35 protein-coding genes and 2 pseudogenes are annotated in these 49388 nt (G+C 61.5%); 20 read left to right on the forward strand and 17 right to left on the reverse strand.

The features are described 5' to 3' along the window. The 5 genes from WBR57_RS06510 to WBR57_RS06530 all read right to left on the reverse strand — a co-directional run. Positions 1–426: AMP-binding protein (locus WBR57_RS06510; RefSeq protein ID WP_424083127.1), on the reverse strand; the 426-nt coding region annotated here is incomplete at its 3' end. Positions 427–572: 146 nt separating this feature from the next. Continuing rightward, positions 573–2966, reverse strand: a complete 2394-nt coding sequence (locus WBR57_RS06515; protein ID WP_424083128.1) for a TonB-dependent siderophore receptor — start codon at positions 2964–2966, stop codon at positions 573–575. 88 nt (positions 2967–3054) lie between these two features. Continuing rightward, the gene (locus WBR57_RS06520) at positions 3055–4023 is read right to left on the reverse strand and encodes a FecR family protein (protein WP_424083129.1); all 969 of its coding nucleotides are present in this window, start codon (positions 4021–4023) and stop codon (positions 3055–3057) included. A 53-nt stretch (positions 4024–4076) separates the two neighbouring features. Further along, on the reverse strand, positions 4077–4574 hold the full coding sequence (locus WBR57_RS06525) for an RNA polymerase sigma factor (protein ID WP_424083130.1): 498 nt from the start codon (positions 4572–4574) through the stop codon (positions 4077–4079). A 165-nt stretch (positions 4575–4739) separates the two neighbouring features. Beyond that, complete coding sequence (locus WBR57_RS06530; protein WP_424083131.1) at positions 4740–5678, reverse strand: LysR family transcriptional regulator; 939 nt, start codon at positions 5676–5678, stop codon at positions 4740–4742. Positions 5679–5785: 107 nt separating this feature from the next. On the opposite strand from WBR57_RS06530, the gene WBR57_RS06535 reads away from it, so the two are divergent. From WBR57_RS06535 to WBR57_RS06545, 3 genes are all read left to right on the forward strand, one after another. Beyond that, the gene (locus WBR57_RS06535; protein ID WP_424083132.1) at positions 5786–7285 is read left to right on the forward strand and encodes a CoA-acylating methylmalonate-semialdehyde dehydrogenase; all 1500 of its coding nucleotides are present in this window, start codon (positions 5786–5788) and stop codon (positions 7283–7285) included. A 352-nt stretch (positions 7286–7637) separates the two neighbouring features. Then, positions 7638–8576, forward strand: coding sequence for a pectate lyase (locus WBR57_RS06540; protein ID WP_424083133.1), 939 nt, complete (start codon positions 7638–7640; stop codon positions 8574–8576). 251 nt (positions 8577–8827) lie between these two features. Beyond that, on the forward strand, positions 8828–10078 hold the full coding sequence (locus WBR57_RS06545; protein ID WP_424083134.1) for a glycoside hydrolase family 68 protein: 1251 nt from the start codon (positions 8828–8830) through the stop codon (positions 10076–10078). Between the two features lie 82 nt (positions 10079–10160). On the opposite strand, the gene WBR57_RS06550 is transcribed toward WBR57_RS06545, so the two are convergent. The 5 genes from WBR57_RS06550 to xylA form a co-directional block, all read right to left on the reverse strand. Next, the gene (locus tag WBR57_RS06550; protein WP_424083135.1) at positions 10161–11150 is read right to left on the reverse strand and encodes a hypothetical protein; all 990 of its coding nucleotides are present in this window, start codon (positions 11148–11150) and stop codon (positions 10161–10163) included. Positions 11151–11279: 129 nt separating this feature from the next. Further along, entirely contained in the window at positions 11280–12416 is a 1137-nt protein-coding gene (locus WBR57_RS06555) for a sugar ABC transporter permease (protein ID WP_424083136.1), read from the reverse strand. Continuing rightward, positions 12417–13961: a D-xylose ABC transporter ATP-binding protein gene (xylG, locus tag WBR57_RS06560; RefSeq protein WP_424083137.1), complete on the reverse strand. Its 1545-nt coding sequence runs from the start codon at positions 13959–13961 to the stop codon at positions 12417–12419. It abuts the gene before it with no gap. Positions 13962–13966: 5 nt separating this feature from the next. Beyond that, on the reverse strand, positions 13967–14968 hold the full coding sequence (xylF, locus tag WBR57_RS06565) for a D-xylose ABC transporter substrate-binding protein (protein WP_424083138.1): 1002 nt from the start codon (positions 14966–14968) through the stop codon (positions 13967–13969). A gap of 106 nt (positions 14969–15074) precedes the next feature. Next, complete coding sequence (xylA, locus tag WBR57_RS06570) at positions 15075–16391, reverse strand: xylose isomerase (protein ID WP_424083139.1); 1317 nt, start codon at positions 16389–16391, stop codon at positions 15075–15077. Positions 16392–16530: 139 nt separating this feature from the next. Between xylA and WBR57_RS06575 the strand changes: the two genes are divergently transcribed. Next, complete coding sequence (locus tag WBR57_RS06575) at positions 16531–17703, forward strand: XylR family transcriptional regulator (protein WP_424083140.1); 1173 nt, start codon at positions 16531–16533, stop codon at positions 17701–17703. A gap of 43 nt (positions 17704–17746) precedes the next feature. Here WBR57_RS06575 and WBR57_RS06580 read toward each other — a convergent pair whose 3' ends face one another. Then, the gene (locus tag WBR57_RS06580; RefSeq protein WP_424083141.1) at positions 17747–21478 is read right to left on the reverse strand and encodes a membrane-bound PQQ-dependent dehydrogenase, glucose/quinate/shikimate family; all 3732 of its coding nucleotides are present in this window, start codon (positions 21476–21478) and stop codon (positions 17747–17749) included. A 344-nt stretch (positions 21479–21822) separates the two neighbouring features. Here WBR57_RS06580 and WBR57_RS06585 point away from each other — a divergent pair, with 344 nt between their 5' ends. The 7 genes from WBR57_RS06585 to WBR57_RS06615 all read left to right on the forward strand — a co-directional run bounded on the left by WBR57_RS06585 (position 21823) and on the right by WBR57_RS06615 (position 33950). After that, positions 21823–24696 carry an ATP-binding protein gene (locus WBR57_RS06585; protein WP_424083142.1) on the forward strand — a complete coding sequence of 958 codons (2874 nt, stop codon included), beginning with the start codon at positions 21823–21825 and terminating at the stop codon, positions 24694–24696. A 17-nt stretch (positions 24697–24713) separates the two neighbouring features. After that, complete coding sequence (locus WBR57_RS06590; RefSeq protein ID WP_424083143.1) at positions 24714–25364, forward strand: response regulator; 651 nt, start codon at positions 24714–24716, stop codon at positions 25362–25364. Between the two features lie 411 nt (positions 25365–25775). Then, entirely contained in the window at positions 25776–26294 is a 519-nt protein-coding gene (locus WBR57_RS06595) for a fimbrial protein (protein WP_424083144.1), read from the forward strand. Positions 26295–26385: 91 nt separating this feature from the next. Next, a complete protein-coding gene (locus WBR57_RS06600) occupies positions 26386–27081 on the forward strand; it encodes a fimbrial biogenesis chaperone (protein WP_424083145.1) in 696 nt (231 codons plus the stop codon). A 121-nt stretch (positions 27082–27202) separates the two neighbouring features. After that, complete coding sequence (locus WBR57_RS06605; protein WP_424083146.1) at positions 27203–29710, forward strand: fimbria/pilus outer membrane usher protein; 2508 nt, start codon at positions 27203–27205, stop codon at positions 29708–29710. Between the two features lie 2 nt (positions 29711–29712). Next, positions 29713–30741, forward strand: coding sequence for a fimbrial protein (locus WBR57_RS06610; protein ID WP_424083147.1), 1029 nt, complete (start codon positions 29713–29715; stop codon positions 30739–30741). Positions 30742–30845: 104 nt separating this feature from the next. Then, positions 30846–33950: an autotransporter outer membrane beta-barrel domain-containing protein gene (locus WBR57_RS06615; RefSeq protein WP_424083148.1), complete on the forward strand. Its 3105-nt coding sequence runs from the start codon at positions 30846–30848 to the stop codon at positions 33948–33950. A gap of 19 nt (positions 33951–33969) precedes the next feature. On the opposite strand, the pseudogene WBR57_RS06620 reads toward WBR57_RS06615, so the two are convergent. The 3 genes and pseudogenes from WBR57_RS06620 to WBR57_RS06630 form a co-directional block, all read right to left on the reverse strand. Then, a pseudogene (locus WBR57_RS06620) lies at positions 33970–34506 on the reverse strand (methyl-accepting chemotaxis protein); the annotation flags it as partial. A gap of 333 nt (positions 34507–34839) precedes the next feature. Beyond that, positions 34840–35913: pseudogene (locus WBR57_RS06625) on the reverse strand (HAMP domain-containing protein); the annotation flags it as partial. A 144-nt stretch (positions 35914–36057) separates the two neighbouring features. After that, positions 36058–36948 carry a bestrophin family protein gene (locus WBR57_RS06630; protein ID WP_424083149.1) on the reverse strand — a complete coding sequence of 297 codons (891 nt, stop codon included), beginning with the start codon at positions 36946–36948 and terminating at the stop codon, positions 36058–36060. Positions 36949–37320: 372 nt separating this feature from the next. On the opposite strand from WBR57_RS06630, the gene WBR57_RS06635 reads away from it, so the two are divergent. From WBR57_RS06635 to WBR57_RS06650, 4 genes are read left to right on the forward strand one after another with little or no spacing between them, the layout of a single operon-like run. Continuing rightward, on the forward strand, positions 37321–38184 hold the full coding sequence (locus WBR57_RS06635) for a hypothetical protein (RefSeq protein WP_424083150.1): 864 nt from the start codon (positions 37321–37323) through the stop codon (positions 38182–38184). A gap of 26 nt (positions 38185–38210) precedes the next feature. Then, positions 38211–39269, forward strand: a complete 1059-nt coding sequence (locus WBR57_RS06640) for a GGDEF domain-containing protein (RefSeq protein WP_424083151.1) — start codon at positions 38211–38213, stop codon at positions 39267–39269. Further along, a complete protein-coding gene (locus tag WBR57_RS06645; RefSeq protein ID WP_424083152.1) occupies positions 39259–39447 on the forward strand; it encodes a hypothetical protein in 189 nt (62 codons plus the stop codon). The genes WBR57_RS06640 and WBR57_RS06645 overlap by 11 nt, the downstream gene beginning before the upstream one ends. 21 nt (positions 39448–39468) lie before the next feature. Next, the gene (locus tag WBR57_RS06650) at positions 39469–39927 is read left to right on the forward strand and encodes a metallophosphoesterase family protein (RefSeq protein WP_424083153.1); all 459 of its coding nucleotides are present in this window, start codon (positions 39469–39471) and stop codon (positions 39925–39927) included. 8 nt (positions 39928–39935) lie between these two features. On the opposite strand, the gene WBR57_RS06655 is transcribed toward WBR57_RS06650, so the two are convergent. After that, positions 39936–40235, reverse strand: coding sequence for an ArsR/SmtB family transcription factor (locus tag WBR57_RS06655; protein ID WP_424083154.1), 300 nt, complete (start codon positions 40233–40235; stop codon positions 39936–39938). 91 nt (positions 40236–40326) lie between these two features. Here WBR57_RS06655 and WBR57_RS06660 point away from each other — a divergent pair, with 91 nt between their 5' ends. Together WBR57_RS06660 and WBR57_RS06665 are read left to right on the forward strand one after the other, a co-directional pair. Continuing rightward, positions 40327–41418: an NADH:flavin oxidoreductase/NADH oxidase gene (locus WBR57_RS06660; RefSeq protein ID WP_424083155.1), complete on the forward strand. Its 1092-nt coding sequence runs from the start codon at positions 40327–40329 to the stop codon at positions 41416–41418. A gap of 281 nt (positions 41419–41699) precedes the next feature. Beyond that, on the forward strand, positions 41700–43826 hold the full coding sequence (locus tag WBR57_RS06665; RefSeq protein ID WP_424083156.1) for a TonB-dependent siderophore receptor: 2127 nt from the start codon (positions 41700–41702) through the stop codon (positions 43824–43826). A 64-nt stretch (positions 43827–43890) separates the two neighbouring features. Here the strand turns inward: WBR57_RS06665 and WBR57_RS06670 are convergent, their stop codons facing one another. Together WBR57_RS06670 and WBR57_RS06675 are read right to left on the reverse strand one after the other, a co-directional pair. Further along, positions 43891–44613 carry a FadR/GntR family transcriptional regulator gene (locus WBR57_RS06670; RefSeq protein ID WP_424083157.1) on the reverse strand — a complete coding sequence of 241 codons (723 nt, stop codon included), beginning with the start codon at positions 44611–44613 and terminating at the stop codon, positions 43891–43893. Between the two features lie 48 nt (positions 44614–44661). Next, positions 44662–46398 (reverse strand): IlvD/Edd family dehydratase, encoded by a 1737-nt coding sequence (locus tag WBR57_RS06675; RefSeq protein WP_424083158.1) that lies wholly within the window; start codon positions 46396–46398, stop codon positions 44662–44664. 194 nt (positions 46399–46592) lie between these two features. Between WBR57_RS06675 and WBR57_RS06680 the strand changes: the two genes are divergently transcribed. The 3 genes from WBR57_RS06680 to WBR57_RS06690 form a co-directional block, all read left to right on the forward strand. After that, on the forward strand, positions 46593–47915 hold the full coding sequence (locus WBR57_RS06680; RefSeq protein ID WP_424083159.1) for an MFS transporter: 1323 nt from the start codon (positions 46593–46595) through the stop codon (positions 47913–47915). 15 nt (positions 47916–47930) lie between these two features. Next, positions 47931–48923 (forward strand): AraD1 family protein, encoded by a 993-nt coding sequence (araD1, locus tag WBR57_RS06685; protein ID WP_424083160.1) that lies wholly within the window; start codon positions 47931–47933, stop codon positions 48921–48923. Between the two features lie 11 nt (positions 48924–48934). Beyond that, positions 48935–49388: aldehyde dehydrogenase family protein (locus WBR57_RS06690; RefSeq protein WP_424083161.1), on the forward strand; the 454-nt coding region annotated here is incomplete at its 3' end.

Below are 49388 nucleotides of genomic sequence, written 5' to 3' on the forward strand. Positions count from 1 at the left end.
GACCACCAGGTGGCGCACCTGCCCACGCTCAATGCGGTCGCGCAGGTCGTCGCGGTTGAGCAGGGCGGTGGCGGGGATGACCACGGCGCCGAGCTTGAACGCGGCGAGCATGGTTTCCCACAGCGCGACGTCATTGCCGAGCATCAACAGCACCCGTTCGCCGCGCCGCACGCCGAGAGCGCGCAAGTGGTTGGCGACCTGGTTGGAGCGCGCGGCCAGTTGCTGGAAGCTGTAGCGTTGCTCGCTGCCGTCCTCTTCGACGATCCACAGTGCGTCGCCCGCGTTGCCGGCGGCCATGGCATCGAAGTAGTCCAGGGCCCAGTTGAACTCGCTCAGTTGCGGCCAGCGAAAGTCGCGCACGGCCGTGGCGTAGTCGGTGCGGTGGGCGAGCAGAAAATCCCGAGCGGCCAGGAAGGTCTGGGGCATGGTCGGCGTCCTTGATTATTGTTGTAGGGACATTTTTTGTAGTGCAGCTGCTCTCGGTTCAACCCAGATGCTGGACCGAGTATAGGCACGCATAAATCAGAGATGAACGCTCAAAAACACCGGAGCGTTGTGCAAAAAAGTCATGCTCAGTATTTCCAGCTGACCGACGCCGTGAGGTTGCGCGGCGCGCCGTAGTTGGTCGAGCCGGCGGCCTGGTACAGCGACAGCAGGTACTTCTGGTCGGTGACGTTGTTCAGGTTCAGCGAGGTGCTCCAGTGCTTGTCGAAGTCGTAGCTGGCCATCAGGTCGACCAGGGCGTAGGCGCTTTGCTGCACGCGGCTGTTGCTGTCGACCTGGGTCGAGCTTTGCCACTGCACGCGGCTGCCGATCTTGGCCTGGGGCAGGCCGGGCAGGCGGTAGGTCACGCTGCCACGCACACTGTGGGTGGGCACGTACTGGCGGGCCTTTTCGCCATGGTTGTCTTCGATGTGCACATAGGTGTAGCCGCCGGAGAGGGACAGCCCGGGCAGCGCTTCGCCGTTGGCTTCGAGTTCCAGGCCACGGCTTTTGTAGTCCACGCCGCGGTACACGTATTGGCCACCGACGATTTGCCCAGTAGCTTCGGCGACATTCTGCTGCTCGGTCTTGAACAGCGCCGCGCTGACGTCCAGGCGCTCGTCGAGCAGTTGCCCTTTGACCCCGACTTCCAGGCTTTTGCCTTCCAGCGGCTCGATGATGCCGCCGGCGGTGCTGCGCAGGTATTGCGGTTTGAAGATTTCGGTCCAGCTGGTGTAGAGGCTCCATTGCGGGATCAGGTCGTAGACCAGCCCGGTGTAGGGCGTGACCTTGCCGTGCACGCGGGTGTCGTGGCGCGCGCCGTAGCCTGCGCCATCGCCGTCGGCGCTGAGCATGCGCGCGCCGGCGATCCAGTGCAGGTCATCGGTGAGGCTCAAGCGTGCGCCCGAGTACAGGCTCTTCTGGCGGTCGGTGAAGTCCTGGGTGTTGAGGTCGTCGGTGTAGTTCATCGCCGGCTCAACCACGTTGCCGGCGAGCACGTCGGCGAGGTTTTCCACCTGGTTGCCGGACGCGGTGCGGTAGTGGCCGCGTTCGGTGTGGTGCAGGCGACCGTAGCTGGCGCCGAGGGTCAACGCATGCTCGCGCCCCAGCAGGCTGAACGGTCCGGACACCTGCGCTTCGCCCGCCACTTGATGTTCGGTGCTGGTGGTGCGGTTGATGTACGCCGCCACCGTTTCGGCGGTGAGGGGGATGGCGTAGAGCATTTTGGTGTCGGAGTGCTGGCTCGTGCCGGTCACGGTGATCGTGCTGGCCCAGCCGTTTTCGAAGCTGTGGGTCAGTTCGGCGAAGGCGCGCTGGGTCTGGATGTTCCAGTAGGTCCAGGGCTGGCCCACGCTGGAACTGCGGCTGCTGTAATGGATGCGGTTGCCGGCGTAGTCGGCAATCGGCAGGCCGCCCCAGGTGCTGCCGTTGGAATAGCTGTCCTGCTGGGAAAAACCCACGGTCAGGGTGTCGGCGTCGGACAGGTCGAAGGCGAGCAAGCCGGCGGTCACGTTGACTTCGTGGCTGTACTGGTCGAGGTAGGAATTGCCCTTGTCATGGGAGGTGATCAAGCGTCCGCGCACGTTGCCGCTATCGTTCAACGGGCCGGACACGTCGAAGCCCAGGCGGCGGTTGTCCCAGGAGCCGACACTGGCGTCGATTGTTGCCTCGAAGGCCGCGGTCGGGCGTTTGCGCACCAGGTTGACGGTGGCCGAGGGGTCGCCGGCGCCGCTCATCAAGCCGTTGGCACCGTGCAGCACGTCGACCTGTTCGAACTCGGTCATGTCCTGTTCGCCCACCAGCACGCCGCCGGAGAAGGGCAGGCCCATGCCGTCGTACTCGAAGTTTTCGATCTTGAAGCCGCGCGAGGTGAACGCGGTGCGGTCGGTTTCGAACTGCTCGACCGTGACCGACGGCGCGCTGCGCAAGGCTTCTTTCACGCTGTTGAGCTTGAAGTCATCCATTTGCTCGCGGGTGACCACGCTGATCGCCTGCGGGGTTTGTTTGTTGCTGAGGCCCAGGCGGGTGGTGCTGGAGACCGGCTTGCCCTGGTAGCCCACGCTGGAGCTGCCGTCCTGCGTGGCGTAGTCCTGGATGTGGATGGCGGGCAGGGTCATTTCACTGGCCTGTTGCGGCAAGGGCACCAGGTAGACCGTCACGGCGTCGGTGCGCGCAAAGCTGTAGCCGCTGCCCTTGAGCAGTTCGGCCAGGGCCTGTTCAGGCGAGTACACCCCCACCACGGGAGAGCTGCGCAGGCCGCTGTCGAGGTTGCCGTCGAGCAATACGTTTTGCCCGGATTGCTGACTGAATATCAGCAAGGCCTGGCGCAGTTGCTGGGCCGGGATGTTAACGGACACGCTGGTGGTCGCGGCCACCGCCGGCGCCGCGTGAGCCTGCACGGCGCCCATCAGCAGGGTGCAGGCGAGCGCAGCGGCGCGCCATTGCTTGGCGGGTGGATGCCCAGGTGTGGAGTGCTTTGCCATTCGGGTTTTCCCTGTGAGGTATCGCTATCAATCCCTCTAGGACGGATAAACCTTGGCGATACCTGATGGCGATGTGAGTTATTTGCAATCAGGCGGGCTGGATCAGGGTCACCAGGTCGGTGTAACGGGTCATGCGTACCGCCAACGCCTTGGACAACACGTCGAGCATCTGGTCGGGGCGATTGAGGTTGAGGATCAGGCTGACGCGCCGCGCCGCCAGTTGCTCGTCCGGGATAAAGATCTTGCCTTCACGCCAGCGCTGCAGTTGGTTGACCACGCTGATCAGTGGCGTATCGAAGAACACCAGGCGTCCGCTGCGCCAGGCCAGCACCTGCTCCAGCTCGGCGCGCTGGATCGCCCCGGTGTGCGTGGTGCTGAACTGCAGCGACAGGCCTTCGCCCACGTCGGTCTGCTGGCTTGGGGTGATCACGCGCACCGTCTGCCGGCTGACGCTCAACTGCGCGGCAGGGCCCTCGCACGCCAGGCAGAATTCGCCTTCGCCGGCGAGCACTCGGCCCGCCTGTGTTTGCACTGCAAAGTCGCTGGCGGGGTTGCGCGCCACCTGGAAAAACGCCTCGCCCTGCAGCAATTCCACGGCGCGCCGGGTGGCGGAAAAATCCAGGTTGAGCGCGCTGTTACCGGCCAGCTCAACCGTGGAGCCATCGGGTAACTGCACGGTGCGCCGTTCGCCCACGGCGGTGCGCACATCGGCAAACGGTGAACTCACGCCCTTGAGCCACAACGTGGTCGCGCTGGTGGCAACCACCGCGACACTGGCGGCCAGCCCCAGGCCGACAAAGCGCCGGCGTGACAATTGCGGCGCTTGAACCACCGCCGGTTTGCGCGGAGCGAGCAATGCCGTGGCCGCCCACAGTTGCTCCAGGTGTGCATAGGCTTGGGCATTGCGCGGGTCGGCGGCGAGCCAATCGGCCAGCTCATCGCGCTCGGCCTGGGTCGGCGCGCCGCCCTGGATCAAGGCAAACCACTCACTGGCCCGATGGCTGGCGTCATCGGGGCGAGGGGCGGGCGGGACGAGGCGCGGCGGTTCAACACTCATGGGTTTTCAATTCAACGAGGCACGGGCAGGCGGCCGAGTATAAGTGAAGGCGCTCACTCGGGCATGCCCAGCTTCAACAAGTCCAGGGCCCGCACCATGCGGCTGTAGGCGGTTTTCGGCGAGATGCCGAGGCGCTCGCCGATTTCCACGTAGGTCAGGCCTTCGATGCGCACCAGCAGGAACACCTCGCGGCAGGCGTCGGGCAGGTTCTGGATCAGCGTGTTGAGTGCCGCCAATTGCTGATGCGCGATGGCCGCCTGCTCCAGCGTCGGGCTTGGTTGCTCAAGGCTGTCGGGTGTTTGCTGGTCCAGCGGCTCGCCTTTGCGATGCTCCTGGCGCCGGGTGTGGTCGATGAACAGGTTGCGCGCGGCGGAGAACAAGTAGGCGCGGAAATTTTCGATACGCGTGCGGCCCATCTGCTCCGACAAGCGAATGAACGCGTCCTGCGTGAGGTCGGCTGCGGTTTCCTTGCAGCGCAAGCGACGGTCCAGGTAAGCCTGGATTTCTCCGCGGTGGGCGAGATACAACGCCTTCAGATCTGAGCCGGACATAACGCTACCTGACAGCCATGGGAGCAAGCGCGGCGGAATATAACAAACGAGAATGATTGTTAATAGCGGATTGTGGCGGCGTGAAGGTCTTTACTCACCGCGCCGCTGTTCGCTCAGGCTCAGGGGGGGCCGACGGCCAAGCCGCTTGCCGCCCTCGGGGGAGGTTCAGCCCTTGAACCGGAACCCACCCGACAACTTGTCCTTTAAAAAGCCCACCAACGCACTCACCGACTTCGGCACATGCGGCGAATACGGGCGGATCAGATAAATCTCATCGGCGAACGCGCCCTTGAGCGTCCAGCCCTTGAGCACTTGCACCAAGGTGCCGCTGGCCAGCGCAGCGTGCGCGCTGAAGTCCGGGAGCAGGGCGATGCCCAAATGGTTGAGGGCCGAGTCGCGTAACGCTTCGCTGTTATTGGTGGCGAAACTGCCGGCGATGGGCACGGTGAGGCGTTCGAGGTGTTTGCTGCCACGCTCGAAGGTCCACGCGGGTTGGTCGGTACCGCGCGGGTAAAACAGGCAATTGTGGGCGGACAGGTCGCCGGGCTCGCGCGGTTCGCCGCAGCGTTGCAGGTAGTCCTGGGTGGCGACCAGCACCGAGCCGGTGTCGCACAGCTTCCACGCCACGTGGGTTTCCGGGACCTGGAAACCATGGCGCACCGCCAGGTCATAACCCTCTGCGGCCAGCGAACTCAAGGCGTCGGACACATCCAACTGAATACGCACTTGCGGGTATAGCTGCAGGAATTCCGACAGGTGCGGCACCAACTGTTGCCGGGCGAACGCCACCGGCGCGGTCAGGCGCACCAGGCCGCGGATCTCCCCGGCCGAGTCGCGCACCGCCGAGAAGCTGCGCGCGATGTGTTCGTAGGCGCTGCGCACTTCGCGGGTCAGCGACAACCCGGCGTCGGTCAGCCGCACACTGCGTGTGGTGCGCGTCACCAGGCGCGTGCCGGTGGCTTTCTCCAGGTCGGAAATACGCTGGCTGACCGCCGATTTACTCACGCCCAGGCGCGCGGCGGCGGCGGTGTAGGTGCCGTGTTCTTCCAGTACGGACAACCAATGGATATGGGTCCACAGGCCTTCGATCTCGGATTTTTCCATGTGCTTATTGTTCGCCTATAAGGACAATCAGTTCTGGATTCTGCTCTGGTCTGGAACAAAGCGAAAGCCTAAGGTGTGGCCATCGCAACCCACCTGGATCGACTGCCATGACGACAACAATCGAGCACTACATCAACGACCAGCGCGTGAGCCGCGATGATCGCTATCAGGACGTCTACAATCCGGCCACCGGCGAAGTGACCGGGCGCGTTGCGCTGGCCAGCCGCCAGACTGTGTCCGAAGCCGTCGCCGCGGCCCAGGCCGCCTTCGCCGGCTGGGCCGACACGCCGCCCATCCGCCGTGCCCGCGTGCTGTTCGAATACCTGCACCTGCTGCGTGAACGCAAAGACGACCTGGCGCGCATCATCGTCGCCGAACATGGCAAAGTTTTCACCGATGCCCAGGGCGAAGTCGACCGTGGCATCGACATCCTGGAATTCGCCTGCGGCATTCCCAACCTGCTCAAGGGCGAGCATTCCGACCAGGTTTCCCGAGGCATGGACAACTGGACGCTGCGCCAGCCGCTGGGCGTGGTGGCCGGCGTCACGCCGTTCAACTTCCCGGTGATGGTGCCCATGTGGATGTACCCGATCGCCATCGCGGCGGGCAACACTTTCATCCTCAAGCCAAGCCCGACCGACCCGAGCGCCTCGTTGTTCATGGCCGAGCTGCTGCGTGAAGCCGGCCTGCCCAAAGGTGTGTTCAACGTGGTGCAGGGCGATAAAGAGTCGGTGGATGCGTTGCTCGCACACCCCGACGTCAAAGCGGTGAGCTTCGTCGGCTCCACGCCGATTGCGCAGTACATCTACGAAACCGGCGCGCGCAACGGCAAGCGCGTGCAAGGCCTGGGCGGCGCGAAAAACCACATGGTGGTGATGCCCGACGCGGACATCGAAAAAACCGTGGATGCCTTGATGGGCGCAGCCTACGGCAGTGCCGGCGAGCGTTGCATGGCCATCTCCGTGGCCGTACTGGTGGGCGATGTCGGTGATAAAGTCATCGCCGCCCTGACCGAGCGTGCCAAGCAACTGCGCATCACCGATGGCCGCGACCTCAAGGCCGAAATGGGCCCGATCGTGTCGCGTGCCGCGCTGGAACGCATCAGCGGCTACATCGAACAAGGCGTGCAAGCCGGCGCGCACCTGCTGCTCGACGGCCGCGACTATGTGCCGACCGAAGCGGGCCTGGAAAACGGCTTCTGGCTCGGCGCTACGCTGTTCGACCATGTGACCAAAGAGATGAGCATTTACCGCGAAGAAATCTTCGGCCCGGTGCTGGCCTGTGTGCGAGTGAATGACTTCGGCGAGGCGATCAAGCTGGTCAACGAGCACGAGTTCGGCAACGGCGTCAGCTGCTTTACCCGCGACGGCAACATCGCCCGCGAATTTGCGCGGCGCATCGAAGTGGGCATGGTCGGCATTAACGTGCCGATCCCGGTGCCGATGGCCTGGCATGGTTTTGGCGGTTGGAAGAAGAGCCTGTTTGGCGACATGCACGCCTACGGCACCGAGGGCGTGCGCTTCTACACCAAGCAGAAATCGATCATGCAAAGGTGGTCGGAAAGCATCGAGCAAGGCGCGGAGTTTGCGATGCCGGTGTCGAAGTAACTCTGGGCTGTAAGTGATCCAATGTGGGAGCGGGGTTGCCCGCTCCCACATTTTTTATTGCGTGCAGGCAGTGGTTTTTGCAGGGGGCTTGCCCCCGATAGCGCAGTGTCAGTCAGCCTGTTTGACACTGGTACACCGCCATCGCAGGCAAGCCGGCTCCTACAGATTGTTTCTCCTCGAATGTTGACGGCTTAGCAAATCTCGAATACTGTACATAAACACAGTGTTTAAGTGCTGATCAACCTATCCCAGGCATCTCCAGCCACGCCAAACACCGTGTGTAAGTTAACGGATTAACTTAATTGCACAGGCTCGCGCTATCGGGCCGTTTTAGATTGAAGAGAGGGAACTCATGTCGTATCCAGAAAGCAAACTCACCGGCTTGACCGGTTTCGCCCTTGCGGGAAAAGTCACCGGCGGCTGGTCGGGCCCGGTGGTCAGTATCACCACGCTCGATCAACTCAAGGCCAACCTCGGCGACACCACCCCGCGGGTGCTGGTGATCAACAGCAATATCTCGGCCTCGGCGTTGACCAAAGTGAACATGGGCGCCAACAAGACCCTGATCGGCTCCTTCCAGAACCGTACCCTGGAGAATATTCACCTGCGTGCCACGGCGCAGTCGCAGAACATTATTCTGCAGAACATTATCTTCAAGCACTCGGCAAGTATTAAGGCCAATGACGATATTCAGGTGTACCTGAACTACGGCAGCAAATACTGGATCGACCATTGCTCCTTTGTCGGCCACACCTGGTCTACGACGGACGGCAGTGAAGACAAACTGGTGTATATCGGTGAAAAGGCCGACTACGCCACCATCAGCAACTGCTTCTTCGGCAATCACAAGTACGGCCTGATCTTCGGCCACCCGGCCGATGACAACAAAGCCGAGTTCAATGGTTACCCGCGCCTCACGCTGTGCCATAACCGCTTCGATAACATGGAAGTGCGCGCCCCTGGGTTGATGCGTTACGGTTATTTCCACGTGTACAACAACTACGTGAATAACTTCCACCTGGGGTTTACCCTGGCGCAGAACGCCAACATTCTTTCTGAAAGTAATTACTTTGGCGAGGGCAGCCAGAATAACGGCATGTTGGACGATAAAGGCACCGGTACGTTTACCGATACCAACAGCGTGCCCGCGATCACCAATCAGAAGTCCCCCAAGGCCCAGTGGACAGCGCGCTCCAACTACAACTACACCCTGAAAACTGCTGCTCAGGCCAAGGACTTCACGCAAAAGAACGCGGGGGCTCAGGCTGTAGCGCTGGTGTTTGGTAGTTGATTAGCTAGCTTTCTATTGACCTGTCATTTATGAAGAGTGCCACTGTATTTATATCAAGGATATAAATACAGTGGTGGCACTTGTGACTTAAATAATTCTTCATGTTGTGATCAATAGGCTTCCATGTTAAACCTTGTTTCGCACTTATAGAGCCAACTACGGCTCGCTCTTTTCAGTCGCAACCAAGTTGCCGGCTGTCAGTGTTATTTAATCTCCGCTTGTCACTAAAGCGTCAGTAAAAGGACATCATCATGAAACCTGCGAATCACACACCCACTCGCTGGACCCGGGCCGATGCGCTGAAAGTTAATGAAAATGACCCGACGACGACACAGCCGTTAGTGAGTCCTGACTTTCCTGTCATGAGTGACACCGTATTTATTTGGGACACCATGCCATTGCGTGAACTGGATGGCACGGTGGTATCGGTCGATGGTTGGTCGGTTATCTTCACGTTGACGGCAGACCGTCGCCCGCATGACCCACAATTCATCAATGCCGATGGCCGTTACGACATCAAGCGTGATTGGGAAGACCGCCACGGCCACGCGCGCATTTGCTACTGGTACTCGCGCACCGGCAAGGACTGGATCTTCGGTGGTCGCGTGATGGCCGAAGGGGTTTCGCCGACCACCCGTGAATGGGCAGGTACGCCGATCCTGGTCAACAACAACGGCGATATCGACCTGTATTACACCTGCGTAACGCCGGGCGCCACGATTGCCAAAGTCAGGGGCCGGGTGGTTACGTCGGACAGAGGCGTGACGCTTGAGGGCTTCACTGAGGTCAAGTCGCTGTTCGAGGCTGATGGCACGTATTATCAGACCGAGGCGCAGAACTCGACGTGGAACTTTCGCGACCCCAGCCCGTTTATCGACCCGAAAGACGGCAAGTTGTACATGGTGTTTGAAGGTAATGTCGCGGGCGAACGTGGCACTCACGAGGTCGGCCCGGATGAACTTGGCTTGGTCCCGCCCGGCCATGAAGACGTCGGCGGTGCGCGCTACCAGGTCGGTTGCATCGGCATTGCGGTGGCCAAGGACCTCAGCGGTGACGAATGGGAAATCCTGCCGCCACTGGTGACGGCGGTCGGCGTGAACGATCAAACCGAGCGCCCGCATTATGTGTTTCAGAACAACACGTATTACCTGTTCACCATCAGTCACAAGTTCACTTACGCCGACGGCGTGACGGGGCCGGATGGCGTCTACGGGTTTGTGAGCGAGCATCTGTTTGGTCCCTACACGCCGATGAACGGCTCGGGGCTGGTGCTGGGTAACCCTCCGTCGCAGCCGTTCCAGACCTATTCCCACTGCGTGATGCCCAATGGCCTGGTGACCTCGTTTATCGACAGCGTGCCCACCACCGGCGATGACTACCGTATCGGCGGCACCGAGGCGCCGACCGTGAGGATTGTGTTGAAGGGGGACCGTTCGTTTGTGCAGGAGGCCTACGACTACGGTTACATCCCGGCAATGCGTGATGTTGTGCTGAGCCAATAAACCCACCCCAAAAAAGCTGTTGAGAGGCTAATGCCGGGCAACCGGTGACCCAAGGCGAGGGAGCAAGCTCCCTCGCCTTGGGTCATTGGCAGCCTAGTTTTTCAATATCATCAGCCTTTTCGGCTTTTGCCGCTGCCATACAGTCCTTGGTTTTTCTTTTTTGAATTTCAAGCGCGAGTTCCGATTGCAGGGCCGCCACCTGCTTATCGTCGTTACTTTTGAAACTGTCAAAGACCTTGCCCACGGCTTCAAAGTAAGCGCCTATGATGGTGGCGGGCAATGAAAATAGAGAGACGAGCTCACTGTCTGACTTTTGCGCGAATTTAGTCGGGACGCCATCTTCGAAGGTAAAATCTGCCTTGCTGCTGGAAAACAGCGTTTTCGAGATGGGCAGGAAATACACCGGCGATTCGGAAGGGGATGTGACTATTTTTGCAGCGTTCAGCCCGTCTGGGTAGGTGGCGGAAATCAGGTAGGCAATTTCTTGTTTGTAGAAAATGCCGGAGTTCCCGCTTTTATTGTCTGCCACTCTTTTGGTGCTTAGGTCTTCGGTAGTTTTGTCTTTGGTTATTTTATCGTAGCGCTGCACTGTGAGCATGACTCCGCAAGGGGGCTTATCCGGCTCAATCACCACAGGGAATTTGTACACGAAAACGTGGGAGCCCTTGGTACACATTGGCGTCGAAACCTTGTTTAACCACTCAGTTGCGGTTCCTGCCAAAGAGCCCAAGCCTTTGAAGATTTCCGACACTTGGGATGTGGTTTCGGACGTGGCACTTTTCAAAAGCCCCGCCGAGGTGGTGCCGATATTGATGTCATTGTCGGCCAATAACGCCTTTTGAAAGCTCAGCGAGTATTTCTTGGAACGGTCGGCGTAGGCGGTACTGGTGCCGATCGTGACGGAATTCAACTGGTTTTCAGCGCCTACATCAACGGTGACAATCAGATCTTTCATCGGCATGTAGTAAATCAAGCCGTCCAGGTTGTCCTGGTCGGGGTTGGGCACGGACTTTACGCCTGAACACGCCGAAATCAGTGCAACTGAACCCGCAAGAATAAAGAGTTTTTTCATCGCTGCTTCCTCTTGGTCACATAGGTGATGTCGAGGAATGCAAGGCGTGTCATGTGCCTCTCTGGACTTACTGAACGCTAGTTGCAGTTATCTGAACTGTCCAGCCATTTGGGTTGAGTAGAACGGCACTCACCGCCGCCCCGTCCGTGTGCTCACGTCCACCCACACCGCCAGCACCAGAATGCTGCCCTTTACGATCATCTGCCAGTAGCTGTCCACGTCGAGCATCGACATGCCGTTATCCAGGCTGGTAATCACCAACGCCCCGAGCAGCGCGCCGTACACGGTGCCCGAGCCGCCGCGCATGGAGGTGCCGCCGATAAAACACGCGGCGATGGCGTCGAGTTCGCCCATGTTGCCCGCCGAGGGTGAACCCGCCGCGAGGCGTGCGGTGTTGACCAGGCCGGCGAGGGCGCACATCACGCCCATGATGCCGAAGATCCACAGTTTGACCGCCTGCACGTTGATGCCCGACAGCCGCGTGGCTTCCATGTTGCTGCCCACCGCATACACGCGGCGGCCGAACACGGTCTGGCTGGTGACGTAGCTGAACACGCCGAGCAGCACCAGCAACAGCAGCACCGGGACGGGGATGCCGTCGTAGCTGTTGAGGGTGGTGACGAAACCAGCGAGTACCGCGCCGATCAGCGCCACGCGCAGCACATCGCGTACCCTGGAATGCGCGGCCAGGCCATGCAGGGCGCGGTTGCGCCGTTGTTTCCAGGTGAGGAACAGGGTCAGGGCAAACAGCAGAACCCCCAGGCCGATGCCCACGCTGTGCGGCAAATACCCCTGGCCCACGTACACCAGCGACGGCGACACCGGCGCGATGGTGGTGCCGCCGGTAATCCCCAGCAGAATCCCGCGAAACGCCAGCATGCCGCCCAACCCGACGATGAATGACGGGATGCGCAGGTAGGCGGTCATGTAGCCGTTGGCCAGGCCGATCATCAGGCCGCACAGCGCCACCAGGCTCACGTTGGCCAGCAACGGAATGTGATAAACCACATCCAGAATCGCCGCCAGGCCGCCCAACAACCCGAGCAATGAACCCACCGACAAATCGATCTCGCCGCTGATGATCACCAGCACCATGCCGCACGCCAGGATCCCGGTGATCGACATCTGCCGCAGCAGGTTCGACAGGTTGCGCGGGGTGACAAAACCGCCCTCGGTCTGCCAGCTGAAAAACAGCCAGATAAACGCCACGGCGATTACCAGGGCGAGCATTTTGTAGCGGGTAAACAGCTGTTTGACCTGATTCATCTACGCGGTCTTCCGATCATTATTATTTTGGCTGAGCGCGGCGGCGAGCACCTGTTCCTGGGTGAGCCCCTCGTTGATGAAGTCACCGCGCAGCTGGCCGTCGCCGATCACCAGCACGCGGTTGGACACCCCCAGCACCTCGGCCAGCTCCGAGGAAACCATGATGATCGCCACGCCTTCGGCGGCCAGCGCGCCCATCAGTTTGTAGATCTCATACTTGGCGCCCACGTCCACCCCGCGCGTGGGCTCGTCGAGGATCAGCACCTTGGGCTTGGCCATGAGCATTTTCGCCAGCACGGCTTTCTGCTGATTGCCGCCGGACAGGCTGGTGATCGGCAGGAACGGGCTGGCGGTTTTGAGGTGCATGCGCGCGATTTGCTGGTCGATGCTGCCCAGCTCGGCTTCGGCGTCGATGCGGGTCAGGTGCGCATAGCTGTCGAGCACCGCCAGGGTGATGTTCTGGCCCACCCCCAGGTCGGGAATGATGCCCTGGCGCTTGCGGTCCTCGGGCACCATGCACAGCCCGGCGCGGATCGATTTGAGCGGCGTGCGCGTGTCGGTCAGCTGGCCGTCCAGCCACACTTCGCAGCTGTAGCGGCCGGGGTAGGCGCCGAACAACGCCGACACCAGTTCGGTGCGCCCGGCGCCCACCAGCCCGGCGATGCCGAGGATTTCGCCGCGCTTGAGCACAAAGGAAATATCGTCGACGCGTTTGCGCTTGGGGTTGTCGACGTCGTAGCAGGTGACGTTGCGCGCCTCGAAAATCACCTCGCCCACGGCATGCGGCTCGGAGGGGTAGAGGTTGCTCATTTCGCGGCCGACCATCTGCGTGATGATCTGCGGGATGTCCATGTCGGCCATGGCGGTGGTCGCGATGTGCTTGCCGTCGCGGATCACCGCAATGGTGTCGCACACCGCCGCGACTTCATCGAGTTTGTGCGAGATGTACACGCAGGCCACGCCCTTGGCCTTGAGGCCACGGATGATGTCCAGCAGCACCTCGATTTCCGAGCGGGTCAGGGCCGAGGAGGGCTCGTCGAGAATCAGCAGGCGCGCCTGTTTGTTCAGGGCTTTGGCGATTTCCACCAGTTGCTGGTAGCCGCCGCCGTACTGCGAGACCGGCAGCGCCACGTTCATGTCCGGCACCTTGAGTTCACGCATCAAGGCTTCGGCGCGGTGCAGCATCGCCGGGTAGTTCATGCGCCCGCCGGGCAGGGTCAGTTCGTGGCCCATGAAGATGTTTTCAGCCACCGACAGGTCGGGCACCAGGGTCAGTTCCTGGTGGATGATGACGATGCCGGCGGCCTCGGTTTCGCTGATCGACTGGGCCCTGAGCGGTTGTCCGTCCCAGAGGATTTCGCCGTCCCAGGTGCCATGGGGGTAGACCGCCGAGAGCACCTTCATCAAGGTCGATTTACCGGCACCGTTCTCGCCGCACAGGCCCACGCATTCACCGGGCCGCACCTTGATATCGATGCCGTTCAGGGCGTTGACACCGCCAAAACGTTTGACGATGCCGTTCATTTGCAACAGGTAGTCGGCCATGGCGGTCACTGCCCGGCAATCTGCTCTTTGGTGTAGAACCCGTCCTTCTCCAGCAGGTCGATATTGGCCTTGGTCAGCGGGGTCGGGGTGAGCAGGATGGTGTCGACCTTTTTGCTGCCGTTGTCGTATTGCGAGCTGTAGGTGGGTTTCTCGTTGCGCGCCAGTTGCACCGAGAGCTTGGCGGCTTCGGTGGCGATCAGCTTGAGCGGCTTGTAGACGGTCATGGTCTGGGTGCCGTCGATCACGCGTTTGACGGCGGCGAGGTCGGCGTCCTGGCCGGAGATCGGCACTTTGCCCGCGAGTTTCTGCGCGGCCAGGGCCTGGATCGCGCCGCCGGCGGTGGCGTCGTTGGAGGCGACAATGGCGTCGATCTTGTTGTTGTTTCGGGTCAGGGCGTTTTCGACGATGCTCAGGGCTTCAGTCGGGTTCCATTCCTTGACCCATTGCTGGCCGACAATCTTGATGTCGCCCTTGTCGATTGACGGTTGCAGCACTTTCATCTGGCCTTCGCGCAGGACCTTTGCGTTGTTGTCGGTGGGCGCGCCGCCGAGCAGGAAGTAGTTGCCCTTGGGCGCCGCTTGCAGCACGCCGTTGGCCTGCATTTCGCCGACTTTTTCGTTATCGAAGGAGATGTAGGCGTCGATGTCGGCGTTGAGGATCAGCCGGTCATAGGAGACAACTTTGATCCCGGCTTTCTTGGCTTCGGCCACCGCGTTGGTCAGCACGGTGGCGTTGAACGGCACGATCACGATGACGTCGACGCCGCGCGAGATCAGGTTTTCGATCTGGGATATCTGCTTTTGCTCGTTGGCATCGGCCGATTGCACAAAGACCTTGGCGTCGAGTTTTTCCGCGGCGGCGACGAAGTAATCGCGGTCGCGGGACCAGCGTTCCAGGCGCAGGTCGTCGATGGAAAAACCGATTTTGGGGTGGGCAGAATCGGCCATCACCGGCAGGGCCAGCAGGGCCAGGGCAGAGGCGAGCAGGGTGCGTTTGAATGGCTTCATGGTGGTGCGTCCTTTTATTGTTGTTGGAAAGACACTGTGCAAAGACTGTAGCTGTGGCTGCTGGGATTACCTGTGGCAAGCCCGCTCGCCACACTGTCACAGCCACTTAGCCAAAGATGTATCGGTTAACCACACCTTCAAGCATCTCCTGCCGACCACTCACGGCCTGTGGGTTCAGCTCGTGTTCAAACGCGTGCTCGGCCAGTGACGCCAGGCTGAACTCACCCGCCAGCACGGCCTGGCCCAGCGGCTGCTGCCAGCCGGCATAGCGCTGGTCCTTGAACTGCTGCAACCGGTCGTTCTGCACCATCGCTGCCGCGCGCTCCAGCGCCAGGGCCAATACGTCCATGGCGGCGACATGCCCGTGGAACAAATCCACCTCATCCAGGCTCTGGCGGCGTACCTTGGAGTCGAAATTGTAGCCGCCATTCTTGAAACCACCGGCCTTGAGGATTTCATAGGTGGCGAGGGTCATTTCTTCGACGCTGTTGGGGAACTGGTCGGTGTCCCAGCCGTTCTGTGGGTCGCCGCGGTTGGCGTCGATGCTGCCGAAGATCCCGAGGGACACGGCGGTGGCAATCTCGTGATGGAAACTGTGCCCGGCCAGGGTCGCGTGGTTGGCCTCGATATTCACCTTGATCTCGTGTTCCAGGCCGTATTCGTGCAGGAAGCCGAACACCGTGGCGCTGTCGTAATCGTATTGGTGCTTGGTCGGCTCCTGGGGCTTGGGCTCGATCAGCAGGTCGCCCTTGAAGCCGATCTTGTGCTTGTGCTCGACCACCATGCGCATAAAGCGCCCGAGCTGTTCACGCTCGCGCTTGAGGTCGGTATTGAGCAAGGTTTCATAGCCTTCGCGGCCGCCCCACAGCACGTAGTTGGAACCCTTGAGGCGCAGGGTCGCGTTCATCGCGCTGAACACCTGGGCGGCGGCGTAGGCAAACACTTCCGGGTCCGGGTTGCTCGCGGCGCCGGCGGCAAAGCGCGGGTTGCTGAAGCAGTTGGCGGTGCCCCACAGCAGCTGGATGCCGGTCTGTTCCTGGTGGCGTTCCAGGTGGTCGACCATCTGAGCAAAGTGCTCACGGTACTCCTTGAGCGAGCTGCCTTCGGGCGCCACGTCGGTGTCGTGAAAGCTGTAGTAGTCGATGCCCAGCTTGGAGAAAAACTCAAAGGCCGCATCCGCCTTGCCGATGGCCAACTCCATCGGGTCGCCACTGCGCTGCCAGGGGCGCTTGAAGGTGCCCACGCCAAACATGTCCGCGCCGGGCCAGACAAAGGTGTGCCAATAGCAGGCGGCCATGCGCAGGTGTTCGCGCATGGGTTTGCCGAGGATGATCTTGTTGGCGTCGTAGTGGCGAAAGGCGAGGGGGGCGTCACTGTTGGGGCCTTCGAAGCGGACCTGCTCGACACCTGGGAAGTACGGCATGGCGTTTTCCTTATTGTTCTTGGCGGTGTCTGGATACTAACAACGGCACCTGGCCTGCCGATTATGAAAATCACCAAAGCAGGGTGCGATTTTGAGTGGCGAGGACTAGTCTGTAGCGACCGGCAAAAGGACAAAAACAATGAAAACCCTACCGCCCGTGCACCGCATCGCGCTGTTGTTCAACGGCAGCAAGATCTACGACCGGGGCATTATCACCGGCATCGGCAACTACCTGAGCAGCACCCGCGCGTCCTGGGACTTGTTCCTCGAGGAAGACTTCCTGTGCCGCCTCAAAGGCATCGAACGCTGGCAGGGCGACGGCATCATTGCCGACTTCGACGACCCGCTGATTGGCGAGGCGCTGGCCGACATCAAGCTGCCGGTGGTGGCGGTGGGCGGCTCGTATCAGGATGCGCGTGCCTACCCCAAGGGCATTCCCTATGTGGCCACCGATAACCATGCGTTGATGAAGCTTGCGTACGAGCACCTGATCGACGCGGGGTTGACCCGCTTTGCCTGCTTCAGCCTGCCCGAAGCCCAGGCCAACCGCTGGGCCCAGGAGCGCGAAAAAGCCTTCAAGCGCCTGCTGCAACGCGACGGTCTGCACGCTGAGGTGTATCGCGGCCTGGGCACCAGTGCACCGTTGTGGGACAGCGCGGTGGAACAGCAGATCGCCTGGCTGCAGGCCTTGCCCAAGCCGATCGGCATCATCGCCGTCACCGACGCCCGCGCTCGGCAACTGCTGCAAGCCTGCCTGACCGCCGGCATTGCGGTGCCGGAGGAGGTGGCGTTGATCGGCATCGACAATGACCCGCTGACCCGCACCCTCACGCGGGTGCCGCTGAGTTCGGTGATCCAGGGCACCGAGACCATGGGGCGCACCGCGGCGGCGCTGCTGCACCAGATGCTGCACGGCAAACCCTGCACCGGCACGCAGATTCTGGTGCCGCCGGACGCGATCAACGTGCAGGCGTCCAGCCTTCATCAGCCGTTGGGCAATCCGTATGTGATGCAGGCGCTGTTGTTTATCCGCCAGTACGCCTGCCAGGGGATCAAGACTGCGCAGGTGGCGGCCTATGTCGGCGTCTCGCGCTCGTCGCTGGAGTCGCATTTTCGCAAGGAGCGCGGCTGCAGCGTGCATGACGAGATCCTGCGTTTCAAACTCGCCGCTGCCGCCAAGGGCCTGGAAAACCAGGCCCTGGCAATTGCCGATATTGCATCGAGCTGCGGCTTCAAGTCGGCGCAGTACCTGCACACGGTGTTTCGGCGCGAATTTGGGTGTACGCCGCGGGAGTATCAGCAGGGCCCATGACTCAAGAGTAAGGTGAAACCCATTTTTGACCGCGTTTCAGGCGTTAAAACACGGCTTTTACCTGCAAACCCAACACCAGCGCGTTGTCGATGTTGTCACCGGAAAACGCCCCCGGCTCGATGATGTATTGCACATCCGGGCGCAGGGTCAGCCATGGCGTGGCCTGGTAGCCGTAGCTGAGTTCGATCAACTGTTCGGCGTTGTTGAGGTTCGGGTAATCCGTCCCCGCGTTGAAGGCTGCCTGTTCTTGCACATCACGACTGCGCGTATTCGGCACCGCGCGGCCATAACCCAGGGCCACGGTGTCCCGTGGTCGGCCTTCGAACGGTTTGTACAACACCACGCCCGCGCCATACCACTTGCTGAACGGCGAGGCGGCTTCGCTGGCGGCAGAGTATTGGCCGAAGGCGTGCAGCACGCGGCCCGGCGAAGAAGCGGAAGCCCACACCGCCTGGTCGATCAGCAGGTAATGGCCGCCGCGCCCGCTGACTTCTTTGTCGCTGCCGATGCGTTTCACGTCGGAGCTGTCGTAGTAGTAACCCAGCTTGTACTCACCCGGCAGGGTGCCTGCGTGTTTGTACACCAACTCGATCGGCACCACGGTGCCGGTGGTGTGCTTGGGGCTTAGGTGCCAGGCGCGGCTGGAGTCGCCGTTGCTCTCAGGGTCGACATTGAACGCCGCGACACGCAGCTGCCAGTTGGGTGAGAAGTCGTATTTCACCCGCGCGCCCAGGCGCGCATTCGGGTAGTTGGTCCAGCCGCTGCCACCGGACATGTTCAGCGGGTGCCCACAGAAACCGGCGTTCATGAAGTTGCACAGGATGCCGCTGTCGAGGCCGCCGAGGTCGTTGCCCATCGCCATATAGCCGAGCTTGAGGTTGAGCGCGGGGGTGAACAGCGTGCGCTCGTAGCTCAGCTCGGTCAGGCGGGTGTAGAGGCCGCCGTAGTTTTCCTGAATCGGCAGGCGGTTGCCCACCAAGTCTTCGGAGGCGCTGTTGCCGCGTCGATCGTTGATGGTCAGTTGGATGCGGTCGCCATTGTTAAAGCCGTAGAGCTTGCCCAGGTCGAACTGCACGCCCAGCTTGAGGTTTTGCGAGTAGCGCGCCGAGCGGTGCTGGCCGCCGTGGGCGTTGTAGGCGGTTTCGCCGCTGTAGTCGCCGGTAAAGCGGATGCCTTGCGCGTCGAGTTCACGGCGTAGGCCGCCCCAATCGCCGGTCAGTGTGGTGTCGTCGGCTTGAACGGGCAGGGCAGCACCCAAGGCCAGGCCGAGCAACAGGCGCCCAAGGGAAACATGAGAAGAGGGGGTCATGCGGGTTCTTCCAAAGCAGAAGGCGCGGTGCCGGGGGGGCACCGCGCGACCCGGGGGTTTTGGCAGGGCGTAGGCGATCACGTAGTCGCCACGGTCGGTGGACTGGCGTGCACCGCCGGCGGTGATCACAACGTACTGTTTGCCGGTTTTCGGCGACACGTAGGTCATCGGGCCACCCTGGCTGCCGACGGGCAGGCGGGCTTTCCAGATTTCATCACCGTTGGCGCTGTTGAAGGCGCGCAGGTAGAAGTCCTGGGTGCCGGCGATAAAGATCAGGCCGCCCTGGGTCGACAGGGTACCGCCGAGGGTCGGCAGGCCGATCTTGATCGGCAGGTGCATGCGGATGCCCAGCGGGCCGGTGTCTTCAACCGTGCCGACCGGCACTTGCCAGGCGATTTTCTGGGTCTTCATGTCGATGGCGGTCAGGGTGCCGAAGGGCGGCGCCTGGCACGGAATGCCGGCCACCGACAGGAAGCGGTTTTTGTTCACCGCATACGGCGTGCCTTTGAGCGGAACGGCGCCCATGCCGGTGTTCAGCGCTTCGCCACCGGACGAGGCCTGGGCATTTTTCTGCCCTGGCACCATCTGGATCCACAGGCCCAGGCGCATGTCGTTGACGAAGATAAAACCGTGCACCGGGTCGGTCGAGAGGCTGCCCCAGTTCATGCCGCCCAGGGAGCCAGGGAAGCTCAGGGATTTATCGGTGCCCGGCGCGGTGTACAGGCCGTCGTAGCGCATGCCTTTGAAGTCGATGCGGCACAGCAGCTGGTCGTACGGGGTGGCGCCCCACATGTCCGATTCGGTCAGGGTTTGCGCACCGATCTGCGGCATGCCCACCGATTTTGGCTGGGTTGGCGAGTAGGGTTCATTGGGGATGTTGGCGGCCTTGACCGGTACGTCCTGGACCTCGGTCAGCGGCTTGCCGGTGGCGCGGTCGAGCACGTAGATCTGCCCGGCCTTGGTGCCGATCACCACCGCCGGTACCGCCTTGTCGCTGCCGGGTGGGGTGAAGTCGATCAGGCTTGGCTGCATCGGCAGGTCGAAGTCCCACAGGTCGTTGTGGACGGTCTGGTACACCCACTTTTCAGCACCGGTGGAGGCGTCCAGCGCGAGTACCGAAGCGCCGTATTTGTGGTTGAGTTCGGTGCGTTCCACACCGTAGATGTCGGTGGACGAGCTGCCCATCGGCAGGAAAACGGTGTTCATCAGCGGGTCGTAGGACATCGGCGCCCAGCTGTTCGGGGTGCTGCGCACGTAGGTCTTGTCGCCGGTCGGGGCCTGCTTGTCTTCTGGGTTGCCCGGGTCGAAGGCCCAGCGCATCTGGCCAGTGAGCACATCGAAACCACGGATCACGCCGCCCGGCATGTCGGTTTGCACGTTGTCCGCGACGCGACCGCCGACCACCACGGTGGTGCCGGCCATCAGTGGCGCCGAGGACAGTTGGTAGTAGCTGTCGGGCACATTGCCCAGGCCTGCTTTCAAATCCACCTGGCCATGGGTGCCGAAGTCTTCGCAGAATTTGCCGGTGTCGGCATCCACTGCGATCAGGCGCGCATCAATGGTGTTGGTCAGCAAGCGGCGCTGGCACTGCGCACCGGCGGGTAGGCTGGCGGCCATGATCGGCGAGCTGTTCGGCTGGGTCGGCTGGGCAATCGGCGCGGTGGCGTCGAAATACGCCATGCCACGGCAACGCTGCCAAACTGCAGACTTGGCGTTGACTTCGTTCTTCCACAGCTCTTTGCCGGTGTCGGCGTCAAGGGCGATCAGGTTGTTGTGCGGCGTGCAGATAAACACCTTGTTGCCGATCTGCAGCGGGGTCAGCTGGTCTTCGGCGCCGTTGCCGTCGCTGATGGCCACATCACCGGTGTGGTAGGTCCACGCCACTTTGAGTTTGTCGATGTTGTCGCGGTTGATCTGGTCCAGCGCAGCGAAGCGGCTGCCACCTTCGGTATTGCCGTAGTGCGCCCAGTTTTTCTGTGCGTCAGCCGCGGCTACCGGGGTGATGCCAGGGCCGGCGCCGGTCGGTGCCACGCTGGGGTGGGCGACAAACATATTGCCCGCCGCCACCGCCACGCCGATTGCCAGCACAGCGGCAACGCCATAGGCGCCGCGTGCAGGACGGCCGGCGAGCAGCGGGTACACCAGCGCCACCACCATGCCGATCGCTGCAAACATGAACAGCCGCGAGAACAGTGGCCAGAACACCAGGCCCACGTCCGCCACGGCCCAGATCGCCGTGCCCACCAGGAACGCGGCGAACAGCCACGCGCCCGCGGGGTTGCGCCGGGCAATCAGCAGGCCGGCAATGGCCATGGCCACGCCGCCAACCAGGAAGTACCAGGAGCCGCCGAGGCTGACCAGTTTGGCGCCGCCAACGGCCAGCGCGAGGCCGAGCAGGGCGATGATCACGCCCAGGCCCAGCAGGAGGAATCTAGAGGCGCCGGTGGCGCTCGATGCTCGTTTCATGTCGACAGGACTCTATTGAGAGTGGCAAAGACGCGATTTTAGCAACATAAGTAACCAGTTAGTACATTGCAGTCCGCAATAGTCTGTTACCGATAGGGTGATGATAGCCCGTCGTTAAAAAAGGCTGGCTGGATGTTGATCTGGATCAATATCGGACTGTGGATGTGCTGGTATAAACGCTGCCCTTTTCCAAATCGGCACACATTTGAGCCCCGCAGACGCTTGGGTCGAACCAGCAGGGCATAAGTGTGGGTATGCGCCATACTCACTTCCAGCGGCGGCATGCAGCGTTCAGCTTTATGCCGCTTCAGCCGTGCCGTCTTCCGAGACCGGACCTCGTACCTATGCCAGAACGCAACTACAGCTTGATACGCAAGCTCGCCAACACGTCCCTGCGCCTCAATACCGTGCTGATCTGTGCGGTGTTCCTTAATCTGCTGATGCTGGCCGCCTGTTATTGGGCGCTGAGCAAAGTGGTCACTGAAGAACGCAATAAGGTAATGCTGCATTTCAACCGGCTGGTGGGCGATATCCGCCAGCACGAAGTCTTCATCACCCGGATCGCCCGGCATGGCAACCAGACCTCGCAACGCCAGCCGATACCAGGCATTGGCGCGGGCAGCCGAGTGGTGGTGGATGACCCGGGTGTGCGGATCTTCGAAGGCGCGCAATATACGTTTTCGATGCCGTTCACCCTGGCGCAACGCCATACAACCACCGGCCCGCATCCGGGCAATTTCGGGCTGGGCATGATGCTCGCCAATTTTTATAGCTATTTCTGGAGTACCTCCGTCTACCCCTCACCGCAGGTGTTTGTGATTGGCGCGCAGGGCAATACCAGCATGGCCGTGCCGGCGATCGACCGGTTTCCTGGGCGCCCACAGCTGACGGCGCAAAACTACCTGGCAACTGTTGAAAAGGTCTACGCCGCGTTACAGGCCAGCGGGCCAGCACCGACTGACGCGGGGGTGCGCTGGGCGCGGGCGCAGAATTTTATTAACGGACAGTCCCGTGAGCTGCTGAGCTATCTGGATTTCCAACTACCCGATGCCCTCTGGTGGACCCCGGAACGCCGGATCATTGCGGCCACCCTGTTGGACCTGGAACGCATCAATGATCCGGAGCAGTTGTTCGAGCGCCCGATCTACGACCGGTTGCAACTGTTGTCTCCCCGGGGGGACTCGCTGATCGACACAGTCGGCGCGGTGCAAACTTACGGGCAGGGCCTGAATGCCACGCTTGATGGCCTGGTATTCAAGATGGGCGGCGCCAACACCGGCGGCTGGGTGGCGCTGTACGGGCTGAGTTACCAAAGCTTTTTCGGCTATGCCAAGTGGCAGTTGCTCGGTGGTGCGAGCTTGCTGCTGGTGAGCCTGTTCGGCAGTTGGGCCGCGATCCGCTGGTACGCGCGCAAGGTCATTTCCCCGGCGCGCCAGGCCCATCTGGAGATCGTTGAAAGCGACACCTTCAGCCGCACGGTAATCCAGACCGCCCCCGTGGCACTGTGTGTACTGCGCCGCGCCGACCGTTACCTGATCATGCAAAACCCACTGGCGGAGCGCCTGCTCGGCGATGCCCATGAGTTGGCAACACTGCGCGAGCACTGGGGGCTCAACCCGAACCCGGCTCGGCCCGACGGTGACGTGATCTTCCAAAGCCAGAGCGGTCACACGCTGCATGGCAGTTTCGCGTCGGCCCGCTATCGCGGTGAGGATGTGGTGCTCTGTGCGTTCAATGACATCAGCGCACACAAGGCGGTCGAGCAGAAACTGGCTGAGGCCAGTGAGGCTAAGTCGCGCTTCTTGGCGACCATCAGCCATGAGATCCGCACACCGCTCTACGGCGCGCTCGGCACGCTGGAGTTGCTGGGGCTCACCGAGCTGACCGCCCAGCAGAGCAACTACCTGCAAATTATCGAGCGCTCCTCGGCGATTCTTCTGCAATTGGTCAGTGATGTGCTGGACGTGTCAAAGATCGAGGCCGGGGAGATGGCGCTCGAGTTTGCCGACTTCAGCCCAAGGGCGTTGGCCGAGGATGTGGTGGCTGAATACGCCGGCACCGCCGTGGGCAAGGGCCTACAGTTGCACCTGTGTATGGACGGGGAGGTGCCGGGTGTCATGCAAGGTGATGTGCGGCGTATCCGGCAAGTGCTGACCAACTTACTGAGCAATGCGCTCAAGTTCACCGAAAACGGCAGCGTGACGCTGTACCTGAGTGCGGCGCTCGCCGACGAGACGGCGACCCTTCAATGGCAGGTAAAGGATACCGGCATGGGGATTGCCGTCGACCAGCAAGCCCATTTGTTCGAACCGTTCTACCAGGCTCATCGGCACGCCCATCCCGTCGCCGGAACCGGGCTGGGCTTGTCCATCTGCGCGCACCTTGCGCGCCTGATGGGGGGCCGTTTGACCGTCAGCAGTGAGCCTGGGGTGGGCAGTACTTTCACCTTCAGCGTCAGCCTTGCCCTGGTGCTGCGCGACCTGCCGACACCCACGCCTGCCCGGCAGACCCATCGCCCAGGAAAGTTGGGGTTGAACCTGCTGGTGGCCGAAGACAATCCGATCAACCAGCAGTTGCTCAAAGAGCAACTTGAGCAGCTCGGCTGTCACGTGACCCTGGCCAGTGATGGGCATGCGGCACTGGCGCGCTGGACGCCCGGTTTCGATGCGCTGCTGACCGATATCAACATGCCGCTGATGGACGGTCTGGAGCTGGTGCGTGCGTTGCGCCGACAGGGTGCGCGGCTGCCGGTGGTTGCCGTGACCGCGAGCGCCATGCAGGAGGAGACCCAGCGGTTCGTCGCAGCGGGCGTGGATGCCTGGTTGGTCAAACCCGTGAGTCTGCGGGATTTGTACACGGTGTTGCGCCGTTACTGCCGACAGGTGGAAGGGCCCGACCCACAGCTCAAGGAACCGCCGGACCGCGTTGAGCTTTCGCCACGCATGCGTGAGCTGTTCCTGAAAACCATGCGCGTGGATATGCAAGCGCTGCGCGATGCCTGCGAGCACCGGCACGTCACCGCGATTGTGCAGCAGCTGCACCGTTTGCGCGGCGCGTTGGCGGCGGTGCAGGCCAAACAGTTGGAACACACCTGCAAAACCTTGGAGAAGCAGATACTGGGAGGGCATGACATACCCGAGAGCGTCTTTGCATTCATGGATGATATCGAGCGATTACTGGAGGGGATTGCACGCCGTGCACCTCCATCAAATGACTGAGACTGGATAAAACAACCATGATAAAAACCACGGTGGTAATAGCCGACGATCATCCGATTGTGGCAATGGCGGTGCAGGAAATCATTGAGCGCGATGAGCGATTTGAGGTGGTGGGCCTAGCCAGCGGACCAACTGAACTGGTGCAGTTGCATCAAGCACTGTCGCCGGATGTGGTGATTGCCGATTACAACATGCCAGGTGACGACACTTACGGTGATGGGCTGCAAATGATCGAGTACCTGTGCCGACATTTCAGCGATACGCGCATCCTGGTGTTCACCATGCTTTCCAATCCGCTGATCCTCGGCAGTCTGTATGACCTGGGTGTTTGGGGCGTGATTCTGAAGAGTGGCGATTTCAATGAAATCGCCCTGGCACTGCGGGCGCTGTCAAAGGGGCGTAAATATCGACCGGCGCCGCTGATCCCGGCGGACCCGGGAACGCCCGGCGAGCAACAAGTGCAAGCGCGGATTGCCCGGCTTACAGTGCGCGAATATGAAGTGCTGCGCCACTTCGTGTCAGGCCTGAGTGGGCGCGAAGTGGCGGCATTACTGCACCGAAGTACCAAAACGGTCAGCGCGCAAAAAGTCTCGGCCATGCGCAAACTGGGGGTTGAGAATGATCAGGCATTGCTGGCGTTCTGTGCGGATACCCACCTCTTTCTGTAAGCCATGCACAGTGGCTTACTGGGTAGAGCGGAATAAGAAAGTTCTCAATCTGAGCGAAATTTCAGGTTGATCTTAAAGACAGCTTTCGGGCCCGTCCGCATAATGTCGCCCACAGTGTCAGGCTGCATTGCTACCTGCAGCGAGCGTGCAAGTTACGCACGCTCCAGTGCTTGTTGTCACTAATAAATCGCAGATTGATATCGCAGTTGTGCATCAGTAATGCATGTTAAGGCGACGGCTGCTTTGTGCCCGGAAAAAGGATAAAACATCAACTAAGGAGGTTTTTATTGAGTCGCTAAGTAATTGAAGTTAGACCCTGTGAAGCATTATTTACCCACCGTCATTGAATAAAGTATTGAGAGAAAATCGAGTATGAAAAGACACCTTTTTTTGCCTGTGCATGCGGCTGTTGTGGGCGTTTTCGGTTTGCTGATGTTGTCCAACAGTGCCAGCGCCGCGGAAGCCGGAACCATTACGTTCAACGGTAAAATCACTGACGAAACGTGCGAAGTGACCACCGGTACTGCAGGGGATTTCACCGTGGACCTGGCCACCGCCAAAGTCGCTGACCTGGCCCAGGCTGGCGCTACCGCGCTGCCGTCCAACTTCCGTATTGCCGTCAACAAATGCTCGCCGACGGTGACCAATGTTCGCGCACAATTTTTGTATGACGCCAACCTGGTCGATATCAGCTCGGGCGTGCTGAAGAACCAGCTGAGCGGTGAAACCTCCGCCACCAACGTCGGCATGCAGCTGTACAACTACGCAGACAACTCGGTGATCAAGCCCGGTGATGCCGGCGCTGCCAATAGCTTCACCGTGGACAACGGCGCGGGTGAAATGATCTACGGCGTTCAGTACTACGCGACCGGCAAGTCCACTGCGGGCCTGGTCAAGAGCCAGGTTAAATACCAACTGAGCTATAACTGAGAACGTCCCTCTGCGCAGTCTCTGCGCAGAGGGGACTACCCCGACTATGCGGATATATCGACTGTTAATTGGCTGTCTGCTCATTTACGTGATGAGTTTCGATGCGCGCGCCAATGTTGTGCTGGGCGGCACGCGCTTGATTTACCCTGGCGGCGAACGTGAAGTCACGCTGACCCTGTCGAATAAGGGTACGGCCCCGGCGCTGGTGCAATCGTGGATGGATGACGGGGCCAGCGACTCCACCCCGGAAACCAGCTCCGCCCCGTTTTTGATCATGCCGCCCCTGACCCGTATCGAAGGCCAGACCTCGCAGACCTTGCGCATTCTATTCAACGGTTCGGCACTGCCTGAAGATCGTGAGACGTTGTTCTGGCTCAATGTACTTGAGGTGCCGCCGGTTTCGGAAAAGTCGAAGAACAAGAACAACTTGTTGCTGGCTATCCAAAACCGAATAAAAGTTTTTTATCGCCCGACGAAACTGGGCATGCCGCTGCATGAGGCTGCGCAGCACTTGAAGTGGCATGTTTTCAGTAAGGGAGGGCGGATAACGTTGCGCTGCCATAATGCCTCGGGTTTGTATATCTCATTTGCGGATGTGCAGGTGCGGCAGGCGGGCAAGGTCTTCGCTAATACCGACGGTACGCATATGGTTGCGCCGGGCGGCCAAGTGTTATTTGAACTAAGCCCGCAGGTAACGCCCGCACCTGATATCAAGGAAGATGGCGTGCGGTTTCATTACATTAACGACTACGGTGCATTAAAAGTCGTGAACTCACGGATTGATTAAGTTTAATTATCTCTCTCGTTAAAAGTCTATGAACCGTTTTGACCGATCGATACTCAGCAGAAAAGTATTTCTGACGGCACCGTCATGCTCAATCGTTCGTTTCTGGGCGGTGGTGTGCCTGGTGTTCAGTTGGGCAGACGACAACGTGATGGCGGACGAACCGGTGCTGCCGGCGGCCGCCTCACAGGTGGACTTTCAGGATGCCGAATTCACCAGTTCTTTTCTGGTGGGCAACGCCAAACGCACGGATATGTCGCGCTACCAGAAAGGCAACCCGGTATTGCCAGGACGTTACGATTTGGACATTTACATCAATGGCAAACAGGTGACACGCGCCAAGGTCGAGTTTGTGGATGAGCCCAACAGCACAATCGCGCAAGCCTGTTTCACCGCGGCGGCGATGAAGCGCCTGGGCATCGACATGCAGCCCCTGGTGCCGTTCAACGGTTGCCGCAAGCTCAAGGCGGTGCTCCCGAACACGGCATCTTATGCCGATATCAGCGAGCAGAAACTCTACCTGCAGATACCCCAGGCCAACCTGCGGCGTATTCCCCGTGGCTATGTGGAACCGGAGTTCTGGGACGCGGGCATAACGGCGGCGAAACTCGATTACAACCTCAACTATTTCACCACCCAGAACGACAATTACGGCAGCAACGACTCGGCCTACCTGGGCTTGCGTGGCGGGTTTAACGTCGGCCTCTGGCAATTCCGGCAAAACGGCAACCTGAGTTGGACCCAGGGTGGCAAAACCGAGTGGAACCGCATGTCCACCTACCTGCAGCGGCCGGTGGCGCAGCTCAAGAGCCAGGTGACCCTGGGCGAGATCAATACCAAGGGCGTAGGGTTTGACAGCATCGCCGTGCGGGGTGTCAGCCTGGCGTCGGACGAGCGCATGTATCCCGATTCGCAAATCGGCTTTGCGCCGGTGATCCGCAGTTTTGCGCGCAGCAACGCCCGGGTCGAGGTATGGCAGAACGATATAAAGCTTTATCAGACCACCGTGACCCCCGGCAACTTTGTGATCGATGACCTCTACCCCACGGGCTACGGCGGCAACCTGAATGTGGTCGTCACCGAGGCTGACGGCAGCGAGCGGCGCTTCGATGTGCCTTATTCGTCGATCACTAACCTGATGCGACCGGGGCACGCCAAATACGATTTGGTGGCCGGCCAGTTGTATAACCAGAACCTGAACAACAACGCCCACCTGTTCCAGGGCACCTTGTTCTACGGCTTGAGCAACAGCCTGACCGGTTATGGCGGCTTTCAGGTCAGCGAAGGGTTTCATGCAGGGCTTGCCGGGGTCGGCTTGAACACCGCGCTGGGGGCGTTTTCGGTCGATCTGACCCAGGAAACCACCCAACTGGGCGGTCGCAGCGGTTCCGCCTCGGGGCACAGCGTCAAAGTGGCGTACAGCAAGATGCTGAGCGAGACGCGGACCAATTTTACCCTCGCTGCGTACCGCTACTCGTCCTCCCAATACATGACGCTGTCCCAGGCGGTCGACGCGCGCGAACGCGTCAAGGTCCCGGGGTATCAGGACCAGTGGCTGTGGTATGGCAATGAACGTGACCGCTTCGATATCAGCCTCAATCAGCCGGTGGGCACCTATGGCTCCTTGTTCCTGACCGGCAGTACCAGCAAGACCTGGGGCGGTTCGGGCGCTTCGAGCCGGCAGTTCGAAGTCGGTTTCAACGGCAGCGTCGGCGATGTCAGCTACAGCGTTTCCGCCAGCCGTAATAACGATGAGTTTCTCGGCGCCCAGACCCAGTATTTTCTGAGCCTGAATATTCCCTTGGGCAGCGGGGCCAAGTCGCCGACGCTGAGCACCCAATACACCGGCGGCCACGGGCAGGGCAGCACGCTGCGCAACTACCTCAGTGGTGTGGCCGATGACGCCGGCCGCCTGAGTTACGGGGTGACCCAGGCCACGGACACCAGGACGTCAGGCTCGGGCAGCGTCAACGCGCAATACCGCGGCAACCGCAGCACCGTGCGCGCCTCCTATGAACAAGGCGGGGACTACAAGTCGACGTCGCTGGGCAGCGACGGCAGCCTGGTGGTGCACAGCGGTGGCGTAACCCTGTCGCCGAACACCGGCGACACCATTGCGCTGGTCTCCGCACCGGGCGGCGAGGGCGCGAGTATTGGCGGGCTTTCGGGGCTGGTCATCGACAAAAACGGCTATGGCGTGATGCCGTATCTATCGCCTTACCGCATGAACAACATCAATCTGGACCCCAAGGGCAGCTCGATGGATGTCACGTTTCAGAACACCACGCAACAGGTCGCGCCTTTTGCCGGCGCGATTGTCCGCGTCGACTTCCAGACACGGGTCGGGCAGACGGCGGTGATTCATATCACCAATGGCAGCAGCCTCAAATTGCCGTTCGGCGCGGACGTGCGTGACGAGCGGGGCAATGTGGTCGGCGTGGTCGGGCAGGGCAATAACCTCTTCGTTCAGGGCATCGATGACGACGGTGCGCTGAGCGTGAACCTGCCGGACGACTCGACCTGCCAGGTTGCGTATCGGTTCGGCAGTAAAACCGCCAGCGGTGCCAAGGGGTTGCTGCAAACGCAAGCGCCGTGCCTGCAACGCGAAGGCACACGGCTGAGCAGCCGATGACGATGAGCAGATTTATTTATGCAGTGTTGCAGCTGGTTGTCGGCGTGATGCTTTCAACTTCCGCTTATGCGGTATGCGGGATGATGCCCAACTATCAGGAAGGTGCGGTCGTGGATATAACCATGGGGCGTATATCAGTACCCTCGGGGGTCGCTATTGGTGATGTGTTCTATAGCAAGGAGTTTCCTATTGTCGGCAGTTTTTTCTCCATTGTTTCCTGCAAGCCCGGTGACACCACGCAATGGCGGGTCGTACAAGGCACAGCCACCAATATAACTAACGTCTACACCACTAATATCGCCGGTGTCGGCATGCGTACAAGTTGGATACCCGCACAATCCGCTTCAGCGTTTTATGCCGGAGAAAAGACTACCTGGCAACTCGGGATGCCGGGTGTCAGTGGGTCGGCGGCGCAGAATACCTTGGTATTCAATGTGAGTGGAACAGTGGTCGTCGAGTTGATCAAGCTCAGTGACACGCTAGGTTCCGGTGCATTGGCCGGCGGCACCTATACCAACAACACAGCGCAATCGACTTACCCGTTCAACAGCGGTGTGTTCCTGACCACGCGCATCACCGGAGGCGGCAGCGAGATCGTGCCGGAAACCGGCACCTGCTCCATCGGCGACCTCAGCGTAGACCTGGCCCCCGTGCCTTTCGGGCGCTTTACCGGGCAGGGCTCGACCACGGGCGAGACCTCTTTTAACGTGCCCTTTACCTGTACAGGGGCCAACGGCGCTGTGACCCTGACCCTGGATGCAGACAGGTTCATCCCCGACGGCAGCCTGGGCCTGATCAAACCGCAGACCGGCGACAACTACGCGTCTTGTGTGGCGTTGCAGGTACTGGATGCCTCCAGCAGGCAGCCCGTGCCGCTGGGCGCTACCCCTGTAATAGGCACAGTACTGAATAACTCGACGAGTTTTAACTTGCCCTACTTAGTGCGCTATTACCAAAGTGCCGGCGGCAATCATTGCGTGACGCCCGGGCAAGTAAAAGGTACCGCAACGGTCACTGTGAAGTATCAATAAACGGCGCTCTCAAGGCCCCGCCAAACCGTCTCTGACTTAGAGGATGGCGGCTTTCTGTTGCCGAGCGCTTTTGTGGATCACAACTAACGTCAAGGACGGGATAGATGAACCTTCAAAAGAAGCCACTCAGTTATGCAATCAGTTACGCGCTCTTAGTTGCACTGTCGCCGGCACAGGCGGCCCCAATCGGTGCCGTTGATGTGTCGTCCGAAGCGGGCGAACTGCTGGTGCTGGATAACGACCAGGTGTCCTTTACCGGCAAAGGTGCTGCTGTTCGCGTGGTGGGCGGCCAGAATGAATTCATCGGGACCGGCATGGATATCCAGGCCACCACCGGCGGGCCCAATGAGGCGGTGACCGGGTTGCAAGTGCAGGGCGGCGGGCGGGGGACGTTGCAAGGCTCGACGATCGAGGCCAGCGGCTACTTCGGCGATGGGGCCAGCGCCAGCGGTGCCGGCTCGCATGTGCAACTGGGACAGACCGACATCACCACCGACGGCGAGCGGGGCCGTGGGGTCCTGGTGGGCCAGGGGGCCAGCGCGCAGTTGGTCGGCGGCACGGTGACCACCACCGGGTTCATGGCCGATGGGCTTTCAGCCATGGGCGACGGTTCAAGCATCAGCGCCGCCGGCACGCGCGTATCGACCACCGGCAACGCCGCTTATGCAGTGCGGGCGCAGCAGGGGGCTCGCATCAAGTTGAACAGTGTCACCGCGACTGCCCATGGCAATGCCGCCGCGATTGCCATTACCGGTGCGGACACCGTGGTGACCGCCGACGGCGTGACCGCGCAATCGGACGGGGCCCAGGGCGTTGAGATGCAAGAGGGACGTCTGGAATTCAGCAACGGCAGCATCAAGGCCAAGACGGACGGCATCCTGATTCGGCCCAGCTCCCCCAACGGTGGTGGGACGGCAGTGGTGCGCAATTCGCAAGTCCTCTCCCAAACCGGCAACGGTATCAACCTCGACGCCACAGGCGCGTCCCTGGAGCTTTACGACTCCCACGTGACCGCTGAGGGCGACAACGGTTCGGCGCTCTGGATGCCCGGCAGCGACAGCCACGCCGACGTGCACGACAGCCAGCTGGAAACGTGGGGTGCGCAGGGTGCCGGCGTGGACAACCGCGCCGGTACCTTCCAGCTGGACGGCGGCAGCGTGGTCACCCATGGCGCCTCATCCCACGGGCTGTATGCCTCCACCGACGTGATCGGTAGCCAGGCCGGTGGCCCCCGTGCGACGTTCGATGTAAAGAACGTACTGATCGAAACCTTTGGTGATGGCTCGGCCGGGGCGTTTGCCCGGCTGGGCGGTACAGCTATAACGCTGGCCGACAGCCAGGTCCTGACCCACGGCGACCTCAGCCATGGCCTGATCGTATCCGGCGACGGCGCCAGCCTGCAGAGCACCCGCACCGACGTGCGCACCGAAGGCAACTCGGCCTATGGTTTGTCGGTCAGCAACAATGCCACGGCAGACCTGGCCGGCACCCACATCGAGACTGTTGGAGAGAAGGCCTACGGGTTGGTCAGCCAGGCGACCGTTGCGGGCGTCACCAACCAGATCGACCTGTCGGACAGCACGGTCCTGGCGCATAACGGCGCCGCATTGCGCGTCGCCGGCGGCAGCTTGCTCAGCCACCTGACCAACGCCAGCCTGGGGGGGCGCAGCGCCGACCAGCCCGGTACCGCCGTGTGGATCACCGACGGCGCCAATGGGGTGGCGGCAGAGCAGGTGACCCTGGACAGCGACCATTCGCTGATCGACGGCGATATCCTCGTGGAGAGCGGCGTGCTGCAGTTGGGCCTGCAGAACAGGTCGTACTTTGAAGGTGCCGTGAATGACACGCCGTTGAGTTCCAGCCTCAGCCTGGACGACAGCAGCACCTGGCTGATGCGCGGCAACTCCAGCATCGGCCAGCTGACCAACAACGGCACCGTGGAATTTGCCGGCTCGGCGGCAGGCGAGTTTATGCGCCTGAGCGTGGCCGGCGACCTTGAGGGCGACGGGCAGTACATCATGAACACTGACCTGGGCGCGCTGCGGGGTGACCGGATGGAGGTAGGGGGGGAGGTGACCGGAAACAACCAGTTGCTGGTGCGCAACAGTGGCAGCGAGCCTTCCAGCGGCGGGCAAAAATTACTCATGATCGACAGCCAGGGTGGCACTGGCGGCTTTACCCTGGCCAACCGTGGGCAGGAGGTGGATGTGGGCACCTACCGCTACACGTTACAGCGTGACGACAGCGCGGCCGGCGATGCGAAGTGGAGCCTGGTCAACACCACCGAGCAACTGTCTACCGCGGCCAGTGCCGCGATCAACAGCAGTGCACTGGCAACCTTGCGCGACACCTGGGACGCCGAGCGCGGCAGCCTGATCCAGCGTCTGGGCGATGTGCGTGGCGACGGCCAGCGCGAAGGCGTGTGGATGCGTGGCTACGGCCAGGAGCAGCAACTGGACAACGGGGCAGGACGGCACTTCACGCAGAACATCAACGGCGTTCAAATGGGTGTGGACGGGCGGATGGCGCGCAGCACCGGCTCGCTGATCCTCGGCGGCCTGGCCGGTTACAGCCACGCCAATCGCAGCTTCAACGGCGAGGGTAACGGCACGCTCGAAAGCTACTACATCGGCACCTACGCCACCTACCTCGACGATTCCGGCTGGTACACCGACAGCGTGCTGACGCTTAATCGCTGGTCCAGCCGTTTCGATGTAGACGGTACCGATGGCCAACGCGTCAGCGGCAAAACCCACAGCACCGGCGCCGGACTTTCGGTGGAAACCGGCAAGCGCCTGGATATCGGCCACGGCTGGTTCGTCGAACCCCAGGCGCAGCTGTCGGCGCTGTACGGCGGCGGTGACCGCTACCGGCTGAGCAACGGCATGCGGGTTGACGCTGACAGCGGCGTTTCAACCCAGCTGCGCGGCGGCGCACGGGTTGGCCGACAGTTGCAGTTGGACAACGACGTCGCGATCCAGCCGTACCTCAAGGCCGGCTGGATTCAGGACCTGTCGGCGCGCAACCAGGTCCAGACCAACGGCATCAGCAGCCACCCCGACGGTAACGGCGGCGGCTGGTATGCGGGTGCCGGGATCACCGGTGCACTGGGGCGGGGTCAGCACGTGTATGCCGATGTCGAGACCAGTGACAGCTCAACCCAGAAGCGCCCGTGGGCGCTGAACCTTGGTTACCGGCTGACGTGGTAAGACCGCGCTGCGCAAAGTGTCAGAACTTGAAGCGTCCCACCAACCCCTTGAGCTGCCCGGAAATATCGGTCAAGCGCCCAGAGCCGGTCTGCGCCGAATGCGCAAAACCCTCCACCAATTGCGCATCGGCATGGATCTGCGCGATGTGGCGGTTGATCTCCTCGGCGACCTGGTGCTGTTCCTCGGCGGCGGTGGCGATCTGGGTGTTCTGGTCGCGGATCGAATCCACCGAACCACGGATTTTGTCGAAGCTGTCGCGCGCCTGCTGGATGCGTTCCACGCTGGTGTGCGACACCTGCAGGCTGCCCTGCATCTGCTGGGTGACTTCCTGGGTACGGCGGGCGAGGTTGCCCAACAGGCTGTCGATTTCGCCGGTGGAGTCAGCGGTGCGGCGAGCCAGGGCACGTACCTCGTCGGCCACCACGGCGAAGCCACGGCCCTGGTCACCGGCGCGCGCCGCTTCGATGGCCGCGTTGAGCGCCAGCAGGTTGGTCTGCTCGGCAATTGAGCGGATGGTGTCGAGGATGGTGTTGATGTTTTTGCTGTCCTGCTCCAGCAGTTGCATGGTCTGGGTCGACTTTTGCAGGTCTTCACTCAGCTTGAGCACGCTGCCGGTGGCTTCGCCGATATGCTGCTGACCGTCGTGCACATCGCGGTAGCCTTCGTCTGCGCTGGTGGCGGCGGCGCTGCACGAGCGCGCGACTTCGTTGGCGGTGGCCACCATTTCGTTGAACGCGGTGCTCACCAGTTCCACGGCTTCGCGTTGGCGACCGGCGGCCTGGTTCATGTTGTGCGCGACCTCACTGGTGTCGGCGGCGGCGGTCTGCAGGTCGGAGGAGGCGTTGCCGATGCGCTGCACCAACTGCGCGATCACGCTCAGGAACTGGTTGAACCAGCCGGCCAGGCTGGCGGTTTCGTCCTTGCCTTGCACCTTGAGTTGGCGCGTCAGGTCGCCTTCACCTTCGGCAATCTCTTGCAGGCCGTCGGCAACGCCGCGAATCGGGCGCACGATCACGCTGGCAAAGCTGGCGCCGACAATCGCGAACACTACGGCCAGCGCGGCGGCGATGGCGGCGATCAGCCAAGTCAGGCGCGTGGCGCCGGCCATCACTTCATCGCGCTTGATTAGGCCGATAAAGCGCCAGCCCAGGTCTTTGGAGCTGACCACGTTGGCCATGTAGGGCACGCCATCGATGTCGATCTGGGTCACGCCGTCACCGCCTTTGGCCAGTTCGGCGTAGTTGGGGCCCAGGTCGGCCAGGGGCTTGAAGTTGTGTTTGGCGTCGCTGGGGTCCACCAGCACGTTGCCGTTGGCTTCCACCAGCATCAGGTAGCCGCTGTCGCCCAGCTTGATGGTACGCACCAGTTCGGTGAGCTGCTTGAGCGACACGTCCAGGCCGACCACCCCCAGGATATTGCCGGAGGCGTCGGCGACGGTGTGCACGGTGCCGATCAGCGAGACATCGTCCGGCGCCCAATAGTAGGCGCCAGTGCGCACGGTTTTGCCCGGTGCGGCGAGAGCGGCCTGGTACCAGGGGCGCACCCGCGGGTCGTAGTTATTCAGTTTGGTGTCGTCTGGCCAGCTGGCGTAGCCGCCGTCCTTCAAGCCCAGGGACAGATAGGCGGTGCTGGGATGGCTCTTGGCAAACTGGTCGAAAATCGCCAGCAGCTCGGTATTGGTCGGGGTCAGGGGGATTTGTGCGGCGTCGGCGCCGGCGTAGCTCTTGAGGTCTTTGGCCGCGACCACGCGCGGGTCCTTGGCGACGAAATCGACGTTCTGGCTGATGCCGTCGAAGAACTGCTTCATGCCATTGTCGATCTGGCGGATCTCGCGCCCGCTGCTGTCGAGGAAATTCGCCAGGGCCCCCTCGCGCACATTCAACACGACCAGAATGGCCACCAGGATGACCGGCAGGCAGGCGATGCCCGCAAATGCCCAGGTCAGCTTCTGCTTGATATTCATGACTTCACCCGCGGGTATTTATAGTTTTGGCAAGGAGAAAACAGTAGCGTCGAGCGTCGCATGGTTGTTATGAAGGGGGTGTGGCCCATGCGTACCCCCTGTATATCGACCGCGGGGGCACGCACTTGAGGCCGGAGGGCGGGTTTAACCGATGCGCTCGCCGCCGAGCGCATCACGCTGCATTGACTGCAGGTTTTTCTCGATGGTTTCGCAGATGGTTTCCATCTGGATCTGGTGTTCGCTGGAGCGGAACGGGCTTTGCAGGTCGGTGCCGATGCGTTCGATGGCCAGCAGCATAAAGCCCACCACCGTCGACGCCAGCGGCGTGAACCAGCCCAGGGATTCCACCAGGCCGACCGGCACGATCAGGCAGAACAGCGAAATAAACAGCCGTGGGAAATACACGTAGGGGTAGGGCAGCGGCGTGTTGGCGATCCGCTCCATGCCGCCCTGGGCGTTGGACAAGTCCACCAGGGTCGACTCAACCCGCGCCAGGCGAATGCTGTCCAGGCGCCCGGCCTTGTATTCCTTGGCCAGCAGCGCCGCCGAGCCGGTGAGGATGTCATTCGCAAAGTTATTCGTGGCGCCATTGCGCGCGAACTCCTCGGCGGGGATGAACGCGCGGATCTCGTCAGGGCAGGGCTCGCCTTTTAGGTGCGCGGCCAGGCAGTTCACGTAGGCCACGTGGCGACGCAGCAGCGTGGCCTTGACCGGGTTGACCTCGCTGCCGTGGTCATCGAGCAGGGTCAGCACCTGGCGTGCAAAGCTGCGCGAATTGTTGACCATCGCCCCCCACAGCGTGCGGGCTTCCCACCAGCGGTTATAGGCGCTGCTGTTGCGGAAACTGATCAGCACCACCAGCGCCGAACCGAGCAGGGTGAGCGGCATCAGCGGCAGATTGATCTTGGCGGTCAGGAACAGCATGAAGTCCACGGTGACGGCGACGTCCCACAGCAACAGCCAGAACAACGACCAGCCCACGTAGCCCATGGTCTTGATGACCAGGCGGTATTTCTTGGCGATAGCGTCTTTCAAACGAGGACCTCGCGGAGGCGGTAGGCAACAGTGCCTTAGCTCGGACGCCGTTTGGCGGTGAAAGGTTCGCGCCGGGGCCTGAATCGTTTAAGTTACTGGCTGCCCTCGCTCTCGCGTAGTCGCGTTAGTTAGCAGGTTAAATGTAAGAAAATGTCACAAAATACGATTTTGTAATAATGCGCTTAATGACGAATTGGCCTCTGGAACAATTTTGGTAGCGATGTGGTCGCCTCAAGTAACCCGGATATAGTGCGCCCAAGGCAAAACGCCACCAGTGGCGTTGTTTTCGACGCACGTTGTTATGAGGCCCGGTTGCAGAAGTTCTGTGGCTGAGATCAGTGGATTCAAGTTGGGTGATCAGGGCTCTTTCTCATGCGCGTCAGTGCGTTGCAATTGGCTATAGATGAGTCGGCGCAGGGTTTTGAGCGCCATGCGGATTTTGAAGCATGCATACGTTCGCATTATGCAATGTTGCTTGTTCCCTATTCAAAACGACCCTTTTTTTATAAAAGCGCGTTGCAACTCAACCGTTTGATGGTGTCGTTCACCTTACTCAGCGAATACTTCTCCAAACCGGCGCCCTTGCTGTCCGAGGTCAAGGCGTTTTGTGCGGCGCGTGGGTTCTGTTCGAAAAATAGCCTGGAATCCCTGTTCCTGGTGTTCAGGGCCTTGGGCTTCATGGGCGTGAAAGGGCACCCGGATGACAGCCGTTTCCGGGTGTTCAGCCCATCGCCTTTGGCGTGCCAGGAAGTGCGGTTGATGCTGGCATCGGTGTTGGAGCCGCTGGCCTTGATGTGTGCCGAGAAAGCGATTTTTCAGCAGATGCCCGAACTGGATGATCGCTCGGTGCTGGAATGTTACTTCAAGGGGTTCGCCATTGTTCTTCAACGTCAGTTGACCATTGACGTCGCAGTGCCTGAATGTGATTGGCTGGTTAAGCGTGACGCGGGGCATCTATTGATGCTGGCAATTTATATCGATGCATGCGTGCCGAACACTAACGGTGAAAGTTTCAGGGTGTCTTCTTATCTGTCACTCGCCAGGCAATTGTCCGTGTCCAAGACTCATATCATCCGGCTGGTCCAGGAGGGGGCCAGCCGGGGCTATTTCAAAGTGCATTCAAAAACGGTACTGGAAGTGCTTCCGCCTTTTGTGAGTTTGGTCAGGCGGTTCATGGCTTATTGGTTTGCTATCAGCCTGCAATGTATTGAATTGGGTCAAGGCGAACGTCGGTGAGCAACTAATGCGCAGGGAGTGTGAGGATGCCGGCCAATTTAAGAATCAGACCGCGAATGCAGCGGTTGCTGTCGCCTGCGGTTGCCCACGTTGAGTTGATCGGGATCATTGCGTGGTTGAGCGTGTTGCTGGCTGACCGCGAGAAAACGTCTGGCGTGGACCTGGCGGTTATCACGGGTTGCCTGTTTGCCGTGTATCGATTTCACCGCGCTGCAACGAACTATTTTGTCTGGCGGGCGCTGGGTGTGATCTATATGGCGCTGCTCAGCGCGGGGTTTGCCTACGTGATCCGCATCAGTCCGCAACTGCAGGTGTTTGCGCTGCCCCTGGCAGTGACGTTGGTGGTCAGCAGCGCGATCCTGTTTATCGTTGCCGAGGATTTCCTGATAGCCGCAGCGGCGGTCTGGTTAGTGACGTGGCCCTTTGTCCAATTGGGCCTTTACCAGGGCGTGGAGATTTACCTGTTTATCTTTTGCGCGGCGTCGGTGTCGATTGGTTTTGTGCTGAATTTTTTCTACCTGAAAAATCTGCGTTCGGTGCTGCTGGTGGAGAGTGAGTTTCGCGTCATGGCGCAAACCGATTACCTGACCTCCCTGTTGAATCGCCGGGCCTTGATGGAGAGCTTCGCCAAGCTGCTAGCGGCGGGCGAAAGCGGCTACTTCATGATGTTGGATATCGACGGTTTCAAGTTGAAGAACGACCAGTTTGGCCACGACGTCGGCGACAAGATCCTGTGCGCCATGGCCGATTGCCTGAAGTCCACGCAGGGCAGTCACAGCGTCGGTCGTATCGGCGGCGAGGAATTTGGTGTGCTGTTGGTGGGCGATGACCCGTGGGCCGCCACCGATTACGCACTGCGCCTGCTGCAGGCGATCCGCTGCAGTGTCGCGCCACCGCATAACTACACCTGCAGCGCCGGCCTGGCGCGGTTTACGGGCGGGGCCGAGATGTCGGCGGTGCTCAAGTGCGCGGATCGCAACCTGTACGCCTCCAAAGGCAACGGTAAGGACCGCGTGTATTTCAACGGTGCACCGGTTTGTCACGGCTCAGTCAACCCAACAGTAAGGAAGGCATATGAAGATTGAACTTGAGGACGTTGATGCACCCAAAGGCTGTCTGTTACATCTGGGCGAACTCAGCCTGATGTTCACCACGCGGCTGGAGGCCCAGCAGTTTGTCGAGCGGCTGCAAGGGCGGATCGATGCACTGACTTTCGGCGCCGTCGAGCCCACGGCGGATGCGCACAGTGAGCAGCCAGCCTGAATCCAGCACCCCGGAGGCTTCATGAAAATCGGCGTGATTTCCGACACCCACGGCCTGCTGCGGCCTGAGGCTGTAGCGGCCCTGCAGGGTTGTGAACGGATCATCCATGCCGGCGATATCGGCAGCCCGGAGATTCTCGAGCAGCTGGCACAAATCGCACCGCTGCACGTGGTACGCGGCAACAATGACCAGGACGCCGAGTGGGCGCGGCAGGTGCCAGATCACCTGACGATCGGTCTGAACGGCTGGCAGGCGTTGCTGGTGCATGACATCGCCGACGTCCCGGCCTTGCTCGATAGGCACACGCGCCTGGTGATCACCGGCCATTCGCACAAGCCGCTGATCGAATGGCGTGGTGCGACGCTGTACGTGAACCCCGGCAGTGCAGGGCGGCGGCGTTTCAAGTTGCCAGTGACACTGGCGGTGCTGGAGGTGGGGGAGACGTCAATCGAGTCGCGGCTGATCGCGCTGTTGGACTGAACCGCGTTTCAGTGTTGGGCGAGGATGCACTCAAGCAAGCCAGGAAAACGGCTCTCGAGCAGTTCGCCGCGCAACGAGTTCATGTGGGTGGTGCCGACGCTGCGGGTCTGCACCAGGCCGGCGTCGCGCAGGACGCGAAAGTGATGGGACATGCTCGACTTGGGCCGCCCGCCGTCCAGTTCACCGCAGGTGGCCTCGGGCACGCCGGCCAGATAACGCACGATGTCCAGGCGCACCGGATCACTCAGGGCGTACAGCAGACGCTCGAGGGTCAGGTCTTGAAGGGCAGGGTGTTTGAAGGCGCGCATGAAACGAATCATAACAGGGGGGTATCGTTGAATACCATTGTTCGATTACCATCGAACTATCGAATCACTCACCTGCTCCTGGAGTTGCCCAATGTCAGCTTTGTTCGAACCCTACAAACTCAAAGACGTCACCCTGCGCAATCGCATCGCCATCCCGCCTATGTGCCAGTACCGCGCCGATGACGGCATCGTCAACGACTGGCACCACGTGCACCTGGCCAGCATGGCGCGTGGCGGCGCCGGCCTGGTGGTAGTCGAAGCCACCGCCGTTGCCCCCGAAGGCCGCATCACCCCGGGTTGCGCGGGTATCTGGAGCGACGCCCACGCCGAAGCGTTTGTGCCGATGGTCAAGGCGATCAAGGCTGCGGGCTCGGTACCGGGTATTCAGATTGCCCACGCCGGTCGTAAAGCCAGCGCCAACCGCCCATGGGAGGGCGATGACCATATGGCCGCTTCTGACCCGCGCAGCTGGGAAACCATCGCGCCGTCGGCCATCGCGTTCGGTCAGAACCTGCCGCAGGTGCCACGCGCCATGACCCTGGACGATATCAACCGGGTCAAACAGAACTTCGTCGACGCCGCCCGCCGTGCCCGTGACGCCGGTTTTGAATGGATCGAACTGCACTTCGCCCACGGCTACCTGGCCCAGAGTTTCTTCTCCGAGCACTCCAACCAGCGTACCGACGCCTACGGCGGCAGCTTCGACAACCGCAGCCGTTTCCTCCTGGAAACCCTGGCCGCCGTGCGTGAAGTCTGGCCGGAAAACCTGCCGCTAACCGCGCGTTTCGGCGTGATCGAATACGATGGCCGTGACGAACAGACCCTCACCGAATCCATCGAGCTGGCCCGCAACTTCAAGGCCGGTGGCCTGGACCTGCTGAGCGTCAGCGTCGGTTTCACCATCCCCGACACCAATATCCCGTGGGGCCCGGCCTTTATGGGCCCGGTCGCCGAGCGCGTGCGCCGTGAAGCCGGTATCCCGGTGACTTCGGCCTGGGGCTTTGGCACCCCGCAGCTGGCGGAAGGCGCGTTGCAGGCCGGCCAGCTGGACCTGGTCTCGGTCGGTCGCGCGCACCTGGCCGACCCGCACTGGGCGTACTTCGCTGCCAAGGAACTGGGGGTGGAAAAATCCTCCTGGACCCTGCCGGCGCCTTACGCCCACTGGTTGGAACGCTATCGCTGATCGGATCCATTTCTAAAGTTGTATAAAAATCCAAATGTGGGAGGGGGTTTGCCCCCGATATCGATGTATCAGTCACAGCAACATCGACTGGTCTACCGCTATCGGGGGCAAGCCCTCTCCCACATTTGCCTCGCGTCCAGTTTCCTGCATATCGATACAAAGCTGTTACCTGAAAAGTAGTGAATGAGAACAGATGTCAAACGCGAATGACTTGGTATACCATTTCCGCGTTTTTGGCAGGTTTGCCGCCCCTTCTGGCTCATTCACTAGGTTCAACATCCATGCGTCGTACCTTGATTTCCCTCTGTGTGCTTCAGGCGTTTTCCCCTTTCACCTGGGCAGAGGTTGTCTCTACCGACAGGGCCAGTCTTGAACTGCAGGCCACCAATGTCACAGGCGAGGCGGACTACGAGACAGCTCAAGGGCCGGTCAAGGGCTACCACGCCACGCGCTCGGCCAGTGCGACGCGCACCGACACCTCGATTCACGAAACGCCGCAATCGATCAGCGTGGTGTCCAAGGATGTGGTCGAGGACCTCGGCGCCACCCGCTTGCAGGACGCACTGGATTACGCCGGCGGCGTGGGCCGCGCCAACAACTTCGGCGGGCAGGGCCTCACCACCTTCACCGTGCGCGGCTTCACCACCGGCGAGTTCTACCGCAACGGTTTCCCGATCAACCGTGGCTACCCGAACATGCCGGACGCCAACACCATCGAACGCCTGGAAGTGCTGCGGGGGCCGGCGACCATGCTCTACGGCCGTGGCGACCCCGGTGGCACGTTCAACGTGGTCTCCAAGCAACCGCTGGCCGAACCGACCGTAACCCTCGGCAGCCAGTTGGATGACCAGGGCATGCAGCGCGCCACCCTCGACGCCTCCGGCCCGCTGGACGAGCAAGGCCGCCTGGCCTATCGCCTGAACCTGGTGGGCGAGGGCGGCGACACCTTTCGTGACCATGTCGAGACCGAGCGCTACGGCGTGGCCCCGGTGATCACCTGGCAAGCCAGTGACGACACCAAGCTGGTCTTCGAAGGCGATTTCATGCGCAACAACCACCCGCTGGACCGGGGGCTGACGCGCTATGCCAATCAAAAGGGCACGCCATCGCGCGACACCTTCTGGGGTGAAAAAGACGTCGGCAAACTGCACAACGACAACAGCATGGCGCAGCTGCGTTTCGAGCACCTGCTCAACGACAGTTGGACCCTGGGCGGCGGTTTCCAATGGCTCGACGGCACCCTGCAAGGCAACGGCATCGAGGCCAACGGCCTGGCCGCCGACGGGCGCACCCTGGGCCGCAACTTCAACTACCGCAAGCTGGAATGGACCGACAAGGACACCCAGCTCAACCTGACCGGCCATTTTTCCACCGGCGCGTTCGAGCACACCTTGCTCACCGGCGTTGAGTTCGAAGACTACGACTACAAGTCGATCATCCAGCGCTCAAGCGGCGCAGTGGGCGCCTACGCGATCGACATCTTCAACCCGGTCTACGGCCAGCCGCGCCCGCTGCTGACGCGCACCCCGACCCACGACAAGGAAAACCTCAAGACCTACGCCGCCTTCGTGCAGGACCAAGTGGCCGTCACCGAGCGCTTGAAAGTCCTCGCCGGCGCGCGGTTTGAGCGTTTCGAGCACGACTACCACACCTACGTACCGGGCGGTAAAAGCTGGGAGGCCAGCGACAATGCTGTCACCCCGCGCGTCGGCGTAATCTACGACCTCACCGACACCGTCGCGGTCTACGCCGACGCCGCGCGTTCGTTCAAGCCCAACACCGGCGCCAGTCGCCAGGGCGGTGGTTTTGAACCGGAGAAAGGCAAGTCCTACGAGATGGGCGTCAAGTGGGAAGCCCTGGACCGTCAGTTGAGCGTCGACGCGGCGGTCTACCAGATCGAGAAGAAAAACGTCCTCACCACCGACCCTCTGGACTCAGCCTTCAGCGTCGCCGCTGGCCAGGTGCGCAGCCGTGGTTTCGACCTGAACGTGGCGGGCAATATCACCCCCGAGTGGCGTGTGATCGGCGGCTACGCTTACGTCGACGCCGAGGTGACCAAGGACAACACGCTCCGCGCCGGCACCCGCTTGCTGAACATCCCGCGCAACAGTTTCAGCCTGCTCAACGTCTACGAGTTCCAGGACGGCGCCCTGAAAGGCCTGGGCCTGGGCGCGGGCGGCAAATATGTGGATGAGCGCGCGGGGCAGACGTCGAATACGGCGTTTTCGATGGACGCCTACACCGTGGTCGACCTGCTCAGCTACTACAAGGTCAACGAAAAGGTCCGGCTGAACCTGGATGTGAAGAACCTGTTCAACCGCGAGTATGAAGAGGGCGCGTTCGGCAACGTGTACGCCTATCCGGGCGAGCCGCGCACGGTGCAGGTAGGCATCGCCTACACACTCTAACCGCGTACACAGAACCCAATGTGGGAGGGGGCTTGCCCCCTCCCACATGTGCATTCAGTTGGCTTTAGAGCGGCGTCAACACATTCATCACCGTATCCAGCGCCACGCGCGTGTCATCCAGCTGCACCAGTGACGCATGCCGGGCGCCGAGGGCGTCGCGGTTCTGGATCGCGGTGAGGATCGCCTTGTGGCGGGGCAGGCTCAGGCCCTGGATGTCCGGGCGGCGGTTGGTGATGTTGATCGACTCGCGCAACGGCAGCGACAGCATGTTGCACATATAGGCCAGCAGGTCGTTGCGCGTGGCGTCGGCGATGGCCCGGTGGAAGTCCAGGTCAGCCTGCAACAGTTGTTCGTGGGTCTGCGCGGTTTCCATGCCGCGGTAGGCTTCTTCGATGGTGGCGATGTCTGCATCGGTGGCGGTGGTCGCGGCCATGGCGGCGATTTCCGGTTCGAGAATGCGCCGCACACCCGCCAGGGTGTTGAAAAACTCGCTGTGGGGCGTGGACTGCATCAACCAGGACAGCACGTCCGGGTCGAGCAGGTGCCATTTCAAGCGCGGCCGCACCACTGCGCCCACCCGAGGCTTGGAATACACCAGGCCCTTGGCGCTGAGCACCCGGGTCGCCTCGCGCAACACCGAACGGCTGACCTTGTACTCCTCGCACAGCGTGGCCTCCATGGGCAGCCGCTCTTCGGGCTTGAAGCGGCCGGAAACGATGTGCATGCCCAAGTCCTGAACGATCTGGGCATGCATGCTCTTGCGCGGCTTGGGCGGCTGGTGATCCATAACGACGGGGAGGCTCTGGCTTAAAGACGCGGCATCATAGCATCCCAATTAGTGGGAATGCCGTGGCACTTCCGCCCCTCGGCAGCCTACCAGGAAGTCAAAGTCGCAACCCTGGTCGGCCTGCAGCACATGGTCGATGTACAGCTGGCGGTAGCCACCGACGATCAGCTTCTGCGGGGGCGCCAGGTCGGCCATGCGCGCCGCCAGCTCTGCGTCGGGGATGTCCAGGTGCAGGCGGCCGTTGGCGCAGTCGAGTTCGATCCAGTCACCTTCCTTCACCGTGGCCAACGGCCCACCGGCAGCGGCTTCCGGCGCCACGTGCAGGACCACGGTGCCGTAGGCGGTGCCACTCATGCGCGCATCGGAAATCCGCACCATGTCGGTCACGCCCTGGGCCAGCAGCTTGGCCGGCAGGCCCATGTTGCCGACTTCGGCCATGCCCGGATAACCCTTGGGCCCGCAGTTTTTCATCACCAGGATCGAGTTGGCATCCACGTCCAGCTCCGGGTCGTTGATGCGCGCCTTGTACATGTCGAAGTCCTCGAACACCACCGCGCGGCCACGGTGTTGCATCAATGCCGGGCTGGCGGCTGAGGGCTTGAGCACCGCGCCGAGGGGGGCCAGGTTGCCGCGCAGCACGCAAATGCCGCCGTCGGCGCGGATCGGGTTGTCGAGGGTGCGGATCACTTCGTCCTGGCCGTAGATCGGCGAGTCCTTGGTGTTTTCACCCAGGGACTTGCCGTTCACGGTCAGTGCATTCGGGTGCGGAATCAGGTTGGCTTCACCCAGGCGGCGCAACACCGCGGGCAGGCCGCCGGCGTAGTAGAACTCTTCCATCAGGAAACGCCCCGACGGCTGCAGGTCAACGATGGTCGGCATGCCCCGGCCGATGCGGGTCCAGTCGTCGAGGTCGAGTTCGACGCCGATGCGCCCGGCGATGGCCTTGAGGTGGATCACCGCGTTGGTCGAACCGCCGATGGCGGCGTTCACGCGGATCGCGTTTTCAAACGCCTCTTTCGTCAGGATCTTCGACAGCTTCAAGTCTTCGCGCACCATCTCCACCGCGCGCATGCCGGACATATGCGCCAGCACATAACGCCGCGCGTCCACTGCCGGGATCGCGGCGTTGTGCGGCAGCGAGGTGCCGAGTGCTTCGGCCATGCAGGCCATGGTCGACGCGGTGCCCATGGTGTTGCAGGTACCGGCCGACCGCGACATGCCGCCCTCGGCGGCGAGGAAATCGTCCAGGGTAATGGTGCCGGCCTTGACCTGCTCGCTGAGCTGCCAGACCACGGTGCCCGAGCCGATGTCCTGGCCCTTGTGCTTGCCGTTGAGCATCGGCCCGCCGGTGACGACGATGGCCGGCACGTCGCAACTGGCCGCGCCCATCAGCAGCGCCGGGGTGGTCTTGTCGCAGCCGGTCAGCAGCACCACGCCGTCAATCGGGTTGCCGCGGATGGCTTCCTCCACGTCCATGCTCGCCAGATTGCGCGTGAGCATGGCGGTGGGGCGCAGGTTGGATTCGCCATTGGAGAACACCGGGAATTCCACGGGGAAGCCACCGGCCTCGATCACGCCGCGTTTGACGTGCTCGGCGATCTGGCGGAAATGCGCGTTGCACGGGGTCAGCTCCGACCAAGTGTTGCAGATACCGATGATCGGTTTGCCATGGAACTGATGGTCGGCAATGCCCTGGTTCTTCATCCAGCTGCGGTACATGAAGCCGTTTTTGTCGGCAGTGCCGAACCACTGGGCGGAGCGTAGGGCGGGCTTTTTATCAGGCATGATCGATTCTCTTATTGTATGACTATATGTTCTATGCGTGCTTAAACATAAGCGCAAAATCGATGCTTTGGAAGAGTTGTTTTGCAAATAGTCCTACTATATAGTCGGTCTTCACTGAGGCATGACCCTGGCGGATTTTCGCGAGAGGTGTGCCCCGAGCTTCTATAAGAACAACAATCGGAGATCGACCCCCCATGAGCCAGGAGCTGCGGCTAATTCGGCGCATCACGCTGAAACTGATTCCCTTCCTGATCCTGCTGTACCTGATCGCCTACGTGGACCGCTCCGCCGTGGGCTTTGCCAAGTTGCACATGGGCGCCGACGTCGGCATCGGTGACGCGGCGTATGGCTTGGGCGCGGGGTTGTTCTTCATTGGCTACTTCCTGTTCGAGATCCCCAGCAACCTGATGCTCGACCGCTTCGGTGCGCGGCGCTGGTTTGCGCGGATCATGCTGACCTGGGGCGCCATCACCATCGGCATGGCGTTTGTGCAGGGGCCGCACAGCTTCTATGTGATGCGCTTTCTGCTCGGCGCGGCGGAGGCGGGGTTCTTTCCGGGCGTGCTGTACTACATCACCCAATGGTTTCCGGTGCGCCATCGCGGCAAGATCCTCGGGCTGTTTATCCTGTCCCAACCCATCGCCATGATGATCACCGGCCCGGTGTCCGGCGGCTTGCTGGGCATGGACGGCATCCTCGGCCTGCACGGCTGGCAATGGCTGTTTATCGTGATCGGCACCCCGGCGTTGCTGCTCACCTGGCCGGTGCTGCGTTTCCTGCCGGACGGCCCCCAGCAGGTCAAATGGATGAGCGCGGAGGAAAAAACCTGGCTCACCGGCGAACTCGCCAAAGACCTGCAAGCCTACGGCCAGACCCGCCACGGCAACCCGCTGCACGCCCTCAAGGACAAACGCGTGTTGCTGCTGGCGCTGTTCTACCTGCCGGTCACCCTGAGCATCTACGGCCTGGGCCTGTGGCTGCCGACCTTGATCAAGCAGTTCGGCGGCAGTGACCTGACCACCGGTTTCATCTCCGCCGTGCCGTACATCTTCGGGATCATCGGCTTGCTGATCATCCCGCGCAGTTCCGACCGGTTGAACGATCGCTACGGCCACCTGGCGGTGCTCTATGTGCTCGGCGCCATCGGCCTGTTCTTCAGCGCCTGGCTGAGCCTGCCGGTGCTGCAAATGGCCTCGTTGTGCCTGGCGGCGTTCGCGCTGTTTTCCTGCACGGCGGTGTTCTGGACGTTGCCGGGGCGCTTCTTCGCCGGCGCCAGTGCAGCGGCGGGCATTGCGCTGATCAACTCGGTGGGCAACCTCGGCGGCTATATCGGCCCGTTCGTGATCGGCGCGCTCAAGGAATACACCGGCAACCTGGCCTCGGGTTTGTACTTTTTGTCTGCGGTGATGGTGTTCGGGCTGGTCTTGACCGGCGTGGTCTACCGCGTGCTGGAGCGCAAGCACGTGCTGCCCGCCGACCAATTCGCCGCCAGCGCGCGTGGCGCCACACGTACCTGATTAAGGAGAAATTGCATGCGTCTAGTTCAGTTCGAATTGCCTAACGGTGAGCGCCGCGTCGGCGTGGTTGAAGGCACGGCAGTGCGTGAAGTGCAGGGCGCACGCAGCGTGCGTGAGTTGGCACTGGCCGCCATCGAAGCCGGTGAGGGCCTGGCGCAGCAGGTCAACAGCCTGGGCCTGGGCGCCAGCCATGATTACGCGGCGCTGCTGGCCGACTTGAAAATATTGCCGCCGCTGGACCACCCGGACCCGGCGCACATGCTGATCAGCGGCACCGGCCTGACCCACCTGGGCAGCGCCTCGGCACGCGACAAGATGCACCAGCAGGCCGGCGACGAGAGTGCCATGACCGACACCATGCGCATCTTCAAATGGGGTGTGGAGGGCGGCAAGCCCGCGGCCGGCCAGGCGGGCGTGCAGCCGGAGTGGTTCTACAAGGGCGACGGCAGCATCGTGGTGCGCCCGGGCCAGGCCTTTCCGGTTCCGCCGTTTGCCGAGGATGCCGGCGAAGAGCCGGAGATCGGCGGCCTGTACGTGATCGGCCACGACCGCAAGCCGTATCGTGTGGGCTTTGCCGTCGGCAACGAGTTTTCCGACCACGTGATGGAGCGCAAGAACTACCTGTACCTGGCCCATTCCAAGCTGCGCAGTTGCAGCTACGGCCCCGAGTTGCGCGTGGGCGAGTTGCCCCAGCACCTGGCGGGCACCAGCCGCGTGCTGCGCAACGGTGAAGAAATCTGGCGGAACGAATTCCTCAGCGGCGAGGCCAATATGTGCCACAGCCTGGAGAATCTTGAGTACCACCACTTCAAATACAGTCAATTCCTCAAGCCGGGAGACGTGCACATTCATTTCTTCGGCACCGCTACGTTGTCATTCGCCGCCGGTATACGTACCCAGCCGGGCGATGTGTTCGAGATCAGCCAGGCCGAATTCGGCGCGCCCTTGATCAACTCCGTCGGCAGCAGCGATGCGGCATTCGAACCCGGCAACGTCATCACCCTTTAAAGGAGATCAACATGACCCAGTTCCTCGGCCACAACTACATCGGCGGCCAACGCAGCGCCAACGGCGACGTCAAGCTGCACAGCGTCGACGCGGCGACTGGCGAAGCCTTGCCCCAGGATTTCTACCAGGCCACCGCGCAGGAAGTCGACGCGGCCGCCAAGGCTGCGGCTGCGGCGTACCCGGCGTACCGCGCACTGAGTGCCGCGCGCCGCGCGCAGTTCCTAGATGCGATTGCCGATGAGCTGGACGCGCTGGGCGATGAGTTCGTCGAGCTGGTGTGCCGCGAAACCGCGCTGCCGGCTGCACGTATCAAAGGCGAACGCGGGCGCACCAGCGGCCAGATGCGCCTGTTCGCCACGGTGCTGCGTCGCGGTGATTTCTACGGCGCGCGTATCGACAAAGCCCTGCCGGATCGCCAGCCACTGCCGCGTCCGGACCTGCGCCAATACCGCATCGGCCTGGGGC

The sequence above is a fragment of the Pseudomonas sp. genome, assembly GCF_049590575.1.
Classification (GTDB): Bacteria; Pseudomonadota; Gammaproteobacteria; order Pseudomonadales; family Pseudomonadaceae; genus Aquipseudomonas.

Excerpts from the sequence above, each read along its gene's own strand:
- WBR57_RS06515 (WP_424083128.1), bottom strand. The coding sequence starts at position 2,966 with ATGGCAAAGCACTCCACACCTGGGCATCCACCCGCCAAGCAATGGCGC.
- WBR57_RS06520 (WP_424083129.1), bottom strand. The coding sequence starts at position 4,023 with ATGAGTGTTGAACCGCCGCGCCTCGTCCCGCCCGCCCCTCGCCCCGAT.
- WBR57_RS06525 (WP_424083130.1), bottom strand. The coding sequence starts at position 4,574 with ATGTCCGGCTCAGATCTGAAGGCGTTGTATCTCGCCCACCGCGGAGAA.
- WBR57_RS06530 (WP_424083131.1), bottom strand. The coding sequence starts at position 5,678 with ATGGAAAAATCCGAGATCGAAGGCCTGTGGACCCATATCCATTGGTTG.
- WBR57_RS06535 (WP_424083132.1), top strand. The coding sequence starts at position 5,786 with ATGACGACAACAATCGAGCACTACATCAACGACCAGCGCGTGAGCCGC.
- WBR57_RS06540 (WP_424083133.1), top strand. The coding sequence starts at position 7,638 with ATGTCGTATCCAGAAAGCAAACTCACCGGCTTGACCGGTTTCGCCCTT.
- WBR57_RS06545 (WP_424083134.1), top strand. The coding sequence starts at position 8,828 with ATGAAACCTGCGAATCACACACCCACTCGCTGGACCCGGGCCGATGCG.
- WBR57_RS06550 (WP_424083135.1), bottom strand. The coding sequence starts at position 11,150 with ATGAAAAAACTCTTTATTCTTGCGGGTTCAGTTGCACTGATTTCGGCG.
- WBR57_RS06555 (WP_424083136.1), bottom strand. The coding sequence starts at position 12,416 with ATGAATCAGGTCAAACAGCTGTTTACCCGCTACAAAATGCTCGCCCTG.
- xylG (WP_424083137.1), bottom strand. The coding sequence starts at position 13,961 with ATGGCCGACTACCTGTTGCAAATGAACGGCATCGTCAAACGTTTTGGC.
- xylF (WP_424083138.1), bottom strand. The coding sequence starts at position 14,968 with ATGAAGCCATTCAAACGCACCCTGCTCGCCTCTGCCCTGGCCCTGCTG.
- xylA (WP_424083139.1), bottom strand. The coding sequence starts at position 16,391 with ATGCCGTACTTCCCAGGTGTCGAGCAGGTCCGCTTCGAAGGCCCCAAC.
- WBR57_RS06575 (WP_424083140.1), top strand. The coding sequence starts at position 16,531 with ATGAAAACCCTACCGCCCGTGCACCGCATCGCGCTGTTGTTCAACGGC.
- WBR57_RS06580 (WP_424083141.1), bottom strand. The coding sequence starts at position 21,478 with ATGAAACGAGCATCGAGCGCCACCGGCGCCTCTAGATTCCTCCTGCTG.
- WBR57_RS06585 (WP_424083142.1), top strand. The coding sequence starts at position 21,823 with ATGCCAGAACGCAACTACAGCTTGATACGCAAGCTCGCCAACACGTCC.
- WBR57_RS06590 (WP_424083143.1), top strand. The coding sequence starts at position 24,714 with ATGATAAAAACCACGGTGGTAATAGCCGACGATCATCCGATTGTGGCA.
- WBR57_RS06600 (WP_424083145.1), top strand. The coding sequence starts at position 26,386 with ATGAGTTTCGATGCGCGCGCCAATGTTGTGCTGGGCGGCACGCGCTTG.
- WBR57_RS06610 (WP_424083147.1), top strand. The coding sequence starts at position 29,713 with ATGAGCAGATTTATTTATGCAGTGTTGCAGCTGGTTGTCGGCGTGATG.
- WBR57_RS06615 (WP_424083148.1), top strand. The coding sequence starts at position 30,846 with ATGAACCTTCAAAAGAAGCCACTCAGTTATGCAATCAGTTACGCGCTC.
- WBR57_RS06635 (WP_424083150.1), top strand. The coding sequence starts at position 37,321 with ATGCGCGTCAGTGCGTTGCAATTGGCTATAGATGAGTCGGCGCAGGGT.
- WBR57_RS06640 (WP_424083151.1), top strand. The coding sequence starts at position 38,211 with ATGCCGGCCAATTTAAGAATCAGACCGCGAATGCAGCGGTTGCTGTCG.
- WBR57_RS06645 (WP_424083152.1), top strand. The coding sequence starts at position 39,259 with ATGAAGATTGAACTTGAGGACGTTGATGCACCCAAAGGCTGTCTGTTA.
- WBR57_RS06650 (WP_424083153.1), top strand. The coding sequence starts at position 39,469 with ATGAAAATCGGCGTGATTTCCGACACCCACGGCCTGCTGCGGCCTGAG.
- WBR57_RS06655 (WP_424083154.1), bottom strand. The coding sequence starts at position 40,235 with ATGCGCGCCTTCAAACACCCTGCCCTTCAAGACCTGACCCTCGAGCGT.
- WBR57_RS06660 (WP_424083155.1), top strand. The coding sequence starts at position 40,327 with ATGTCAGCTTTGTTCGAACCCTACAAACTCAAAGACGTCACCCTGCGC.
- WBR57_RS06665 (WP_424083156.1), top strand. The coding sequence starts at position 41,700 with ATGCGTCGTACCTTGATTTCCCTCTGTGTGCTTCAGGCGTTTTCCCCT.
- WBR57_RS06670 (WP_424083157.1), bottom strand. The coding sequence starts at position 44,613 with ATGGATCACCAGCCGCCCAAGCCGCGCAAGAGCATGCATGCCCAGATC.
- WBR57_RS06675 (WP_424083158.1), bottom strand. The coding sequence starts at position 46,398 with ATGCCTGATAAAAAGCCCGCCCTACGCTCCGCCCAGTGGTTCGGCACT.
- WBR57_RS06680 (WP_424083159.1), top strand. The coding sequence starts at position 46,593 with ATGAGCCAGGAGCTGCGGCTAATTCGGCGCATCACGCTGAAACTGATT.
- araD1 (WP_424083160.1), top strand. The coding sequence starts at position 47,931 with ATGCGTCTAGTTCAGTTCGAATTGCCTAACGGTGAGCGCCGCGTCGGC.